The sequence below is a fragment of the Marinifilum sp. D737 genome (assembly GCF_026672275.1).
GTDB lineage: Bacteria > Bacteroidota > Bacteroidia > Bacteroidales > Marinifilaceae > Marinifilum.
The window spans coordinates 115,344-166,114 of record NZ_JANQCD010000006.1 but is presented as its reverse complement, the minus strand read 5'-3'; the positions used below and the strand labels follow the sequence as shown (position 1 = coordinate 166,114).

The window sequence follows — 50,771 nt, the reverse complement described above, 5'->3', positions numbered from 1 at the left end:
TGAATAATTAGCTGTTGGCTAAAAACACAGTGATCTTGAGATTCCGACTTGGGTTCGGATTCTCAATAGCAAATACAATGAATAATTAATAATGAACAATGAATAATTAGCTGTTGGCTAAAAACACAGTGATCTTGAGATTCCGACTAGAGTTCGGATTCTCAATAGCAAATACGATGAATAATTAATAATGAACAATGAATAATTAGCTGTTGGCTAAAAACACAGTGATCTTGAGATTCCGACTTGGGTTCGGATTCTCAATAGCAAGTACAACGAACAATTAATAATGAGTAATTAGCTAAAAGCTAAAAGCTAAAAGCTGACCGCTGACTGCTGAATGCTGACAGCTGAATGCTGACAGCTGAATGCTGACCGCTGACAGCTGAAAGAAAAAAAGTCATGATAAATATAAATTCAACAGAAAGAATCCCAATAAAAATGTGGGTGAGCGATTTGGAAGAATCCGCTTTAAAGCAGGCCGGGAACCTGGCAAATTTGCCCTTTGCCTTTAAGCATGTCGCTTTAATGCCCGATGCACATTGTGGATATGGAATGCCCATAGGTGGCGTTTTGGCTACGCAGGGAGTGGTGATTCCCAATGCGGTAGGCGTTGACATTGGTTGCGGAATGTGTGCCGTAAAAACCAATATCGAAGACCTCGATTCTGAAAGCCTCAAAAAAATAATGAGCGGAATTCGAAGCAGAATCCCACTGGGTTTCTCCAGGCATGCACAAGCTCAGGATGAGAGCCTGATGCCGGGAACAGAGCATCTGCCAGAGGTGATTAAGACTCATTATCAGAATGCATTGTACCAGTTGGGAAGCTTGGGAGGTGGAAATCACTTTATTGAAATACAGTATGGTTCCGACCATTGCATCTGGGTGATGATACATTCGGGCAGCCGAAACCTGGGAAAGCAGGTGGCCGATCATTACAACAAATTGGCCAAAAACCTGAACTCCAGATGGCACTCTCAAGTTCCCTCCAATTGGGACCTGGCCTTTTTGCCCATCGAAAGCCCGGAGGCAAAGGAGTACATAAATGCCATGCAGTATTGTGTCGATTTTGCTTTTGCCAACCGAAAACTGATGATGGAAAGGGTACAGGAAGCCTTTAAAAGTGTATTGTCTGAGCCCCTTGAGTTTTCAGAAATCATCAACATTGCCCACAATTACGCAGCCTGGGAACACCATTTCGGGAAAGATGTCATCGTTCACCGAAAAGGAGCTACCAGTGCCAGAGAAGGAGAGATGGGTATCATTCCCGGTTCACAGGGAACAAAATCCTACATTGTGGAAGGATTGGGAAATCCGCAAAGTTTTCACTCCTGTTCGCATGGGGCAGGTCGAAAAATGGGCAGAAAGCAAGCACAACGCGAGCTCGATTTGCAAGAAGAGATCAATCGTCTCGATGAAAAAGGAATTCTTCATGCCATAAGAGGAAAGAAGGATTTAGACGAAGCAGCCGGAGCCTATAAAGACATCCACCAGGTAATGGAAAACCAAAAAGACCTGGTAAAAATCCTGGTAGAACTGGAACCTTTGGCTGTGGTGAAAGGATAATTGAAGAAGGAAGAGCCATTACTCCTCCTTCTTTTTTTGGCTCTTATTCACCAACTTTAACTTCATTTTTACACGTTTTACATCCTCCTCAATTTTATTGATATCTTCCTGATTATAGGCAAACAGCAAAGCCTTTTTTTAAAGCTTTCTTGCTTTTTGTAATTGCCCTTATGCTCGTGTATCAAAGCCTTTCTTACTTTGATTTTCCATAGATCAAGCCCTTTGATCTTTTGTGCATGGCAAAGCAAATCATGGGCTCTGTCATACTCCCTTAACTGAATCAGAAGAGAAGCATAATCCATGCAAACATTGGCATTTTCGGAATTAGAAGCCATGGCGATAATAAAATATTCCTCCGCGCTCTCATATTCATTCAACTGTTCCAAATGCAATTTGCCCATCAAATAATTCGCTCCAATGTGATCCTGATTATAACTTAGCGCATAGTTCAAATTCTCCATGCTCTCCTCCAAATCGTAAGGATACAGATCTAATGCCTTCAAATAATATTGGTCTGCTAGTGTACTCATAGCCCTCTTTTAATTTTGTTTACGGATTTTAAAATCACTACCGGCAAAAACCTTTACCGGATTTCCCCTTTGCAAGGCATTGTGATTCATCCAATCCTCTTGTTTCTCAGCCTTTCTTTTCTGCAACTCCTGCAGCTGCAACAATTCAATCAATCGTTCTTTGGCCAATTTCTTATTCTGAACCTGCGACCTGCTGTCCGATGCCAAAACAGAAAGCTTACTAAGCTTGTGAGTAGCTCGTATGGCCGTGCTCACCTTGTTTACATGCTGTCCGCCCGGTCCGCCCGAGCGAATCGCCCGATAGGAAATATCACAATCCGGAACAGCAAACATTTTATCCGCCACAGAAAGTTTATGAACCGCTGCATACCAGTTTTTTCTTTTGTGATTCTTCCTGTACGGGCTCTGCATCACCCACAGAATACTGCCCAGCCATGCTTTTGCGAAGTCATTGGCGTAATCTCCTGTCAGTTCAAGAGTAACAGAATGGTAAGTACCTCTTTGGGGTCCCACCTCAGTCACCAAAAGATTTACTGTAAGATTTTTCTTACATGCTTACTTCAACACTTGTTCAAATATTTTGGCAACCAACAAACAGCATTCTGCTGGTCCTCGTCCCGATGTGATTTGTAATATAATTTTGTCCATCTCTTTTAAATTTTACAGCTATCAGCATTCAGCTAATTGCTAACTGTTCACTGCTAACTGTTTACTGATAACTGCTCACTGTTCACTAACTTGTAAAAAAGCCTGGCCTCATGGCATTCCAAAACACCGCTTTACTAAATAATATGCATGGCTCAAACAATAACAATTGCAGCTTGCTTACTAGGTCTGGAATTGGCTTTGAATCCATCCCGATCTGTGTAATTTAGTTCTTAATATCCACCATACAAAACAACATTAACAAACAAAAATTGATTCCATACACCTATGAAAAAAGTATTCCCACTACTCTTATTTGCATTACTCTTTTGCTTCGCATCAAAAGCTGATAAACTTACCTTTTACAATCAGCCCAATAACTTTAATTACTTTCAGCTTACCAATAACTATTGGTATTGCAATTACAATGTAAGTTTCCTTCAGGCTACAATCAATGGTCAGGAGTATCAATTAAAGAGTGAACACAATTGGATAGAGACCACCACTGTTGCACTCAAGGGAAAGAAAATAGGAGTGGAGCTCTTGTTTTCGGTTTTGGCCTTGTCGGGTTCCCACGAGTCAAAAGAAAGACTGGCAAGCGATTTATTAGGCTTTGCTGTTGGGTATTTTGGCAAAAAGAGCAATTACTTTTTAGAATTTCAGAACTCCAGCTTTGCTTCGAGTTTAAAAAAATACAATGGAAATGGAGCCCTGGATGAGTCAAATGATTTCGATTCCAAATTCACACAAATTGACTTTAAAGTAGTGCATCCCATTAAAAATATTGCTGCGGTATATTGGGGACTTCGATATCGAAACCTGAACCTTCCCATTGTTTACTATCAAAAATCGGAAGATGAAGACATGGAGTACAATTGGATTTCAGACCCCGAAATTAAAGACATTCATAGCATAGGAATTGGTTTGGGCGCACTAAATAACAAATTACTACATACCAAAACCGAACGTAGCAATAAGCCCTTGTCCTTTAAGGATAGACTAAAGTATTTCATTACGCCCAAATGGAAATCGGATATTTACATTGCTCTTTTTCAGGATGAATGCAATTATGCCAATGTAAACGAGGATGTGACACACTGGGCAATTGACTTCTCATTAGAGGCCTATTTCAATTTTATTGTTAGCAATTCAAAAAACTGTAAAATCGATTTTTCACTTGGCTACAATCTCAATTATTTGTTTAGCGATAAGATTACAGGACCCAATTTGTTCAGTAATGAAGATATGGATTTTGAAACCGATTTTGATGTCCTCCATCATGGTCCTACAGTTAATTTTCATTTGCGGTTTTAAACGGAGCTTGCTTTAAGAACAGTTGCTTTAGGAAGGAGGGCAGGACAGTGCCTCCCGTTGCCATTTAAGGGAAGTACAATCTAGTTAGTCTTTATCATGTAATGATCTAAAATGTTTAATGCGAATTCAATTGTAAGTTTCTAGGGTTCTTAAGTTAGCGACGTTATTGTCAGTAATTAAGGGGGTTGTCAGGTGAAATTCTTAGTGAAAATTCATTAATCGAAAGAATTGGCTTTTTTTCTAAATTATATTGTTAATTTTATAGGTGGCTACCATAAAATTGAATCTTATGGCTAAAAAGAGGAAAAAAGCAAAACCCCAGGTTAAAAGGAAGCAAAATAACTCTCCTTATCACAATAGCCTACTCAGAAAGAAATACTTAAAAATTGTTGAGGCAGTTTGCGAAAAAATGAATTGTGCCGATTCATACAAGTTGCTCAGCAAAGAAGAAAAAATGAGAGCTTTTGGATGTTCAGCTTTTGTTCTAAAATTAAAAACCAATAAGAAACAGCACTATACATTGGATAGTATACAGTTCTTTGAAAGATTTGTAAACGATTTCTTTTCAGATCCAAAGATGTGTGTGCGTAAAAGCGAAGTAGTTGAACTTACAAATTATGAACTTATTGTGGCAAATTACTTTATTAGCTCATTTAATAAGAATTACCCCGAACGCTATGAGTTTTTAATGGATGCCTTTCAACCCATGGTAGAATACGTTGGGGTTTTTGATAGCTATTATGGAAAGATGATCCAACATTATGCTTTTATAGCCAATGCCACCAATGTTTTCGACCATAACGTGTACATTTTAAAACTTGAGGCAAAGATTAAAGATTATCCCACACTGAGAATGAATTGGGAGTCTTCTTTAGAAAGCATTGCTGCGAGAGAGAGTTTTTATAAGGAAGAGGGAAAGAGCAGAGCTGTGTTTCAACTCGGATACATTAACAATGATTTCGAAATGCATTGGACTTTCGTACAAACAAAAGATTTAAAAGACTTGTACAGAGGCAATAAGAAATGCTTGCCAGTATGTATTCAACGACATGCCTACCATAGAGTTTTAAGTAGGCTTAAACCTTTATTTGATACCGAAGTGGTTTGGACAATGAATTACTACCTGAGACATGATTTACACATTGAATTTTACAAAGGACGCATTTTAATTCCACTATACTATTTCGAAAGCAAGTGGGGGTATTTTGTTGCCACTATAGATAAGAATCGACTTATTATTAAAACCTTCCTGTTTTTAACTCACCATTCAACACCCGAGGGTGATAAACTGGGGGAACTATCGGGACTTAGTAAGGAAGAAATTTCCTATTGGAAAATAGATACCCTACAGAATTTTATTGATACTGATTTAAGAGAGAATGAGCAGATGATAGAATTATTTGAAAAAGCTGGCTTAAGTCATTTGTTCGATATGCAGATTTGCCACGGATGCGAATCAGATGGGAAAGATTACAACTGGGATGCCTTGTCGCAATACATTAAACGTGGCAAAACCGAACTATTCGACGAAGGGGCTGAAGAGATTAAGGAGCTTTTGGTAGAAGATAAGGATGATATCGAATAAATTCTGTTCATTTATCTCACATTGTTTCGGATCCATTTGGGGGTAATATCAGGTAATGGTTTACAGAATAATTTCAATAAGAATGTTAAAAAATCTGCAAACCCATTTCTTTTCTTTATTGTATATTTTGTTAATTTTGAATTCAAACAAAACTACAAACAATAATTTCGAAAAGGAATGGAAACAACAGACATTATCTTGTATGGGTTGGGTGCTATAGCTGGCTTTTTTATTTTAAGAGCGATATATAGAGGCTCAAAAGGTAGGGAAATGTTAAAGAAAAGATTGACAAGGGAATATCAGGAAGCTTTGAAAGGTAGCGATAGGCAAAAAGCTTTAGCCGCAGGCAGAGAATATTACCGTTTTTTCAGAAGTGATGGTAAAATTACCATTTACGATGAACAAGCCATTGACAATGATATGAAAATGATGCCTCCTGAAAAAGTATCAGTTGTGGTCGATCAATCCAATAATGTGATAGATCAGTTGGAGAGGCTAGCCAAGCTAAAAGAGAATGGTACACTTAGCGAATCTGAATTCCTTGAGCAGAAAATCAAAATTTTAAATAACTAAAAGTCTAAGTCAGGAAGAAAACCTCGACAAAACCAAATCACATGAATCTTAACGACTGTTTAATCTGGATCAAAGAATCCAAAGACCAATACAACGAATCTTACGAAAAAAGTCCTTCGGTAATTCGAATGCCGATAATTCTGTTTCCACTTCGTATTTTCTTCACTCTGCTTTGTATTGCATCCGCTCTTCTGCTAATCAGTACACTTTTCGTCAATTTAGTTGAGGTAATGAGTCATACTATGGAAGAACCTGCACAAACAACTCATACAGTAGCACAAGTAGCTAATTCTGCTGATATCACAATCCTAATAAATAGCATATTGGGAATCACCTTTATTTTTTCCATTTTGGTTTTATGGCTGCTTAAACTGGTAAAAGACAGAAACAGGTACATCCGTAAAGTCAATTTCTTCTGGTTCGACCGTTTCGATTTAATCGATAAAATGGCAAAAGAAGAGGAGGAGAAAGGTCAAATAGGCTAGACACAAAGCCTTGCATCTTTGTAGGATTTCAAAACTATTAACAAAAGAAACCGTCAGGCATCACATCCTGACAGTTTCTTACAAAAGAATTCTGAAACTAAGCCAGGACTACTTCCAAATTCGTCTCATTTCCAGGATAATCAAACACCTTAATGATAATTTTATCGCCAGAGTATTCGGTATTGGCAACAGTAGCGATATAAGTCCATTCGCTATCACTGTCAACTTTGCTGGCCAAACCTTTTTCTACCAAACTGCCATCCGCTTGATAAATTTCCACTTCAACTTGCTTCACCTTAAAATTGTCGAATGCAATAATTTCAATTTTATCTCCAATTTCACCATGATAATTGCTCACATTTAAATCGCCAATTTCAGGCGCATGAAAATAATCTGCAATTGCCAAATTGTAAGCACTAAGCACACCTCTTTTTTGGGCAGCTTTCCTGTATTCTTCTTTTAGTTCAGGATTTTTCATTTGAACTTTTGCATACTGTACAGCATGCTTAAAATTTTCCTGATGTTCAATTTGACTCTGAGTACTAATCCCAATACGTTGCGGAGATGTAGACAAAATGGTTTGTTCACCTCTTTGTCTAAATACAAGATTCTTTCCAAGTTTACCGCTTAAGCCGCTGGTTACTAGATTCTTTTTAACGATTGCCATAAAGCTTATTTTTTTTGGTTAATAATATAATTATTTGAAACTATGTGAGTGTTATTCAAAATGTGGTTAATGGATAAAAATATATGATAAAGTTCAAGATGATATTTTTAAATGTCAATAGCTCAATTGAACATTAGCTAAAAACAGGAGAGAGGTAGAAAGGGAAAAACTCACCTGTAAACTTAACAATAATAGCTTAGCTATATAGGATATTACTCCTATACTCCTCCTATACTTCTCCTTCGTTTCTCGTATACATTAGACTTTTAGTGTTTAAGATAACATAAACACACCCATAGGAATAGATAAATATGATAAATGTAATTGGATTATAAATTCTGTAAAAGAATTCTCTATTTAGTGTTGTTCTAAATAAAAACAGGCATGGAAAGTAAGTTTTCTGTTCAAAATGAGCGATAATTGAGTAGAATCACTGTATTTTGGCCAACAGCTTTCAGCTTTCAGCATTCAGCATTCAGCTAATTATTCATTACTCATTACTAATTGTTCATTGTACTTGCTATTGAGAATCCGAACCCAAGTCGGAATCTCAAGATCACTGTGTTTTGGCCAACAGCTTTCAGCACTCAGCCCTCAGCTAATTACTCATTATTCATTACTCATTATTCATTACTCATTATTAATTGTAAATGGCCATTCTTGCCAAAAAAAATCCATCAGGTAGGGTTTTCCCCCATTAAAAATAGGTGTTTTCCTGTTTCATCAGAATCGAGCCTCTTTTACTTTTGAAGCAAAATTAAGGCAGAAGGGTATGAAAAAAGACAGGATACTAATATTGGCAGACTTCACGGAAGGAAATGCATGTGCAATTGATTTTTCGTTAAAATATCTAAGTAATGAAAACTCAAAAATATATTTGATGCAAACATGGCAAAAACCATCTTTTGGATCTTCTATGCTTAGAGACATGGCACCCATATTAAAAGACATTTCGAATGGAGAGTTGAACGCCTTAAAGAATAAGCTTCTTAACGAATATCAGCTTCAGGACGATCGTGTTGAACTGCTATCTTTTGAAGGAGACCTATTGAATTTCTTTAAATCGGATGTGTACAGGAATGAAAATTGGCAAGTAGTTCTTTCTCTAAAAGAGGATGGTTCCGATCTGCAATTCAACCCACGATTTAAGGAGATTGTTGAAGCAAGCAATCAAACCTTATACATTTTGAATCATTGCAATCCTGGGGAGCAAATCAATCAAATCTATGTAAGAAACGACAAGGCCACCATATCTACATCGATTCTTGGCAGCTTACAGAAAATTTGCTCAGAACAAAAGTGCAATGTGCTGGTAGATCTGGATAGCAACAGCATAACAAGTGATGAAAAAGCTAAAATGATGAAGCGTTTTGAAAATGCTTGCGGAAATGCATCTGTCAAAACCAAAAATCCATCAGAGAATGGTCAGGAAACGCTGAGTAGTAAATCACTCTCGATTTACCACATCAATCAATCAGTAAAAAAGAAAAGTGACTTGTTATCATACTTTGACAAATGGTTTGTTAAAAGCAAGGGAATTACAGTGAGAAATTTTTAATGCTTTTTTAAGATGACAACAAACAGATTTAAAAAGATATTGGTGCCGGTAAGTTTAGAAATTGAAAGTACCACCGCATTTAATCAAGCCCTGTTTTTAAAGCAAAAATTAGGAGCAGAAATTACTTTGCTTCACGTTGTGCCCAATGTGGGAGGAATTTCGGAAGTGTTTCAGCCTGATCTTAAAAGTGTGGCCGAGAAAAAGGGGATGGTGCGCCTGGTAAGATTTGCAAAAATGAATTTTGAGGGGAAAATACCGGAGCACGTAAAGTTAAGGGTTGAAGTTGGAAATCATGTAAGCATTATCAATTCGATTACGAGCAATGAATCCTTCGATTTGCTTGTATTAAACAGGAGGAATCGCATTGATGCTTTGCCGGAAAGGTACAAAAGCAATAATGTAAGCCAGATTGTACGGGAATCGAGCTGTCCGGTAATTAGTGTAAACAACAGGTGGACAAGCAAAGGAATTCGCAATATCCTGGTTCCTGTTGATATTTCGAGACAATCCAGAGACTTATTAAACTGGTCTATTCTTCTGGGAAAGATGTTTAATGCCAATATAAAGCTATTGGCAACCCTTACCGTAAAAATTGACTTAACTCAATCTTTGGCTTACAAAAAGAGCAGGCTAATGAAAGATTTAATTGAGAGTGAAGGAGTATCCTGTTCTGTTAGCATTGTAGAAAAAGAGAATTTGGGAAAGAATGAAGCTTTGATAGAAGAAGCCAGGAAAATATCGGCAGATATGCTGCTGGTACAAGGCTTTCAGGATTTGATGTTTAGTAATACTCAGAGCGAACGTTTATTGGTTGACTTTTTAAAGTATTCGAGTAGACCAATATTCAGTTTAGGCATAAAGGAAGAGAGTTTTGTAAGCAGTTTATTGAAGGTAAATAAAAACAGCGAGGTCTTGCTGAATGAATTTGAATCGGATGAGTAGGCCGATCGCTATAAGTATAAACAAGTGGTGATGATCAGAAAGAAAATCATGGAATTAATTTGATTATTTTAGGTACATGAGATTGATTTTCTTTGGAAAGCTTCCTTTAATTATTGATATGCTGAAGATATAATTAAGTCATGGAAGTTTTCCGATCTGATCGAATATTCCCTCCTTTATTCCTTCCTGTAAATTGCTTTGTCAACAGAGCTGTTTAAGAACTCAATAGGCTAATCTAACGAAAGTATGCCTTAACATCAGCAGAAGCTAAACTTCTGGTCTGATTGAATACAAAATATACGAGATATACAATTGCCCCTGGCACGATGATGAAGTGTTGCCTCAATGTCCCATTGGAAGTAAAAGCAAGAGGACGAATGATTTGAAGCAATGGCTTGGCCGGAAATCTCTAAAAGGGCAAATGATGATAATAAAATAGATGTAATTGCTTGTTGGATATAAGAATATCTTAATTATGAACGATAATAGTAAAAGAACAGGAAACCTTATTTCAATTCAGGATTCATTGGTTAAAGCTAGATTTTTTGGAGAAGTAATCATGGGAGAAACTGCCGAAGTTTCTGTTGATGGTAAAATACTTCAGGCAGAAGTACTTCAAATTGATACCGATCCCAAAAACAAGGAGGCAGGAATAGTGGAGATGCAGGTTTTTGAAGATTTAACAGGAGCACAAATTGGAGATTCTGTTGAATTTAAAGGACAACCATTGTCAGTGCTTTTGGGTCCGGGATTGTTGACCAGCATTTGGGATGGACTTCAAAACCCATTGTACAAACTTAGTGAACAGGGAGCCTATCTTGCTCCGGGAATGAAAGCTCCTGCGCTTGATGAAGAGCAATTATGGGAATTTACTCCCCTGGCAAAGGAAGGCGATGAAGTAAGTGGAGGAGATGCCATAGGAGTGGTGCCCGAAGGCAGGATGGAGCATAAAATCCTGGTGCCTTTTAGCCTTGGCAAGTGTAGAGTAGAAAGCATTGTTGATAAAAAAGAATTAAATATTACCCAGGAAGTTGCAGTAGTTCTGGATGCTCATAATAATCGTCATACTTTAAAACTGGCCTTTCGTCATGCCGTAAAGTCACCAATTCCGTTTAAAGAGAGAGCCATTCCAAGTCAGCCAATTTCAACAGGTGTTCGCGTTATCGATTTGCTGGCACCAGTAGGATACGGAGGAACAGTAGGAAATCCCGGACCATTTGGAGCTGGAAAAACCGTACTGCAGCATTCCCTTTGTAAATACGCACTGGCAGATATCATTATCATGGCAGCCTGTGGCGAAAGAGCAGGTGAAGCCGTTGAGGTATTTAAAGATTTTGCAGAACTGGAAGATCCTGCAACAGGAGAATCGCTTATGAACCGCATGTGTATTTTTGGAAATACAAGTTCTATGCCGGTTGCTGCACGTGAAGCCAGTGTATTTATTGCCTTAACCGTAGGGGAATATTATCGATACCAGGGATACAATGTTATTCTTTTGGCCGATTCCACTTCCCGCTGGGCTCAAGCCTTGCGCGAAAGAAGCGGACGCCAGGGAGATATTCCGGGACCGGAAGCCTTTCCAATGGACATTCCCGATCAGATCAAGGGAATGTATCAAAGAGCTGGAGCTGATCATGCAACAGGAGGGTCCCTTACCTTTATTGGAACCGTATCGCCTGCAGGAGGTAATTTCCAGGAGCCGGTTACACAGGCTACTATGGATGCAACAGGTGGATTCTGGGGCTTGTCGCAAGATCGTGCCGATGCAAAGAAGTACCCTGCAATTGATCCTTTGGTGTATACCAACTCGGTTTACGACAGTTTTATTTCCTGGAAGGATAGAAACAAAATGCTACACTCGCTTCTCGAAGCAAATGATATCGATCAAACCATTAGTACTATCGGCTTAAAGAAGGTTCCTGTTGAAAAATATGTAAGCTATCAAAAAGGACAAACCATTGATTTTTGTGTGATGCAACAAGATGCATTTCATGAGATGGATGCCTGTACACGACCGGAAAGATTGAAAGTGATAAATGATGCAGTACAGCAACTCATTAGCAGTCCGATTGAATTTTCACAAGAGGGAATGGAAGATGATGAGCTAAAGGAATTGATTAAAACCAAATTTGACGAATTGCGTCAGTGGTGGAGAGATTGGAACAGTACTGCTCAGGGAGGTGAGCTGATCAATGAACTTCCAGCGAAAGTAGAACAATTTATTAAACAGGAGGAAGCCTAAAATGATTCGAAAAGAGATAAACAAGATAAGCGAAGTAGGAAAAGCTTTAATATCTGTAGAAGGAAATCCAGGTGTAGCACTAAATCACGTGGTGGAGCTTCTCGAGGCAAATACCAACCAAAGCCTTTCCTTTGCAAAGGCCATAAATATTACCGAAGATTCAACACGTTTCCAGGTGTTTAACGGAACCCAGGGACTGAGTACCCAAACCAAAATACGCATGCATGAACTTCCTTTAAGTGCAGGATTTTCATACAATATGCTGGGACGAAGCTTCGATGGAGTGGGAAATGTAGCCGATAATGGTCCTGAAATTATTTTTGAGAAAGAGGTTTCTACCCGTCTGGATACCTTGAATCCAACTGTTCGCCTGGTGCCAAAACAGCCATTGTGGACTGGTATTCCTATGATTGATGTATTTAATACACTGGTGAAATCGCAGAAAATACCAATTTTTGCCAGCCCTACCGAGCCTTATAATCGCTTGCTGTCGCAGATTGCACAGGGAGCACAGGCAGATGTAATCATATTTGCAGGAATTGGTCTAAAATTCGATGAATACCAATACTTCAAGGAACAACTTGCAAATTCAGGAAATATAGATAAAACCATCATGTTTACCCATCTGGCAGGCGATTCCCAGATTAAAGGTTTGATGTTACCGGATGTGGCACTTGGGGTGGCACGCGAATTCGCCGACCAGGGGAAAGACGTACTTGTACTGCTTACCGATATGACCAACTGGTCGAACATTCTGCGAAATGTAGCCAATTACCAGGATCAAATTCCTTCGCTGCAAGGATATCCGGGCTCATTATATTCCGAATTGGCGAAGCGTTACGAGGTGGCTGCCGATATCGAAGGGGCCGGGTCGATTACCATTATTGGAGCAACAACCCTGGAGTCGCTGGAAGATCCTGTACCCGACAATACAGGTTACATCACCGAAGGACAGTTTTTCCTGGAAGGTGGAAAGCTGAAACTGGCACGTTCGCTATCGCGCCTAAAGCAACAGGTAAACGGTAAAACAAGAGAAGATCACCGACCAATAATGACGGCAATGGCTTCCTTGCTTGCAGATGCCGAAAAAGCCTATGAGGCAGCAGAAGTAGGAGCGGCCAATGATGCATTTTCTCAAAAGTTACTTCGTTATCGTGAGGATTTTATTAGCAATATGGAAGAACCTTTTGGCGACTCAATAGAATTGGAAGATGCATTGGACAAATGCTGGAACATTCTAAAAAAACACTTTGAGCCAACCGAAACAGGTTTGAGTAAGAAGTTAATTGAGGATTACTGGAATAAAAAATAAACAAAAAGGAGGCATTATAATGGATAATAAAGAAAATTTGGAAGGCATTGTTTCCAGGCTAAAAGAGAAAGGCATAAATGCCGGGGAAGAGGAAAAACAACGCATTATTGAGAATGCAAAAAAGCAGGCCGAATCTTTAATTGAAGAAGCTGAAACAGAGAGAAAGAAAATAATTGAGGAGGCACAGTTAAAAGCTTCTCAAACAGAGAAAAATGCCGAAGTTGCGATTGCACAAGCTTCACGCGATATGGTAGAAGCTACAAAAATTGCAATACTCCAAAATCTTAAAATTGCCTTTAAAAAGCAATCAGATAAATTGTTTACACAGGATCAATACCTGGAGGAATTATTAAAAGTTGTGGTGGACTCAATATCGGGAAAGAAGAGCATCGAACTTCCTTCTGATACAGCCAGTGCCATGGAATCCTTTTTACTGAAAGAAGGATTTGGAGAGCAGGTGGAGATCAAGCCATTTAAAGGGAATGAAGCCAAACTTGTAGTGAATTCTTCAGAGAGTAAAGGAATGCACTTTGTCTTGAGTTCGCAGGATGTGGAAGATGGATTGTTTTCACTTTTGAACAAGGATCTGGTGGAACGAATTACTAAAAATCAGGAGGTCTAGCGATGTCAAACCTGGTATATCTTATGAGTAGTTTGCCGTCCCTTAGCTTTGAGGAGATACCACCCATTTCGTTGAGTGAATTTAATCAGGATGCAAAAAATCAGTTGTCTGGCAAGCATTTTCAGATTCTGGAATCTGCAGATATTCAAATGGATATCAGTAATGCGACGAAGTCAGGCTCCGGGGCTGTAAATATCCTGTTAAATGAAGTATATCAGGATATTTCTGAATTGCGAAAGGCCAAACGGCATAACCGACAAGCGAAACTGGAACGTTTACCCATACCTGTTACCAATGGGAATCCATTGATGCGTGAAAAACAAATCATGCACTACCTGTGGGACGAACTGGACTCCATTGAATCGGGAAAGAGATTTAGCATGACAGAGCTAATGGTTTATAAACTGAAATTGCAGATTTTATGGCGCTTGAGTTCATTTAATACCGATGCGGGTGCTGCAGTACTTGATTCAGTTGTAAATCCATCAAAAAAGGAAGAGGTGCAATAATGGCAGGCTTAAAAATTAAATATACAAAAACCGAAAGGGCTCGTCAGAAGAAAATCCTAAAGGTTTCGGAAAGAATGTTGCCTTTGTTCGAAGCCATGGAGAAATCCTTAATGGCGAGTGTTAACAGCATTTCTGAGCGAATTGAGCAAATTCGTGAGCAAATCGAGCAGAATCGATTGGCTGCCCGCGATTGGGTAGCCGTAATGAGTGATTCCTGGGTTGATATCAGCAATTTCATTTCCATAAATAAGATCATAAGCAAACCGGTTGATGTGGCCGGTGTGCGTGTGCAGCAATTCGAATCTGTTGATTTTGAACTTATGCCAATTGGCGAGGAAACTCCACTGTGGGTAGACGATGCCATCATTTTAATGCAGAACCAATTGCAATTAATGGCAGAAATCAAATGTTTACAGGAGCAAATTGTCTTACTGGAGGAGGAACTACTGGATGTGCGTGCAAGGGTAAAGTTATTCGAGAATCGTAGGATACCTAATGCCAAAATAGCCATTCGAAAAATTGGACAAAAACTTCAGGATGATGAACGATTGACCATTGCTACCGCAAAAGTGGTGAAAACAAGCAAACAAAAAGAGCTAAGCCCATGATTACTAAAATGAAAAAACTGATACTACTGATGCCGGAATCTTCAGTAGATGTCGATAAGGATCTAACAGTTCTTGGGAAACTTGGAGTAATGCATGTTTCTCCTTTCCAGATGGCTAAAGATGAATCAATCAACCGGGTGGATGCAAGGATCAAGCAATTGGAAAAGGCCATTTCTATTCTGGACAGGTATGATGATGAGCCGTATGCAAAGTCTAATGCTGCCGACATCAGTGATTATTCCAATTTGGAAAGAGGTGAAATCCGTTTGATGGAGAAAGTCCTGAAAACCGAAGAAAAAAGAACTCAACTGAAGGATACAAAGCTCAGTATAAAGCATGATCTGGAATGGTATAAGGAGTGGGGAAATATTTTCATTGATGATATCGAAAAGCTGAATCGAAAAGGGATTTGGATAAAATTATACCAGCTTAATGACAAGGAGTTGAAGCAAATCGCAAAGCGTGAGGATGTACATGTAATTGGCAAAAGCAAACATATGAACCAATTGGCATTGATTTCGGAAAATGCCAGTGAAAGTCTTGATTTTAATGAGGTTTTAATGCCGAAATTAGAGTGTGAGCATGCCAAATCCTTATTGAGCTCTACCAATGCCCAATTGGATGAGTTGGAAATACTTCTGCATCAGCTTTATGCACAAAAAAGTGTACTTCAGGATGCCCTAGATGAAAGAAACAGGCGATTTGATGTGCGCAATATTCAGTATGGAGGAATTGCCATTGACAATCAGGTAAGATGCTGGAAAGGTTTTATTCCTGAAGATAAGATTGATGAATTTGTTCAGTTGGCTGACCAATACAATTGGGGATATGTGACTGAAGATCCAAGCGAGGAAGAAATGGACGAAGTGCCTACCCTGGTACGTACATCGAAATGGGCAAAGCGCATTCAACCGGTAATGGATTTTATGGGACTGGTTCCCGGATACAAAGAGCTGGACGTTTCCAGGGTATTCATGATATTCTTTACATTTTTTACCGGAATTCTGGTAGGTGATGCAGGCTATGGTCTAGTATTTTTACTGATTACTTTCCTGGTTCATCGCAAACAGAAATTCGTTAAGAAAATAGAGTTTAGTTTAATCTATACGCTATCTGTAGCCATCCTGTTTTGGGGAGTGCTTACAGGTACTTATTTCGGATCAGAAATGATTGCTGAATTGTCATTCTTAAAACTGTTAAGAGTAGATCAACTGGCAAGTTTTGGTGGCGACAGCCTATTTATCCAGAAACTAATGTTTCTAATTGGAGCGGTGCATCTCACAATGGGTCATTTACAAATTGCCTGGAAATATATAAACAGCGTAAAAGCAATTGCCCAGTTGGGGTGGGTGTCAATAATCTGGGGACTATACCTAATCGTAAATCAAATGGTGCTGGGAGTTGCTGCTCCTGAATTTATGATTTGGCTTTTTATTGGTGGTGCTTTACTGATTGCATTGTTCTCCAAACCAGGAAAAAATATTCTGAAAGGAATGCTTTCCTCACTGGCAGGTTTGCCTTTAAGCATTATCAACGGATTTTCCGATATCATTTCATACATCAGGTTGTATGCAGTTGGCTTGTCTACTGTATTAATGGCAACCAGCTTTAACCAAATGGCACTGGGAGACGGTGTTTCAACACTTGCATCAGGAATTGGTGCAGCTTTGGTCCTAATTCTTGGACATGGTTTAAATATGATACTTGCTGCTATGGCGGTGTTGGTGCATGGAGTTCGTCTGAATATGCTCGAATATGCAGGTCATGCATCTGTAGAGTTTTCGGGTAGCGAGTATGCCCCTTTTAAATTAAAAAATAATCAAACGTTAAAAAGTAAATAATGATGTTAGCAACAGTAGTAACAGGCTTTGGAGGACATGCCATTGCTTTAGGTATAGCAGGAGTAGGTTCTGCTATTGGAACAGGAATTGCCGCAATGGGTGCATTGGGATTGTGGAAACAGGCCATTAAAGAGAAGAAAAAATTACCCTCGCTGGCATTGGCTATGGTAGGAATGCCACTAAGTCAGGTAATTTATGGTATGATTTTTATGAATTCCATGATTGGAGCAAGTTTGAGTCCCGACAGTTATACGAATCAGATGATTTGGGCATTTTTTATTGGTATTGCCATTGCTGCTTCAGCAATTATGCAGGGTAAAGTAGGTGCTGCTGCCTGTGCCAACCTGGCTGTAGATGCCAAACAGGGATCAGGGATGTACATCGCAGCCATGGGAATTATTGAAACGGTTGCCCTTCTTGCTATGGTATTTGGTATGGGTGGAATTCCGGGAGCTTAGGAAGAGTATCGATTTTTCAAATATTTAATTAGACTGAAAAGCAGTTTCTTAGCAATAGGGAACTGCTTTTGCTTTTTGATATGGAAAGATAAAATACTGTTTGTGCTTAAATCTTAAATAGCTGTTTTATTAATTGCTTTTAACCCTAACTTGGGGTGAATCTATTGATATAGATACTTTATTTATTCCTCTCTATTAAATTCAGTTTTCAATACTAAAAGGCTAAAAAATCTCAAGTAGCTCCAAATCAAAGATGAACCTTAACGGGGCTATTTAATTTAGATCAAAGAATCCAAATGCTAATAGTAAAGTCAATTTCTACTGGTTCGACTGCTTCTATTTATTCTATAAAATGGCAAAAGAAGAGCAGGAGTAAGGTCATATAGGGTATAGATGCATGCCCTTGCCTTTGTACAATAAGAAAATTAATTATCAATGATATAAAAATTCCAAAATAAATATCGCATAGCCAGCGAACGATTAAAGGGGTGGGGTAATAGCAGCAATGCTGTCAAAGGTAAAACCTGACAGGTCTTTTTAGTTATATTGAAATCAAATGCCCAACCATTCCTCTATTTGCATCACCTCAACAGCTTTTTTATGCATTTGCTTAAAGTTCTCCAAATCCTCAAACCATTCTACGGTCCTGTTTCGCTTTAATTTTGTGAGTTTATTACTTATACAGGTTATGTAAGAACTCCAGCCGTATTCAATGGGGTGTTCACAAAATCCATGATGAATAGGATTATTATGGATATACAAAACCAATTGTTGGAAATATTTTTCGTTGTCAATCAATTTGCGTTTAAATGGCCTTTCGAATAGACTGCCGTGGCGTTTGTTTCGTTTGTTGATATATCTTGTATAGGAATTAAATAGGTGTGAAAAGTGTAAATGTGGTTTTGGAATCTTAACGCTGTCAGATCCTTTGGATGCTGACAGGTTTTTAGTTTCCCATTTAATTTGATCAAACCTGACAGCGTCATCAGACCTGTCAGCGTTGGAATATTTATAACATATATTGTCCTTAATTCTTACCAAGAAATGAAAATGGTTAGGCATCAACACCCATGCAAAAGTATCAGCTATAGGATGAATATATTTTTCATACAAATTCAAAAAGTGACTGAAATTGTCTTCCTCTATAAATAAATCACAGGAATTAATTCCACGATTATAGATGTGATAATATTTACCTGTTTCGAGAACTTCCATAACATATAGTTTACTTTTATAGGTAGTAAGATTACTAAAATAAATAAAAAAACTATTTCTAAATCCGCCAATGAGAATCATTAAAAAACCATTTCTATAATTATTTTCTTGTTCTTCGATGCATTCTTGCCACAAATCGATTCTTTGGTCAGTTTATACTCTTTTTTGGTCATATTGTGCAAGCGAAAAGCCTTTGTTTTTGCTTGTTTTACACAAGTATTATGATTGGGGTTGGTAGTCTCAATCTAATGCTTTGATCAGATATTACTAGTTGATTTTTGGTTTATATGCATTTGAAACTGGTAGTAAATGATTCAGATATTTTAAATTTAGATGCGTGGCAAGAGTGGTTATACAATGTGGGAGATTGGGAGCCACTCTTGTTTTTTCTATCTTTGAATTTTAGTAAATGATTGGGATGCAAAGAAGGATTGTAACTTGTTTTTTTATATTTCTCTTGAGTTGTACGCTTCAGCTTCAAGCGACAAATTATTTTCAAAAGTTAAGCAAATTTACCACCGAACACGGTATTGTTAACAACACCATTTATTCTATTTTTCAGGATTCCACAGGAGGAATGTGGTTTGGAACCTTAGAAGGTTTAAGTTCATACAATGGACTTGTATTTGCTTCCCATCCAATTACGGATTCCTTCATGGGATATCCCATTACTTTAATCGATCAGATCCATAAAGATCAACTCCTTTTGGGAACAAGTAATGGCAGTTATTTATTTTCTATCTCAAGTAAACAATACCAAAAGCTTGATGTTCCGGGAGACTTTTCGATGCTTACCGCTCTGTTTAAAATCCATAACAGAAGCTATATCAGTACAAAATCAGGAATTTATGAATGGGATGATCAGAACAGGATTGGCATGAAGCGATTTGATCATTCGGTTACTTGCAAGCAGATTACGCCTGAGGGAAACTTACTGTTGGGAACTGCTGGTAGCGGAGTTTGGCAGGCAGAATTGAGTTCAGACTCCTTGCTGGTACTAAACAGAAGCTATCCTGAACTGCAAGATGAATCAGTAAAGGCGATTTCATTCTTGAATGAGGAAGAACCTGTAATACTTACCGAAAATGCGCTATGGCTTATGCAGGAAGAAAAGCTGGTACCTGTAATAAAAGGCTCCTTTTCCTCAATGAACATCTCTCAACACAATGAAATACTATTGGGAACTTTTGGTGAATTCATTCAACAGGTATACAAAGAAGGAGAAAAGTATGCCTTAAAGGATTACATCAACAGGGACAATGAGATTTTCAATGACTTTTACGATGCTCAAATCAATGTGCTGTTTAAGGATCATTCCGGATCGGTATGGATCGGTACCAATAGAGCCGGACTGGATAGAATAGACAGAAAAACGATAACCTATAAAAAATACAAAAGTGATATTCAGGATGGAGAGCCAGAAGCAGGTTATGTCAATGCACTCTTTCAGAACGAGAAGGGGAGAGTTTGGGTTGGAACTTCAGGCAAAGGCTTGTACTATCTGGATAGGAAAAAGCAGTATTTAAGCTCAGTGCCAATTTTTCCCGGGAATTTGAATGACTTGTATGTGGAAGCCATCTTGCAGTACAAGGACAAGCTTTATGTGGGAACAAGGCATATGGGCATCATTACCACATTGGTAGCAGCAGGCGGTAATACACAGGTAGTTGCATCAGGACAATTGTTCTCCAAAGAAACGGGCCTGGCAAAAAATGACTACATCTATGCTTTGAAGCGCTTTAATGAGAATTTGTACATCTGCTCTTCTAAAGGGACCTTTGTTTATGGATTTGATGATGATAATTTTTCGAAATTAGATTCTGTACCTTCCATTAATTTTGCCCTCGATTCCTTGGGTAATCAGTGGATTCTATCCTATAGAATGGAGCTTTACTTCAATCAGCAGAAATTGGAGTTTGGGACTGAAGTTTCAGACTTTCACATTGCGAATAATGGTGAGGTATGGCTTGCTACAGGTAAAGGAGTGGCATTTCTGCCAAATGTGAATGCGAAGCCTGTATTTTACAATCCGGCAAAGAAGGTAATCGAGTTTACATCTCTGCGTAAGGACGAGGAGGGGAGTTTTTGGTTGGGATCCCGAATGGGGATTTATCGATTCGATCCGCAAACCAAACTTTTTGCCAGCTATCAAATTGTAGGAGGATCTAAAGCGAATAGTTTTAATCATGCTAAGCTATTGCAAGCTCTGGATGGTGAATTTTACTGGGGTAGCAATGATGGAGTGGTTTCAATTAATCCTAAGGCAAGCAGCTACCTTCCAAAGCCAATGTTTAAAGTAGAACAGGGAGCGAAAAAGGAAGCATCCATATTTAATGTATACAACTACTCCTATAATCATCAGGAAGAAAATGGACTCGCTTATCGGTTCTTTCATCCCGATTCAAGTTGGAATTATCTGCCGGGAGACAAGGCTGTATTGGATTTTTCCAATCTGGACAGAGGTTCATATCAATTGGATATTGCTGCAATCAATGCAGATGGAATCATGAATGACAATTTTAAATCATTCCATTTCCAGATCAAGCGTTCCCTGAATACTGTGCTAAGCTTGTGGGGAATTATTCTGATTGCATTGGCAGGTATTGCTTTTTGGTATTGGAAGACAAGAAAAGCAGACTTGGCTTCAGCAATTGAGGAAGAAGAACCAGTTGAGACACCGGAAGATAAAATCTACAGGGAATGGACTCAGGACGAGTTCATGCAAAAAGCCCTAATCCTAATTGAAGAGCATCTTTCCGATAATTCTTTTGGCGTGAATGAGCTGTACCTGGGAATACAAATGAGCAAATCGAACTTCTACCGCAAGTTGAAGAAATTTACCGATCTGTCACCCAATGAACTGATTCGTTTCGTTCGTTTGAGAAAATCCGCACAATTATTAATTGAGGCAAAACAAAGTGTCAATGAAATCGCCTACGAAGTAGGATTCAATTCGCCTTCTTACTTTACACGATGCTTTAAACAACAGTTTGGCATTGCTCCATCGGAATACAAGGAGCATTACAACATGCTTTCTTGTACACCCGAAAAAGTACATTAGTTTAAACACTCCCCTTTATCCCCTCTCAAGAGGGGAATTGAAAACCAAAGCATAATTCCCTTTGGTCTCCCGACTAGAGTTCGGATGACCAATAAAAAAAGACAACAAAGAAAGGCCGAAAACTTTCGTGGAGCCGACAAGGAGAAGCCTGTTTTGTTTCTGTTTCCTGATTTCTAAGTTAACCTTTCTTAAAATCCCGTGATTTTAAGGCGAATTGGTCATTCTGTACAGAATTTTGGTCAGCTTTTACAAGCTGTAATGCCCTGTTTTTAGTTGTTTTGGACAAGTCAATGTTTGACTTTGTTTGCTTGTTTGAATCATTCCTACAGAATGAAAATGACAAGTTAAATGAGCCAGGGATGCTCCCACCTTCCCTTGTGAAAAGCAATTATTAATTTTTAACCCAACTGAAAATTTATGAAAAAAATCACAGGAAGTTTGGCAAGGCAAAGCTCTTTGCTAAAAAAACGTTTTTTATGGATTACAGGCTTGTGTTGCAGTGTATCATTACTTACGGTCACTCCGGCATTTGCTTCATCCGGTTATGAAGAGGCAGTTATAACTGCAAAACAAAACCAGGAAAAACTGGTGGAAGGTAAGGTGGTAGATAAAAATGGTGAAGCCTTAATTGGTGTAAACATCATTATTAAGGGAACCACAACGGGAACAATTACTGATTTTGACGGGAACTACAAACTGAATGTATCGGATGATGCAGTGCTCGTATTCACTTTTATTGGCTATCTTAATCAGGAGCTTGCAGTGGCAAATCAAAGCACCATTAATGTTACGCTTGAAGAAGATGTAATGGGATTAGAAGAGGTAGTAGTGGTTGGATATGGAACTCAAAAGAAAGCCAATCTTACCGGTTCTGTTTCTGCCGTGAAAGGAGACGAAATGGTGAAGAAACCTATGACCGATGCCAGACAGGCACTTCAGGGAGTTTCAACTGGTGTTACGATTGTAGATCGTGGAGGAGCTCCCGGAGAGGAAGATCTAAAGATCAATATTCGTGGTATTGCTACGATTCCGGATCCAGATAATCCTTCTAAACTTGCACCATTGGTGTTGGTAGATGGGATTGAAATGCCATTAAGTGATGTGAATCCAAATGATATCGAAAGTGTATCCATACTGAAAGATGCTGCATCTTCATCCATTTATGGTGCAAAAGCTGCCAATGGTGTTATTCTTATCACCACAAAACGAGGCAAAGAAGGTGGATACAAGATAGATTACAATGGATACTATGGATGGCAAACCCCGGCAACCTTGCCTGAATTGGTTGGTGCTGAAGATTATCTGAACCTGGTGAACGAGGCGTTGGTAAATGCTGGTATGAACCCTAAATACTCGCAGGAATACATTCAGAAGACAGTGGAAGGAAACGACCCGATAAATTATCCATATGTGAATTTATTCGAGGAGCTGTTTGAAACTGCACCGGTTTTTAACCAATCTGTTCGAATTAGCGGTGGAAATGAGAAGTCGAAAATTGCATTGTCTCTAAACCACATGAAGCAAGACGGAATGCTGAAAAATGTGGAATCGGAGCGTTTTGGTTTTCGTTTGAATACAGACTTTCAGGTCAAAGATAACTTTAAAGTAAGAGCCGATGTTTCCTTTAACCGAAGAGACAATGAAAGACCAAACAGGATGAATAGTGCCATAGGTGCAATTGTAGGTACTTCACCAGTTACAATACTGAAACATCCTAATGGAGTTTATGGATTAAACAAGGACAATACCAACGCGTTGGCATGTTTGGAAGTAGGAGGAATGAATGAAGAAAACAAAGAGGCTCTTAACTTTAAAATTGGTGCTGATTTGGAAGTGTTGAGTGGATTAACCCTACGATCGGATCTTTCCTATAAAAGCATTAACAACAGGTATAAATATTATACTGCAGCCTATGATTTCAGGAATCCTGAAAATCCTGAAGAAATAGTTCACAGGTGGACACCAAGTAAACTGGTAGACGGACGTTGGAACCAGCAGGAAATCAATTTTAAAGCTTTGTTGGATTATAACAAAACATTCGGAGATCATTCATTTCATGTACTAACAGGTATTGATGTAACCGAGAATAAAGCTTACGTAATTAAAGGTGAAAGAACCAATATCTACAGCGATGATTACGTGGAGCTAAACACTGGTGATGCCGAAGGACAAACCAATAAGGGGTACCAGGAAGATTGGGCATTGCTTTCTTACCTGGGAAGAGTGAACTACTCCTATAAAGGCAAATATTTATTGGAAGGAAACATCCGTTACGATGGTTCATCTCGTTTTGCGAAAGGAAACAAATGGGGTGTTTTTCCATCTTTCTCAGCAGGATGGAGAATGTCCGAAGAAGATTTCATGACTTCATTAGACTTTGTAGATAACCTGAAGTTGAGAGGAAGCTGGGGACAGCTGGGAAATCAGAATATTGGTTACTATAAATTTACCTCTACAGTTTATGCCGATTTCCCATACAACTTTAATGATTCGGAAGTAAATGGATATGCTCAGTGGTACTATGCAAATACCGATATTACCTGGGAAACTACTGAAATGATTGATTTTGGCTTTGATCTGACCTTATTCAACAACAAACTGGAAGTGGTTGCCGACTGGTATCAGAAAGATACAAAGGATGTATTGCTGGTATTGCCTATTTCTTACCTGACAGGCTTGGGAGCATCGGAAACCAATGCCGGGAAAGTTCGCAATACAGGATGGGAGCTTTCTGTAACCCACCGAAATCATATTAATGACTTTAATTACTCAATAGGTTTCAATATCTCTGATGTAAAAAATGAGTTGGTAGATTTTGCCGGTAATGAACCTTCCATAAGCGGATGGACCATATTGAAAGAAGGGGAATCTGTGAATGCATTTTACGGATATGAATCAGATGGTTTGTTCCAGTCTCAGGAAGAGATTGATAATCATGCAAGCCAACCAAATCAATCGCAGCTAAAGCCAGGTGATATTAAACTGGTTGATCAGAATGGTGATGGTGAAATTAATGATGAAGACCGTAAGGTAATTGGTTCTTCCATTCCGCGTTACAGTGTTGGTTTTAACCTTTACATGGAATACAAAGGATTTGATTGCTCTGCTTTTATGCAAGGTGTAATGAAAGCTGAAAACTATTTCTATGGTGCTCCAAACGAAGGACCTGCGTATGAGATTTTCACAACCAAAAGAGTATTGGATCGATGGACTCCTGAAAATACTGATGCATCCTTCCCAAGATTAGAAGCTGCTTCGAACAAAAACAATTATTTATATAGTGATTTCTGGCTAAGAGATGCTTCTTACCTAAGACTGAAGAATCTTCAAATTGGTTATTCTCTTCCAAAATCTGTTTTGGAGAAATGGAATATCGATAAGATGAGGTTTTACATTGGAGGAACCAATCTGTTCACAATTACAGATGTGGAATCGGGATTGGATCCAGAAACCTATGACGGAAGACCAAATTATTATCCTCCGGTATCTACCTACACTATGGGAGTACAGCTTCGTTTCTAGATGTGGTTTATTGATTAGTTTAACTTGAAAAATATTATATAGATGAAAAATAATATAATTGGTTTGGCCTGTGCTTTACTATTTGTTTTAGCAGGCTGTAGCGAGGATTTTCTGGAGCGCTCACCTAGCGACCAGGTATCATCAACAAACTTCTTTACGCAAGAGAAAGATTTGGTATATGCAGTGAATGCGGTTTATGCATCAATTGGTTTTAACAGCTGGGAAACAACTTATGGATATTCAACAGATTTGTTGCGCATTGAAAACTTAACCGATAATGCTCTGGATCATCATTCATGGAATGCCGGATTTCGTTTGGCAGACGGAACGGCTTCTGCTTACGATTGGTATGTGGAACATCGTTGGAGAGAGCGATACAGAGGCATTCAAAGAGTAAACAGAATATTTGAAGGTGCTGAGGGTGTAAGCGATATAAATGCTGAGAAAAAGGCTCGTTTATTGGCAGAGGCAAAATTTCTAAGAGCCTATTTCTATTTTGATTTGGTTTACCTGTTTGGGGATGTACCATATATAACCAATAGTTTAACGCCTGATGAAGCTGCTGAAAGCACAAGAACAGCAAAGCAAACAATTCTTGATGCAATGATTGCTGACCTTACTGCAGCAGCAACCGATCTTCCAACCTCATATTCCAGTGATAATCTTGGACGAGTAACCAAAGGTGCTGCACTTTCACTAAAAGCCCGCATCTTGCTCTACCAGGAAAAGTGGGGAGAAGCAGCCCTTGCTGCCAAAGAGGTTATGGATTTGGCGGTTTATAACATCTATCCAAGCTATCAGGAAATGTTTACCTATAAAGGGATTAACAATTCAGAGGTGATTTTCGACCTGCAGGAAATGCACGAGAAACAATGGAATTTCACTTTGCAGAATTATGGTCCTAACTCTGTAGGAGGTTGGAGTAGTGGTTGTCCTTTGCAATCATTGGTTGATACTTACGAATGTACCGATGGTAACACAATTGATGTATCACCATTATTCGATCCAAACAAACCATATGCAAATCGTGATCCACGCTTGACTCACTCTATTCTTTACCCTGGTCATGACTGGCGTGGTGGTGTTTTTAATTCCATTCCCGGAGCAACTTATCCTGGGAAAAACATTATTGCAGGCGATGATTTGACCGATGGCACAGGAGGACAATGGAACAAAACAGCAACAGGTTACAACTGGCTGAAGTACATTTCCGAAGATGATATTGATAACGGAGATTATTGGAATGGAGCCATACACTTTATTTTGATTCGATATGCTGAAATATTATTAACTTATGCTGAAGCGAAAATAGAGAATGATGATATCGATCAGTCAGTTTATGATGCCATTAACGAAGTGCGTCAGCGCCCGGATGTAAATATGCCTTTGATTACCACAGGCAAATCCAAAGAACAACTGCGTACCATTGTGCGCCGTGAACGTAGAGTGGAGTTGGCTTTTGAAGGTCTGCGTCTTATGGATATTCGCAGATGGAAAATAGCTGAAAATGTAATGCCTGGAGTACCTGAAGGGCTTACATATATCGATCCAAACTCTGGAGCAGAGGTGACTCTGTCATGGGGGGAACGCACTTTTAACCCAAATAAACACTACCTGTGGCCTATTCCACAAACAGAAATAGATATTTCACATTTAGAACAAAACCCTGGATGGTAAAACCATTTATTCCCGGAGAATTTTCTCCGGGAATGTTTAACAAATACTTAGCTCTAAAATGATTGAATATAGAATTGGTTTCAATCACTTAAGGAGATGTCTTGGAAAAGACAGTGCATGAATCCAGGGCATGAAAAATGAATTTAATAAGAAACGTCCATAAGTAAATAATTATTACCCTGATAGCTATTGGGATTCACACGAGAATAATTATTTGCGAATGGTAATCCCGATGGTTATCGGGACCATCTGACTAATGGAAAAAATAATAAACAGATGAAACGAAAAGGTAAATTTTAATTAAAAAATTGCACACAGGTGCATGATTAAAATTTTCATCTGGCAACTGTAGACAAATTATAATCAAATGAAAAGAACAATTGTAGCAATGGTCTTCTGGTGTCTCATTCAAAATGCAATGGGACAGGAAAAGGTATTTCCGGGAGCTGGTGAACAAACTCCATCAAAGGCCCAGTATTTTTCCTGGATCAACAATACCAACGAGGGAGCAACTGAAGAGCATACCTTAATCAACCTGGAATTTTTCCAATGGCTTCAGGATGAGTATGGGATGATTTTGGATATTTATGCTTTTGATGCAGGAGCCATTGATGGAAAGCGCTTTTATGGGAGCATCTATTCAGACCGCTTTAAAGAGCAGTTTCCAAATGGATTTGACCCTATGTATAAAAAGGCAAAGGCCATGGGAACCCGACTGGGAGTATGGGGAGGACCCGATGGTTTTGGAGAGAGTGAAGAAGAAAAACAGGTACGTATCAATCAGATGGTGAGTCTTTGTAAAGATTATGAATTTGCACTTTTTAAATTTGATGCGGTATGTGGTCCTCTGCGTCCGGAAAAGGAAGATGCCTTTATAAAGATGATGCAGGAGTGCCGTACCTATAGTCCCGACTTGATTCTTTTAAATCACCGATTGGGATTGAACAAAGGAAAACCATATGCAACAACATTTTTATGGGGAGGACAGGAAACTTATATTGATGTGTTTACATCCAATACTACCACAGCTCCTCATCACAGAGCGGGAGCCCTGGAACGAGGATTAGTGCCAGGCTTGAAAAGATTAACCGAAGACCATGGGGTTTGTATTTCTTCCTGTTTGGATTATTGGGATGATGATTTGATTCTTCAGGCTTTTAACCGCAGTATGATACTGGCCCCTGAGATTTATGGCAACCCATGGTTGTTGAAAGATGAGGAATTTGCCAAGCTGGCAAGAATTTACAATCTGCATCGCAAGTATGGTAAAATTCTGGTTAATGGAATGGTTTTGCCCGAAGAGAAGTATGGAAAATCTGCAGTGTCAAGAGGAGATAAGGCAAGCAGATTACTAACCCTAAGAAATTTGACATGGGAACCTGTTACTTACAAGATAAAACTAGATGAGGAGATTGGACTGAATATCCAAGGAGAAATTGAAGTACGTCAGTTTCACCCTACGGAAAAAATATTGGGCTCCTATCAGGCTGGGAGTGAGATTGAAGTGGAGGTGGCACCATTTCGCTCTTGCTTAATTTTGGCAACAGCCAATCATTGCAATGAGCCTGGTGTAAGAGGTGCAGAGTATGAGGTGGTACGAAATGTTCCCGGAAAATCTACTCTTATCAAACTGTTGGGAATGCCTGGCAGCAATTCGAAAATTCAGCTTGTGAATGCTGACAAATACAACACAGCAAAGCTCAATGGAAAGTCAGTTCCCTCGTTACTCAAAGGAAAGTCGCTTAAGCTTAAGTTTGAGGGAGAAGCCTTAAAGCAGAAAGCTCACCGAAAATTGGCTGATTTAACAGAGCTTGAAATTCCACAGGATGCAAAGGCACTCTACGAGGCCACCTGTTATGCGGCCGACAACAATGCACTGGAGGTTCGTTCACTGGAGAGATCAGGAACAAGTAATATCCCTCAGGTTCAGGAGGCTCGCGATGCTTTCTTTAATCAATCTGTTTTTGTAGAAAGAGGAGTATGGGATAAAAACCTGTTTGATGGTGATAGGGAGACAGGATTTTGGCCTAGCAGAAAATACAATATCGACCAAAAAGTAGAGGGAGGATGTTTTCGTCTTGATTTGGGTGAAATCACAGATGTGGATCAGTTAATGATTAGGGTTCCTGATGATTTTTCGCTGCAACCTCTATTGAAAGATGAAGGAAATTACGCTGAAGTCTCTACAGACCTGAAAAACTGGAAGACACTTACTTACTATGCAGGGGAAGAAATGAGAATTGATATCAACGGATCAGTTCGTTACATCCGATTGTGGGATCAGCCAGGACGAATTGTAGAAATTGAAGCCTGGAAGGATGGACGGATGTTGGATAGAAGCAAATGGAGAGCATCCAACTTGTTCGCACATACAAACAGGAAAAAAGCCCAAAAGGCATGGAGTGCAAAATTTAATCTGAATGAAATTCCTGAGGGGAGCTACTTGTCAATTGCTATTGAAGGGAAGCATGGAGTTGAGGGAGCCTATGCTGCCGCAAAAATAGCAGGGGAACTGGTTGGATGCCCTGACAGAAGTGTATCCTTTCCATCCAATACCTGGGAATTTGTGAACGCTAAAAAAGATAGCAATTACACCTATTACCTACCCTTAAATAAAAATATGAAAGGAAAAGAGATTGAAGTATTTGTTTTGGGATTCGAAAAGGAAAATCTCGATTTCAAGCCTGAAGTATGGATTTCTGCCTATCCAACACCTTATCAAAATCAAATCTTAGAACTAACCAAATAAACGTGAATCATGACTAAAAAAATAATTTGCCTCTTTAGCCTTTGCCTGTGCATAAGTACAGTGTTTGCAAAGGACTATCAATTGCAATCACCAGATAAGAAAACGAGCATACGGATTCAAACAGGAGAGGACTTAACTTTTTCAGTGCAATACAAGAAAACGCCTCTGCTTAATCCCACGGTAATTGCCCTGGAACTGGAGGGAATCATCCTGGGTAAAGAACCGAAAGTAATTCAAAAGAATACCAATTCTGTAAACAGAGAGATTAAGCCGGAAGTTTGTGAAAAGAGTGAATTGATTCAGGAAAATTTCAACGAACTGAAACTCACTTTCGAAAAAGGATTTGATGTGGTTTTTCGGGCTTACAACAATGGTGTTGCCTATCGATTTGGCACTCACTTGCCGGGTGAAATAACGGTGAAATCTGAAAAGGGAAATTTTAATTTTCCCGAAAACAATATGGTATATTGGCCAAAGGAAAGAAGCTTCCATTCCAACAATCAGGTGTATTATGATTTTACCTCACTGGGAGAACTTTCTTCAAAAGATCTGGGAAGTTTACCGGTCTTAATGGATACCGGTAAAGGCGCAAAGCTGGTGATCGGGGAAACTGATCTGGAAGATTATCCGGGAATGTGGTTCAATGGAGCAGAAGGGAATGCTCTGGTTTCAACTTTTCCTGCATACCCAAATAAAACAGAACAGGTGGGCGATAGAGATGTATTCGTTAGAGATAGAAAGGATTACATAGCCAAAACCAAGGGAAACAGAACATTTCCTTGGCGCTACGTTGCCATAGCTGAAAAGGATGGAGATTTAATAACCAATCAACTTTCCTGGTTGCTGGCTGATCCTTGCGAAATTAAAGATCCTTCCTGGATTAAACCCGGAAAGGTGGCCTGGGATTGGTGGAATGCCAACAATGTGTATGGCGTTGATTTTCGTGCTGGAATTAATACAGAAACCTATAAGTATTACATCGATTTTGCCGCTGATTATGGCTTGGAGTACATCATTCTGGATGAAGGTTGGTATGAGCTGGGAGATTTACTGAAGATCGTTCCGGAAATGGATATGGAGGAACTCACCAGCTATGCAAAAAAGAAAGGTGTAGGGCTGATTCTGTGGGTGGTTTGGAAAACATTAGACGACCAGTTAGAGCCAGCATTGGATCAGTTCCAAAAATGGGGAATCAAAGGCATCAAGGTGGATTTCATGGATAAAGACGACCAATGGATGGTAAACTACTATCACAAGATTGCCAAAGAATCGGCAAAGAGAGAAATTCTCGTGGATTTCCATGGATCATACAAGCCAGCAGGTTTGAGAAGAAAATTCCCGAATGTGCTTACCCGCGAAGGAGTAAATGGAGGAGAGCAGTACAAATGGAGTCTTAGACAAACTCCAGAGCATAACCTGATTACCCCTTTTTCACGCATGGTGGCTGGCCCAATGGATTATACTCCCGGGGCAATGAACAATGCTCAAAAGAAGAACTACAAACCGATATTCGATCGTCCTATGAGTATGGGAACACGCTGCCACCAATTGGCCATGTATGTTGCCTACGAGAGCCCATTGCAAATGCTTTGCGATAACCCATCGAACTACAGAAAAGAACCCGAATGTATGAAATTTTTGTCCGCAGTACCTGCTGTTTGGGATGAAACCAAAGTATTGGATGCCAAAATATCTGACTACCTGTTGCTTGCCAGAAGGAAAGGGAATGAATGGTATTTGGGTGCCATGACCGATTGGGATGCAAGAACACTGCAATTTGATCTTTCTTTCTTACCCAAAGGTAAAAAATACAAGATGACCATTTATCAGGATGGGATCAATGCAGACAGAAATGCCACAGATTTTAAAAGGAAAGAAATCATTGTGGACGATACTTTTCAGTATGAGTTGAAAATGGCTCCTGGTGGAGGTATGGCAGCCATGATTCAGCCTTTGTAAATCATTAGTATAGAATTTATGAATATAGAAAAGCTTACACGATTCTTGTGTAAGCTTTTTTTATATCTATTGATATGATTTTATATTAATCTACCAATTTCCCATATCATTTTTTTAAATCAGAATTCCGAATAGCTTACTTTTACCGATATTAAAAAAATAACGAAAGTTCCATGAATTTATTGCAGTGATTGGGTTGCAAATAAACTCTGTAGCGTAATGGATATGGTTGTTTTATAGTATTTTAATTCGAATTGCAAAATTGTGGTTCAAAGTGACTTGTTGAATTATTAATTCTTATACGAATTATGAGGATAGGTTGGTCTGATATCTGTGTATGGGTAATAACGAAGCATAAGTATACAACATGTTAAGGTTAAGATTGTTTGAAGCAGGCAATGAAGTTTTATTTTACGTCGAACTCACGTTATTTAGAATACAGGGATTCAATGTTTTTTTGTAGCTCTGGAAGATGTTCACCGATAGAACCGGTTTTTATATAGGTAATTCTTTGATTGTGATCAACAAGAATACACAAAGGCCAATAATGGATGTTCAGACGATTCTGTAATGATTGTGAGTTGGGAATCTGTTGGAAAAGAAAATCTGTCTTCTGATTTTTTAGTGCTCTTTTGATATGCCTATCCGTTTTTTTTGAAAATGCGATGAACTGAATTTTACTATGATCAGGGTACTTTTCCCTCAGGAAATTGAGCAAGGCTATGTCTTTGGTCCAGCCATCCTGTTTCAGATTCCAAAAGTATAGAATACTGATCTTGCCCATGAAGTCATCGGCACTGGTTATATCCTTGTTGATGTCAGGCATTTTAAAGTAAGGGAAGCAATCACCGACCTTTAATTTACTGATTTCAGCAAGTTTTCTTGCAAAACGGTTGTGAAGAGGAGATTTCAGGTAAGGATACAATACCTGATCAAAGAGGGAAAGGTACCATTGGTTTCGTTCTGGCTTAAAAGCGGTGGCCATGCCATTGATGATGTAAGTATAATGTAAGGAAGTTCCCGATGATCTGATCCTCAGATAATGATTGATTTCATCATAGGTATCCAAAATCTCCAAAGCAGTATAACCGGAAATGCTGTCTATACCTGGTATTTTATCTGTGAGCCAAACGTCATGGCTCCATTTGATTCGAATGCTTCTTTCCGGGGAATGTGCCCAAAATTCTTTGATGGCTCCCTCCAGTCGGATTTCACTGTGATCAAAAGAATACCTGTTTTGTGCGCCCAGGCTAGTGGAACAGGCAAACAAGAGGAAGGAGAGTGTGGATCTGGTAAGTTGACGGTACATGTGATGCATAAAATAAAATGTTCGTAAATAGGGAAAAATACAAGCCCCTTTAAAGGGGCTTGTCCAGCGGACAACTATAACTACTATACTACAAATCAAATAATTCAGATATGCGCTGGTCCAAATCTGAAACCGTTTGGGGACCGTATCCCGTATTTTTATAGGCGATAATGGAATGTTTGTCAATAACTATTTGAGTGGGGTAACCGGGTAGCCGGTAAGCATCGGCTAAGCACTTTGCTTCTGGAATGATTCGGTAAGCAAAGGGATGCTTAAGCAAAAAAATCTTGAGTTTTACGGCATTATCCAAGGCTAGACCCAGAAAAACAACCTCTTGATCCTTGTATTTTTGTACCAGTTGGTTCAATTCAGGAATTTCTGAGACACAAGGAGGGCAGTCGGTAAACCAAAAGTTCAGTACGATGACCTTTTCTTTCAATGAACTCAAAGAATAGGATTGATCATTCAGATCCGTGAAGGAGAAGACCAGGGCTTTTTCCCCCAGAAGTTTTTGTTTGCTTGGAAAGTTGGACATCATTTTTTTCATACCTAGCATTTCCTTCTCAGTGGCTTTTTGAAGGACAATTGCCTGGATCACTTTTTTTTCATTCACATACATATCCGGACTGTATTCTCCAGAGCTGAGCTGTTTCATCAGTTCCATACCTTTGAAACGTTTCCCTTTTTGATCATAGACAGGAATACTTTCCCCATCCAGCATGATCAGCCGGTCTTTTCCCAATTCATCTTGTTCAGCTTTTTGAAGCCCTTTAAGAAATTCAAGCTCTGGGTTTTTGCTGCAAGATTCGCACTGTGCGATTCCTGATGTTGTGATCAGGCTGAATGATAGCAGTAGGATTATTGTTTTAAATAATTTCATTGTATTAATTCGTTCGTAAGTGAAAAATAGGGGATTCCAACGATTCCTGAAGGAATCCCCTGAGAGAATATGGCTCAAAACCTTTTAGGGTTCAGAACCAGGTGTCGCAGCGATTGCATTGGTTTTTGGTTAATTAAAAGTTTGAGAACTGCTGACAAAACATGTTACCATCAAGACTCAAAAAATATATTTTAATTCAGCTGAAGGATCCTGATCTACAAGCAGACTATTTACTAAATTTTTATTCTAATCTATCCCTGAGCCTCCTGCAATGACCCCCTTCAGCAGCAAGACATCAACTGTAGTCATAGATTCAGAATATCAGAACCCTTCAGCTTTACATTAAATAGTATTCAAATATGCATTCAAATTTGTATCTGTATTATTAATGTTGAGCTTCCTTCGAATGTGAGATCTCTTGACCTCAATGCTCTTGGAATTGATCAACAGTAGTTTTGAAATTTCCTTGGTGTTTAGATTCAACCTCAAGTAGGCACACAATCTAAGCTCGGACGGTGATAGTTCCGGGGCTACTTTTTGAAGCCTTTCAAAAAAATCATCATGAACCTGTGCAAACCTCAATTCAAAATCTTTCAGGAACTTGTCCTCATGACTTTCCTGTAGATCGAAAATGATTTTTTGCAAGGCATTCTTGTGATCTGCCGGCATGCCATTCTTGAGCTTGAGCAAACGTAAAATTGTAAACTCAATCAGTTTGTTCTTGTTGACAAGATGAAGGGAATTGGTGGTCAGATCTTTTTTCTTTTCCTCGAACTGATCCTTCATATCCTTATGCGTTCTTTTCCAGTACCAAAGCAGAATGCCCAATACTAGCAAACAAATTCCCCCTAAGGTACTGGTAAAGGTCAGCCAGATACTTTTCCGTTGCAGTCCTGCTTTTGCTCTTTCCAAATCATTGCCAAGTTTGCTTTTCATTATGGCAAGGTGCATGGCACTGATATCCAAATTCTTTTTGATTCGATGATAGGAGTTCAGGGCCCAGAGCATGGAATCCAGTTGGTGCTCTCCATCAAAGATTTGATAGAGTAGCATGTAGTTCTTTTTTTGCAGTGCAAGTGCCGAAGCCTTACTGCAAGCTTCTATGGACGTATAGCAATACTGTTTGGCTATTCCCTCCTGATTTTGGTCAAAGTAAAGTTTGCCAAGTTCATGGTAATTGGCTGCTTGTTCATAGCTTTCTCCTCTTTTCAGGCTTCTCTTCAAAGAGGCTTGGTAATGATGTAGTGCTGTATCGGTAGAATCCAGTTTAAGATAGGCTCTGGCCAGCAATCTTATTACTTGTGTTTGAGCGGTAGGGCACAATGAATTTTCTTTAGGCTCCCTGGCACGGTTTAGGTAGTCTATGGCCGTCATAGGGCTGTTCAATTCCGTATAGCAGGCACCCATACTGATATTGTGCATTTGTGCGATTTCTATGAGCGAATTCTTATTTTGTTGTTGATTTTTGCGAATTTGGACCATGCTCTTTTTCAAGCAATCCAAGGCTAGCTGATATTCTCCAATTTTGAAATACAAGAAACCAATACGATGCTGGTTCTGAAAGGTAAGTGAATCTATTTGGGTTCGTTTGGCGAGCTCAGAGCTGGCCAGGTAATCGTTCAGGGCATCCGAAAAGTGCCCCTCCTGAATATAACAATCACCACGAGCCAGAAGCACAGCGGATTGGGCCATTTTATTCTCAGTATTCTCAGCTAGCTGATAGGCAGAATTGAGAACTTCCAGACCCTTTTTTAGGTCATAGCTCTTGTAATGTTCTGATAGTTTCATCAGAATATTGATTTTTTGAAGATTAGAGTTGCTGGCTTCCAATTCAAACGTCAAACTGTCAAGCAGGTAGGTTTGATCCGACGAAGCCTGTGTAAGTGTTGGGTTTCCACATAACAGTATTAAGAGCAATGCCCAAAGGATCTGAGCACTTTGTTCTTTCATTCTTTTCGGGGTCGTTCTTTTGTTCATTTTAGTAGATCATTGAATTTACATTAATAGATGTGAGCTTTACTATGATGCTATATTTCAGATCAATATTAGACTCTGACTTCACAAATGAAATGATAATTCTTTACATTCACTCAATCCGTATGTTAAGAAATTGTAAAGCCTGATAGACAGTATGATAGATGTTGTTAGATATGGTATTATAGTGGTTTAAATATGGAATAAATGTATGGTAGATATGTAATATTAGTGGAGTAAGGTGAAAGAAATTGAAAATCTCTATGGTGGGTTAAAATCTCATTTGATTTAAAAGTCACAATTTGCCATTACTTGGAAAGAGAAGATCTGCAGACAAACAATTGATTTGTATCTATGCTTGCACTAAAGAGGGAAGATCAGTCCTGCAGCCTCTTAATTCAGGTAATATGGAAGATAAGGTAGACTGAATGATCCATTCTGTATTGAATCAAATTTTCAAATTGAGGAACCTAATGGGATCATCAGAGACCCTTTTACATTTAAACTTGCTCTAAGATGAAAAAACAAAAAGAAAATGAATTGCTGATCCACACAAGGGACAGTCTGGTTTTGCTCAATGCAATGGCACACGATTTGAAACAACCTCTGACCACTATCATTGGTTTTGTAGATCTGTGCATCTGTAACATGGATCAAATTGGTGAAGACAACTTAAAAAAATACTTGAATATGGTTCTAAAACTGGCGCAAAAAGCGGATCAGCAAATTGCATTGATTGCCCAGAATAATTTTGATCTGAGCAGTTTGGTTCTGGTACTGGAAAAATTTGATCTTGTTGCTTTTTTGGAGGAAATGACGAATTGTCAACGGGCCTATTTTGATGACAAGAACCTGCATTTTAAACTCCTGATCGATGAATTTCCAAGAGAGGTGACAAGCTGTCTACCGGCTCTTGAGATCATCCTTCGCAACCTAATCAGCAATGCAGTTAAGTTTACCCCTATGGATGGAGAAATCTCTATGGAGGTGACACGCAGCGACAAACTCATTCGTATCAGCATACAGGATAGCGGGGTTGGAATGGATGCCGGACAGCTTCAGCAATTGTATGAAAAGGGGCGTTCAAAGCCTGGAACATGTGGTGAAGTTGGGTTTGGCATCGGGCTGCCGCTCTGCAAGCAAATTGCTGACCGCGTAGGCATTCAGCTAACTTTTCAAAGCCAGATAGGGATGGGGACCTTGGTACATCTGGAATTCGAAAGCATCACCTAGAAAGATACACAATGAAGTGGATAAAAGATGAAACTATGAAAATAAAAGGGCTTTGATTGCAAAAGCAAGTCTTGCTGAATGAATACAAAATAAGGTTCATCTGAATGAACTTTACCAACAGGTGAGCGATCATCTCGACAATCAATCCAATAACATTGACCCGAATTAGGACGATCTACTTCTTTCCATAGATTACTGTACTTTAGGTCTTCACCAAATGAAGGAAGAGGTGCTTAAAAATGATTTTACCGACCAAAATTGCGAGATGCATTTTTTTCAAGTACATCAAAAGAAGTTGAGGAAATTGATTATAATGGAGGTGGGCGTTGGGTTGAAAAAAACAGTTAAAAAAGATGGTAAGGTGATCAAGCGAGTTATTAGATCTGCGTAATTACTAAACAAAATGAGGATAAGTTATATATAGCTTATCCTTTTAATTTTAGAAAAGATGAAACATTTAGCACTAATACTATTTCTTTACTGCACTCATATAGGTCACAAGTATGTCGATGCAGCTGTAATTCAGGAAGAATGACTCTTATGAATAAAATCCTATTGTCATTACTTCTCATAAGAAAACCTATTTTTTTGTACTACTTTATTCGCATGTTGAGTTTAAGATGATCAATGCGAATAGAAAACGATTTGGAATGATTCTCTTCAAGCTGTTCATGACAGGCATCAGGTACACCTTCCATACTTTTTCAAGAGATCAAATTAAAAATGTCGGTTTCCGATTACACTGCTGAAAAAGAAATAAAAACTTGTTAATAACTTGGAATGTATTTGAAGGACATTCTATAAATAGAGTATTTAATTATGGATTATCATATCTATAAACATGTCCATTGCATAGTTTTATCAGTAAATAACTCTAACACGAAGTAAATTTCTAATCTATCTGCTAAGGCTAACAATTACAGGCTATTAAAGGCTTGTTTGTAAGGTGATACATATGGTGTTTGATACTATAGACTATGTATTTATTAAGGTTTGATGTCAATTTATTCGAAAATCTCTATGTTATAAATCTTTTGAAACACATAGCAGATGATTAATCTTATCCAATAAACATAGAATTATTATGAAAATTGAATGTATATGTGTTTAAATGATCTATTCAAATCCCAGATTGCTACCCTAGTGTTAATTGTTCTCTTGATTATTGAGTTTCAAGCTAGCTCTGTTTTTGGACAGGAAACTGTACGTGATGAATTTGAGATTATAAGTTATTCTAATAATAATGGTACAAAAAACTGGGATACACCGTGGATAGGGGAGGATCTTTATAACAAATCTTCACCATTCAAGAGCAGTACTCAAGTTGTAGACGGTGATTTACGTTTTCGGAGCTTATCTTCTAATTATCAATATTTAAAAAGATATGTTGATCTTTCTGCTACATATTCTACAACTTTAACATTTCATATTAATACCGGAGGTCTTACTCATGGAGGGAAAAGTATATCAATCCAGGTTCCTTCCAATGGTATTGATTTCCATGATTCGGAAAGAATAGGAAGAAATCAATATACAACAAAAACTTATGATATTTCTGAATACCTGTCTTCTGAGACTACCATCCGACCTATAAATAAGGGGATTGGGAAGGATTGGCGACGGCGTGCTTCTGTATATGCAGATGATGTTGAAAATTCCTATACAATAGCACCTTCTAACTCACCTCCTGTAATATCTGCAGCTGGTGATCACAATTTTTGTGAGGGTTCTTCCAGTATGCCAGTTGTTGAAACCATATCAATAACAGATCCTGATGTTGTTGATACAAGTTTAAGTGAAATGTCAGTTCAGATTTCAACAGGTTATATAAGAGGGGAAGATGTTTTAAGTTTAACTGGTGCTCATTCTTCCATTACAAGTCATTGGGATTCAGTAAAAGGGATGCTTGTCTTAACGGGACCTGCTACTTTTGCAGAATTTGAGGCGGCCATATTGAGCATTGTGTATTCTAATATTAAGGATCTTCCTACTTTTGGGGAGAGGGTATTTACAATCACTTTACTTCAGGCAAATTTTCTTAGTCAAACAGGCCATTTTTATGAATTTGTTCCCAGTGTAGGGGTACGATGGGATGATGCAAGAGATGCGGCCTCCTTAAGAAGATATTATGGTTTAAAAGGTTATCTGGCAACTTTAACCTCGAAAGAAGAAACGGACTTGGCAGGATCACAAATCTCTGGAGCAGGATGGATTGGAGCAAGTGATGAAGCTGTAGAAGGAGAGTGGAGATGGGTAACCGGTCCTGAAGCAGGTACTGTTTTCTGGAATGGAACAGCTGAAGGAAGCTCTCCCAATTGGGCCTTTTGGAATCAAGGGGAACCTAACCAGGTAGGAAATGAAGATTACGCTCATATTACTGATCCTTCAATAGGAATTAGTGGATCCTGGAATGATTTGTCAATTACAGGAGCAAATAGTGGTACTTATCAGCCCAAAGGATATATTGTTGAGTATGGAGGTAGCGAAGGAGATCCGGTACTTCAAATTTCTGCAAGTACCAAAATAACAGTTCATCCCTTGCCTAGGCCTATTGGTATTTTTCATGATTAACTGTTACCAATATGAATGGCAAATCAAATTCAAAATACACCAGCAGATATGGCAATTGGAGACAAAAAGAAGGAGTTAAGGATGTTTTTTTAAGTAAACAAAAAACCCCTTAGTATTAAGGGGTTGACCATGTTTTACTAATGACTTTTAATCTTTTTAAGTAGGAGAATTTCCCGTTTTACATTCCGATACAGAAAGTAAAATAATTCATTAAATCAATAAGTTAGAAAGATTGAGGTGCAAATAAGGGACAAAAAATTCAAAAAACTACTTCACTTTTTGTTCTGGAAAATGAAATTTTATATCTGTGGTGATATCTCCGGTTATTTCGCCAAATATGTATTCCAAGTTAGTGCATGAAAAAAGCTATTCAAATAAATGAATAGCTTCAATCAATAACTTGGATTAGGATGCTAATTTGTCCCTAATATCCTTACATAAATCGTAAACGATTTTTCGGTGTGCGCTAGTGGTTTTAGCAGCTGACACTACTGTTTCAGAAAAAATATCAACAGAAAGACAGAAATCTGGTAAAATCAAATCATCATCTTCAACAATCTCTTTTTCAAGGAAAAGTTTGATTCCTTCGGCGACTAGTTGACCATTAATTTGTTTAAAAGCACGGCTCTTATTGTATCTTAAGACTATTGCTCCAAAATACTTTCTACCATTTTCTTCTGTAAAAAAGACTATGTCAGGTTTAATATCAACTGATAATCCATTTATTTCGATGGATTTTTTATCTGTTGAAACAACAGTATATCCCATCTCTTTAAGATTTTTATAAAATCTCATTTTAAGAAATCGTTGTAGGATTTCGATATTACCAAGATTGTTTTTTCTATGCCACTCTTTAGGGGCTTTCTTTTTTAAAACTTCCTCGATACTTTTACTTATAAATGAAGTGTCTAGATTGAGTTTTAAAGCTTTCTTAATCCTATTTTTTGATAATGTATACCAAAAAGGATGATTGCCTTGATACTTCTGTTTTGCTATTTTCTCTATTGTTCGCTTACGCCCATTGGGTGCAGTATAATATTCACCCAGATGGTTTATTGATATTGAGTTTTTATCCATAAAAATTATTCTTTTTTATCCTTCGGGAGGAAAAGGATCCTTACCATAACTATTCTTCTGGCGAATTCTCCCATTTCGACCATGCACCAGCAATTCAGATTCTCTGTTTTTTGCCATATTTTTTCCAATATTAATGGCTTCTTTTTGCGTAATAGTAACTTTTGCTGGTTTAGAACTACCCGCACTTTTTACTGCCCATTTTCCATTTTTGGGCGTTACATGAACATTTCGTTTCATAGTATTTAAGTTTGATTTTAATGTTCTTAAAGAACAGAGTAGAACAACTCCGGGTAGAAATGGCAAGTAGAATAACTTATATTTGTTCAAAACAAAAAAAGATTTACTTTTGAGCCACACAGTTCAATTCTCACACAATTGACACAGGGGGAGGAGCCCTGCGGAATGTAATGCGTCAACATTACGTTCATATTGGCCGTATACCCTGCGGCCTATTTTTTTTCCTCAGCACATGGGAATTTAACATTTTTTAACAGATCAAACCTTGTGCCATTCTTCATTAAAAAAGTATTAATACCTATCAAGGTAGAACTGTTTACAAATTAACTGACAATTTGTCCTTCAGTTTATTGATATACCTATAAATATTATAGAATAAAAATGTCAGAATCCTTTGTCAGTATGTCAGGTAATATTAAATAAGTCTATGCCAATTAATCAAAGTGCATATTTTTGTCTATTAACTTAGCATTATCTTCCAATGTTTTTGCTTTGATTAATTTCATAATTGTTTCTTTAAATGCATTAATGTATTGTGAACCCAATTCATCTTTTTCTTTCTCACAAAGTTCATTTTTTGGAGAGTTTATTCGAAAATCTATAATGGGATTAAGTGTTAATAGTGTATTAGGTATGTCAAAATAAACATCATCACTAAGCCCAGATACAGTCATTATATCTCTATTGGCTCGCCCTTCATTAAGCTTTATCGATTTTGTATTAATGGAAATATTGTTTTTTGTAAGCTTTGCCTTGAGTCGATCTATATTTTTTGGATATAAATCGGACAGTTTCTCAGGAATATAAATATACAAAGTAGGATTATTTCCTTTTTTAAGGAGTTGAGTTAAAACTGGTTCTATAAAATTTTCTATGTATCCATAAGCCAAAGCATTAGCGGTTGAAAATTTTTCAGCCTCAATTTTATTTGAGTATTTATTGATTACATAGCTAATGGATGGAGAAATTATCCCTAATAAAATAAATGTTCCAGCCTCTACATCAACGGATGTCTCAAGCTTTAGAAACCAAATGAGTGCTAATGCTATTGTGGATATATATAAAACTGCCTGAAGAAAATATCCTACATATTTAATGAATTTCATGTTAAGTAAATTAAGCGATTAAACGTAGAGATTTTTGCATTTCGATTAGTAAATACTCTATTTCTTCAAGCATTGTACGTAGGGAATTAGTTTTTTCTGTGTCTTCAGTAGTCTGATCTTCTTTACGAAAAATATACTCTTTTCCATCAAGGGATTTTAAGTTATATCTTATCGAAAAATTATTAGAAAGTATTCTTAACTGATCATATATAACAGGGATTAATTCTAAATAGCTTTTGCTGTTATATTTCCATGTATCAATGTCATAAATTATCGCATTGATATCGAAACTTGATAGCTTAATTTCTTGATCAGAGTCATATTTTAGAGTTTTCAGAAGTCTAATCATTCTTTTTAATCTACCATTAACTTGTAGATCCTTATCATTTAATAGTTTAATTCTCTTGAAAGGATAGTCGGCATTAAGCTTTTTATCATAGATTGCCGTTTCACCTTTACAAAATACTTGAATAGCCTTATTAATCTTATCTTCATTTAGGTAATAATTGGTATCCTGGTACCAACATGCTATTACTACGTCAACTTTCCTTTTCGGACTAGTTAATTCAATCTCAATAGATTTTGGTCTAGAAATATTAACATTGTTATAAACATTCAAAAGAGTATTTTCACAGTCAATTCTTAAACTTCGTAAATCGATTAAACCATTTGTGTAGCCACCTCCCCTTAATGCATTAGTAAGGGTATTAATTTGATCTTGAGTATATTTAAAATATGCATTGGGTTGGTTCACAGCATTTGATATGCCAGACCTGTCAAAAGTATAAAACTTCTCTGTAATTGTTAGAAGGTCAATGTCACTGTAGCCCCTAATATGAGTATTGGTCATGACAGATCCTTGGAAATCAAAACTTATATCTGAGATTTTGGAGTTTAATTGATTTTTTACTTTGTTTCCTGCTTCAATTGTTCGTCTGGTGTAGAGTTCATCAACACCAAACATTGATTTTTTAATATACTGTACTATAGTGTTATCTGGAGTACGTTGAAGTTCATCGCGAATAGCTTTTTGAAGTTCAACACTTTCAGGATTCATTCTTAGTTCCTGATTTGCTAAAAGAGCTTTATAATTTTTTACCATTTTTTTGATTTAAAGTGAAGGAGGTATTATCCTCATTCGGTTATGTACTTATTTATCCTCTAGGAGGAAAAGGATCTTTACCATGACTATCTTTTTCTCGGATTTTGCCATTCCTACGATGGATAATAAGTTCAGATTTCTGATTACTAGAAATTTCTCGAGCAATTTTAATTGCCTCGCTTTGCGTTTCAGTAATCCTAGTGCATTTAACATTTCCAGCACCTTTCACTGCCCATTTATTATTATGGGGCACTACATGTTGATTTTTGCCCATAGTTTCTTTATTTTTAAATAAATATTCTATTTTCGCAAACGAAATATGCGGATACATCAAACCTGAGCAAGGTTTGTGGATTTCCTTGAAATCAATATCCATCCAACAAAAGTGAATATCTCTGTATCTTGGCGGGACGGTGGATATTCACTTTTGAGTTTTAAAGCTCTTTTATATAAACTCTCTTTTTACATTTTATAATATTTTTAATAAATTACTCTTCGAATTTGTTAATTCCTTTGTGTGCTTTGGTGAAAGGGAAGTGGTTACCTCCTTCGTTTTCCAACTTTTGCTGAAGAATATCAGTTGCATTTAATATTGCATTTTCCATTCTATTATTATCACAAAGTTCTTTAACCCATTCAGGTTTACCTAATTCTTTAATTTTCTTACTATAGCTACCAAGGTGTTTTAGTAATTCCCTATGCACTTGATCTGCATTAATAAATTCCCTTGTCGTTTTTACAAAGTGGAGTAAAAACCAATACTCAATACTAGGCATAGACTCACAAATGATTACCTGTGTTGAACCTTTGTATTTTTTTCTAAGCGCATCAAAATCTGCTTGTCGTCCCTGATTAATAATTGTATCGTAATCTGTAAAAAAAATAATAAGTCCATATTCATTATCAATTAAATCATCAATAATATCTTCGGCCTGTTTCAGATTTATACAGTCAAATAATGATGGTTTTATTGCATATTTATATCCTTTAATTTGTTTTAAATGCTGTAAATAATATTGCTCAGTTCTACCATCTCCTAAAACCGCTATACCTTTTCTTAACTTTCGTTTGCGTATATTTTGTCTAGCCATTTATTTAATCAATATTTGGTATAGCCCCAAATTTTCCAGAATTGTAGGCTTTAAAGTATGATAGTTCTTTTCTTATGTCAAAATCGGCCATTGAGTATAAGTCAGTAGCTCCATTTTCTAATTTTTCAGTAAACCACACAGCATCTTTTCTAATTAAATCTTTTTCATTTAGTAAAGACATATTGTGAGTTGTTAGTAATAATTGAACATTTGGATAATCTACACACCCCATTAAATATTCACGAATAAAATGCTTGGTTAAATGTGGATGAAGTGAAGAATCAATTTCATCTATACCGAGAAAAGCATTGTTTGTAAATGCTCTATATAATGGAGCTGTGAATCCATAGTATCTTAGAGTACCTGCTGATTGCAGCTCTTCCGGTAAAAAGTGCTTTTCTTCTTTGCCATTATTCTTTACTGTATGTTCAAAATCGGCATGATGTTTTTGAATCCCGTTTTTAATGATTTTGTCTTTTTCACTTTGAGGTATATTTGATTTCTCAAGAGCCATCATTAAAGGTTCAGGAACCTCTTCAGATTCTGTCTCGATTTCAATGTCAGTAATATTATATTGAGCTTTTTGTAAAAAATTAATCGCAAATTTTTTAATATCAGCATTACCTAAAACTTTACCATTTGTGTATTTGGTGAGTTTTACATTTGGATCAATTGTGTTTAAAAATTGATCCTTTAGCCAATTGTATGCTTTTTCAATTTCAGGTTCTGTATAGTTAACTTGACTATACCCAGCAAAGAATGAAATGTTTTTCAGAGTTTTTGCTATAATTTCATCCTTAACAGCTTTATTAATTTTCACTTTAGACCCATAGCTAACTTCAGACAAATCAGTTGTGTTATTGTGTGATCTGTTAAAAAGAAGTGCAGGCTGAGTTCCTGGATAGAAACTTAATTTTTCTGATATTATCTTGTCAAAATCAAGTTCTACTGCATATACAAATTTTGTGTTGTTTGCATAAAATGTTAATTCAAACAATCCTGACTCTTCCTCTTGATCCGTAAGCAGAAATGGCAGAAAAGAAGTGCCTTCATTTTTATCAACATTTGTTCTTTTAATTAGATTCTTAATAAATTGAAACGATTTAATCAAATTACTCTTACCCGATGCGTTTGCACCATAAACCATACAAAGTTTTAATAATCTCACACCAGGAGCGACCTCAGTGGTATAGTATTTTTCATTGAATGTGTCAGAAGTAGCCTCAAAACTGAATACAACCTCGTCTTTAAACGAAAGGAAATTCTTAATCTTTAGCTCTTGTATCATTTCTATATGCTTTTAGTGTAATTTATTTACAAATATAGCAAATAAAAATGATAAAATCAATTCTGTTTGTAAATTATGCTATTTACTTGCATAATTTACGAATAGAACAACAACAACAACCTTACTGCAAGTTAAACTATGGTTGTAATTATAGCATTGAAGTATTCAAAGGAAACTAAGGATATAAAGATTAATTTACTGAGTTTCCTTAATTTCCTTTAAATTCTCAAGTAGCCTATTTAAGAATAGTGAATTGGGTAAGCTAAGGGTTAATTCCAATTTATTTTTTCATAAGAATTGTGCTTTGGCTTATGAAGTAAATTTGAGGATACAAATTTTGAAATGTATCCTTCGGCAGTTTTGGTTGGAATATTTAGTCCTTTTGCAACTTCTATATATTGATTTCGGTTGAAATTTTCAGGTAGTTGCATTAAAAACCGTTCTTTCAAATTAGCTCTTTTTATAACTCTTGGTGCTCCTGGAAGATTGTTGAAAACCTTTTTTGCATGTAATATGAGAGTATCAACCATTTTCATGGAAATATCAAAATCATGATCATTACAAATAAGGGGTGTTTTAATATTAGAATCTTTTATCCGTAACTTTGTTAGAATCATAGCAATTCTAAAAGTGATAAGGCCAAGTCTTCGTACGGTTGCAATATAATCTAATCCAATTAATGCAGAGTATTGAACTTGCCATTTAGAAAATTGATTATTAAATGTTTCTTCTTGGATCTTAGTAAGTCTGAATTCAGTAGGGGAAGAGAATTCGCAAGATTTATAGAGCTCATAAAATTCATCACCTAAGATTTGAAAATATTCATCTAAGCTTTTTCCGACTGGATTTGAAAATACATCTTTCCATTCTATCAGTAATGGTAGAGTATAAAAAATAAAACGACTAAATAAACCATTTTCTGCATCGGGAATAAGACTTAATATTTGTTGTGGAGTTCCGGATAATAATACTGATAGTTTTGGATCGCTAATATCAACATATTCACGATCTGTTCTGCGAAAATAAGAAATTGTCTCATGATGAAAAGCTTTTCGTAATCCATCAGAATAATTGCCATAGTCTGATTTAAAGGTATAGGCAAGTGTATCACCTTCTGTTTCAAACATAAGTGATGAGTCATTATCATTAAGTAATTGAAAAGAACCAGTAGAGCTATTATTTGCTGGGATGAATAACATTTTCATTTTTGGAATTGCAGGTTTAATAATATCTGGATTTTTCTTTTTATCTGCAATGTATTGCGAAATTTCCAATTCATATTCAGCAAGAAGATTCTCACTATCAGTTACTAAATCATCATGAATTCTCTGTACTATTTTTTTGCAATGATCTAACATTCCTTTTCCGGCCGATGCCATAGCGGATACAAAAAGATATAAGTTAGGGTATACTTTCTTTCCAGAATAAATACCAAATGTTTTTGGTAAACAGGCACTAATACATATTATGCTACCTAATAGCAATAAATCTTTCTCTTGATTATTTTGACCAGCTTTTGTAGCTTTTTTTAGTATTTCAGGTAATTCATTATAAATTTCTTTAGGAAAAGTTGGAGGCTCGCTTGAAACCTCTTCAGTGAAAATTAAAGCTTCTCCGTTATTATCGTTATTCATGTGATTGGGATGATTTTAGGTTAGCATTCTTTTTAATTGCATCAATTTCGTTAATCATTACTCGAGATATAGAATCATTTTCAAAGGATTTAAGAAGGTTTTCTAGATAACCTTTTGCATTATCATTGCTATAATAGATGTATTCATACACTTGCTTATATTTGTGATTCTCGGTAAGCATCTGGCTACTATATTTTATTGTAAGGAATATCACTAGTCCTATTAAGGAAAATTGTAAGGTTTTCTTATAAAGAAATCGAAAGATGTTTTCATTTGAAATGGTATCCGGGAATAGAAGAATTTTTTTTTCTTGGAGAATTTCTTTAGGCTGTTTTGCTACGACAGACTCAATTTTATTAATTCCATTTTCCAATTTATCCACAAATAATTTAGTAGGAATATTAATTTTAAGATTGCTGAGATACATATAGATATCTTGAAGATTATTTGTGTTGGTCTCCAATGCTTTTGTTAGGAATATAATCTCTTTCTGATGATTTTTATTTTCTGCTATTAGTTCAGACAGAACTTCTTTAATAATATCATTATTCATAAGCTTCTTTTTATGCGATGTTTATTTTGGAAAGCCAGTGATATATTGGCGTTTTTTGCAATTTTCTTTTCTATATTCTTTAGTGAGAAACCTAGTTCAGAACCTTTTACTCTTACTTTCTTATCATCTATAAATGCAATGCCTCTGCCTTTCTCTGTTGCAATTTTGTATTTTTTAAGCCTTTCTATTAGTTCCTCAACTGAATTTACTTCTGAAGTTAACGTTTCGAGTATAGCCTTAATTTGAAGTTTTCGCTTATCATGTCTGGGAAGGTTTCTTTCATCTTTATTCAAAAAGCGTTTTGCTGATAAAACTCGATGGAAATTAAATTTTAACTCCATTTTTCTACAGAATTCATCCATCTTCTTAAAATTTAAACTAGTACTAATGGCTTTGTTTTGTTTGTAATTAACACGATTACAGACCATATGAAAATGCTTTCTATTGGGTGTGTCATGATGCTGAATCACTAAATATTGTTGAAAACCATGCATATTTGCATATTCTTCTGCAATATCAATCATATCCTGCCTGCTTGGATTATCTGATTCATGAAAACTAATAGAGGCGTGCCACACAGGAGCTCTAATTCTATTGTTTAAAGCGGCTAACTCTTCAAATTGTTTTATTAATTCTTTACGATTCCCTCCACACATTTTGGAGTCAATAATTTCGGCTAGGCCTTCTTTTTCGCCATACCTTCCAAGAAGACAATAGGTAATATTGCCTCGAAAGGAATCTCCTGTTGAAATTTTACCTATCATTTTAAACATCTTTTAATTTCTTGTGTTAGCTTGTAAATTTCTTTTGATAAGGCAGATAATTCAGCTCTTTCTATAGCATTCAACTCATCATCTCTGTTCCTTTTTCGAGCAATTTGGTTAAGATTATTTCCAAGTTGATTTAAGCTTCCTGTAAATAAAAGAAGTTCTTTAGGGAAGGTTTTAACCACAATCTTGCCTTTTAGTGCTAACTCTAGTAATAAGGCTGAGACTGTAAGATTTGCTATTTTTGCTTTCCCCTTAATTATTTTTTTCTCGACAATGGTACATGTTAATGCTAAGTGTTGATCTTTTGGAATTTTTACTTTTGGACGACCGCCTTTTTTCCTAGATAAATCATTCATGATTTTCGAATCTTGAGGAATGCCTAGCATGACGAAAGCCAGATGGTTTTCAGTTGATATTTTAATGTGTAGCAGTTAATATTAAATGAAAACATAGCTGGCTACGCAAGCTGGGGTACATTCTTGGTGATTACAACTTGGGTTTACGAGAAGATGAGCGATATACGCTTTTTGAAGGATTACACCTTCCATTAGCGACAAGAAATTTATTTAGGTCTTCAAACTTTTTATAACTGTATCGCATATCTTCAACTTTATTTTTAAAATGCTCTTTCAGTTTATTTGTTGCCGTATTTCCTGCTCTATTATTATCTAGATATAGAAAAATTTTCTCATATCTATTGATAGTATCAAGAGCCTTGGATAGTAATGCTATGGAATTTAGAACCAGTACATCAGATCTAAATCCTGTTCCTTGAATTATTTCATAATGTGACATAGCATCAAAAAAACCTTCGAACACACAAATAGTATTGTTGTTATTTTCTATTAAGGAGATACTTTTTGGAGCACAACATCCTTTAAAATGTTTATTTCGTAATTCATATCCGCCGTTACTGTTTGGAAATCCTAGAGCGTAATATAATTTACCATTTATAGAGTATTCGATTTCTTTACAAAATATATTTGCAGTTTGCCTGGAAATATATCTTTCTTTTAAATAGTGTAATAATTTTGAAGATGTTATTGGTTTTATTTTTTGGATTTTAACTGCTGAAATAGATGTGTTTGTAGTGATGGTGTCAATTTCAGGCTGTTGAAAAGAAAAATTAAAGGAATTTAAGTTTTGTAAAAATTCAGAAATAGAACAGTTGTTTAGTTTGATACCTAAATCGATTATTGTACCTCCAGTACCTTCACCAAAATCATACCATACGTTCATGACTTTATTTACTTTAAAAGATGGATGATTTTCTTTTAAACGAAAAGGGGATAGGTACCAAATATCATTTCCTTTAGTTTTAACAGGTTTATGACCTAATTTTTCTAAGAATTCGGTGATTGGTAATCGTTTTGCATTTGCGCAATTTATTTTTTCTTTCATAGCAATGGTAATATGTAGTGCATAATGTTTTTATAGTAATCTTCAGATGGTATTTAGAGAATTACTTTTGCATATAATCATTGGCTAGTTCTTCTATTTCTTCAGGAGTTTTTATGCGATTACTAATTAGAAATTCATCTATTTTTTTTCTTTCGAAAAAGATCATTTTACCCGAAGGTTTGCTATGAGGAATTAAATGACAAATTCGATAGAAATAACTTTTTGAGTATCCTGTATATAGGACTGCTTCATCGAAATTTAGAATAGATTTTTTGAATAGTAGCATTGAAGATAATTTGTCAATTTTAGCTTCAATTTGCTCTAGTTTTTCTTTGCTCATACTCGTATTTTTTTATTATTAAAAATCAAACATTCTACTGGTATCCGTTTGATTGCAATTTTTGTGTATTGCAAAAAAAAAGCAATACCACCTCACATTTTGGGTAGTATTGCTTTAATCTTAAGATCTAGATAATCAGAAAGATCGATTGATTTTAATTTGGCTTAAATTCCCATTCTAACATTTCTAATTTTTTAAGTGAAGTTTCAAAATAAGCATATTTGGAAAGGAAATTTTGATCATCTTTCTTCTGATAGTACATATTTTTATAATCTTTTTTATAGGGGATAGATTTGCCATTATGCGTAAAATTGTCGCACATATATTTGTAGACTTTATTATTCGTTATACTTGTGTGCTTATTCAGGATATGTACAAAATATACCAGGGCATTTATGTGTCCTATCCAATTGAGTCGACCATTTCCATTTCTAATAACATTATAGAAAGTTTGAGGAGATGAATCTATAACAGTTCCTTTAAGGGAGTGATGACATTCTTTTAAAAGTTTTTCGTTTCGCTTATTAACTTTTAAAATTTTGTTTAAATGAAGGCCTAAAGATTT

Annotated in this window: 41 protein-coding genes and 1 pseudogene (1 of these 42 only partly in view); 21 read left to right on the top strand and 21 right to left on the bottom strand. The window is 37.0% G+C overall.

Going from position 1 to position 50,771, the window contains the following annotated elements; genetic code table 11:
* Window positions 1–402 precede the first annotated feature (402 nt).
* Window positions 403–1,566: an RtcB family protein gene (locus tag NQ163_RS06185; RefSeq protein WP_268189399.1), complete on the top strand. Its 1,164-nt coding sequence runs from the start codon at window positions 403–405 to the stop codon at window positions 1,564–1,566.
* Window positions 1,567–1,643: 77 nt separating this feature from the next.
* On the opposite strand, the gene NQ163_RS06180 is transcribed toward NQ163_RS06185, so the two are convergent.
* Entirely contained in the window at window positions 1,644–2,096 is a 453-nt protein-coding gene (locus tag NQ163_RS06180; protein ID WP_268189398.1) for a tetratricopeptide repeat protein, read from the bottom strand.
* Between the two features lie 9 nt (window positions 2,097–2,105).
* Window positions 2,106–2,633 (bottom strand): annotated as a pseudogene (gene prfH / locus NQ163_RS06175) (peptide chain release factor H); the annotation flags it as partial.
* Window positions 2,634–3,029: 396 nt separating this feature from the next.
* Here prfH and NQ163_RS06170 point away from each other — a divergent pair.
* From NQ163_RS06170 to NQ163_RS06155, 4 genes are all read left to right on the top strand, one after another.
* A complete protein-coding gene (locus NQ163_RS06170) occupies window positions 3,030–4,055 on the top strand; it encodes a hypothetical protein (RefSeq protein WP_268189397.1) in 1,026 nt (341 codons plus the stop codon).
* 289 nt (window positions 4,056–4,344) lie between these two features.
* On the top strand, window positions 4,345–5,640 hold the full coding sequence (locus tag NQ163_RS06165; RefSeq protein WP_268189396.1) for a hypothetical protein: 1,296 nt from the start codon (window positions 4,345–4,347) through the stop codon (window positions 5,638–5,640).
* A gap of 270 nt (window positions 5,641–5,910) precedes the next feature.
* Window positions 5,911–6,213, top strand: a complete 303-nt coding sequence (locus NQ163_RS06160) for an SHOCT domain-containing protein (RefSeq protein ID WP_268189395.1) — start codon at window positions 5,911–5,913, stop codon at window positions 6,211–6,213.
* 41 nt (window positions 6,214–6,254) lie between these two features.
* A complete protein-coding gene (locus tag NQ163_RS06155; RefSeq protein ID WP_268189394.1) occupies window positions 6,255–6,698 on the top strand; it encodes a hypothetical protein in 444 nt (147 codons plus the stop codon).
* Window positions 6,699–6,795: 97 nt separating this feature from the next.
* Here NQ163_RS06155 and NQ163_RS06150 read toward each other — a convergent pair whose 3' ends face one another.
* A complete protein-coding gene (locus NQ163_RS06150) occupies window positions 6,796–7,365 on the bottom strand; it encodes a hypothetical protein (protein WP_268189393.1) in 570 nt (189 codons plus the stop codon).
* 772 nt (window positions 7,366–8,137) lie between these two features.
* On the opposite strand from NQ163_RS06150, the gene NQ163_RS06145 reads away from it, so the two are divergent.
* From NQ163_RS06145 to NQ163_RS06105, 9 genes are all read left to right on the top strand, one after another.
* Complete coding sequence (locus tag NQ163_RS06145; protein WP_268189392.1) at window positions 8,138–8,923, top strand: hypothetical protein; 786 nt, start codon at window positions 8,138–8,140, stop codon at window positions 8,921–8,923.
* Between the two features lie 12 nt (window positions 8,924–8,935).
* Complete coding sequence (locus NQ163_RS06140) at window positions 8,936–9,865, top strand: universal stress protein (RefSeq protein ID WP_268189391.1); 930 nt, start codon at window positions 8,936–8,938, stop codon at window positions 9,863–9,865.
* Window positions 9,866–10,340: 475 nt separating this feature from the next.
* Window positions 10,341–12,107, top strand: a complete 1,767-nt coding sequence (locus NQ163_RS06135; protein ID WP_268189390.1) for a V-type ATP synthase subunit A — start codon at window positions 10,341–10,343, stop codon at window positions 12,105–12,107.
* Between the two features lies 1 nt (window position 12,108).
* Window positions 12,109–13,419: a V-type ATP synthase subunit B gene (locus tag NQ163_RS06130; RefSeq protein WP_268189389.1), complete on the top strand. Its 1,311-nt coding sequence runs from the start codon at window positions 12,109–12,111 to the stop codon at window positions 13,417–13,419.
* Between the two features lie 19 nt (window positions 13,420–13,438).
* A complete protein-coding gene (locus tag NQ163_RS06125) occupies window positions 13,439–14,041 on the top strand; it encodes a hypothetical protein (RefSeq protein ID WP_268189388.1) in 603 nt (200 codons plus the stop codon).
* A 23-nt stretch (window positions 14,042–14,064) separates the two neighbouring features.
* Entirely contained in the window at window positions 14,065–14,550 is a 486-nt protein-coding gene (locus NQ163_RS06120; protein ID WP_268189387.1) for a hypothetical protein, read from the top strand.
* Window positions 14,550–15,158, top strand: a complete 609-nt coding sequence (locus tag NQ163_RS06115; RefSeq protein WP_268189386.1) for a V-type ATP synthase subunit D — start codon at window positions 14,550–14,552, stop codon at window positions 15,156–15,158. The genes NQ163_RS06120 and NQ163_RS06115 overlap by 1 nt, the downstream gene beginning before the upstream one ends.
* A gap of 8 nt (window positions 15,159–15,166) precedes the next feature.
* On the top strand, window positions 15,167–16,999 hold the full coding sequence (locus NQ163_RS06110) for a V-type ATP synthase subunit I (RefSeq protein ID WP_268189385.1): 1,833 nt from the start codon (window positions 15,167–15,169) through the stop codon (window positions 16,997–16,999).
* Between the two features lie 2 nt (window positions 17,000–17,001).
* Complete coding sequence (locus NQ163_RS06105; protein WP_268189384.1) at window positions 17,002–17,457, top strand: hypothetical protein; 456 nt, start codon at window positions 17,002–17,004, stop codon at window positions 17,455–17,457.
* Window positions 17,458–18,009: 552 nt separating this feature from the next.
* Here NQ163_RS06105 and NQ163_RS06100 read toward each other — a convergent pair.
* Window positions 18,010–18,672, bottom strand: coding sequence for a hypothetical protein (locus tag NQ163_RS06100; protein ID WP_268189383.1), 663 nt, complete (start codon window positions 18,670–18,672; stop codon window positions 18,010–18,012).
* A 418-nt stretch (window positions 18,673–19,090) separates the two neighbouring features.
* Here NQ163_RS06100 and NQ163_RS06095 point away from each other — a divergent pair, with 418 nt between their 5' ends.
* From NQ163_RS06095 to NQ163_RS06075, 5 genes are all read left to right on the top strand, one after another.
* Window positions 19,091–21,733 carry a helix-turn-helix domain-containing protein gene (locus tag NQ163_RS06095; RefSeq protein ID WP_268189382.1) on the top strand — a complete coding sequence of 881 codons (2,643 nt, stop codon included), beginning with the start codon at window positions 19,091–19,093 and terminating at the stop codon, window positions 21,731–21,733.
* Window positions 21,734–22,150: 417 nt separating this feature from the next.
* Window positions 22,151–25,255: a SusC/RagA family TonB-linked outer membrane protein gene (locus NQ163_RS06090; RefSeq protein ID WP_268189381.1), complete on the top strand. Its 3,105-nt coding sequence runs from the start codon at window positions 22,151–22,153 to the stop codon at window positions 25,253–25,255.
* 42 nt (window positions 25,256–25,297) lie between these two features.
* Window positions 25,298–26,932 carry a RagB/SusD family nutrient uptake outer membrane protein gene (locus NQ163_RS06085; RefSeq protein WP_268189380.1) on the top strand — a complete coding sequence of 545 codons (1,635 nt, stop codon included), beginning with the start codon at window positions 25,298–25,300 and terminating at the stop codon, window positions 26,930–26,932.
* Between the two features lie 367 nt (window positions 26,933–27,299).
* Window positions 27,300–29,681: a hypothetical protein gene (locus NQ163_RS06080; RefSeq protein ID WP_268189379.1), complete on the top strand. Its 2,382-nt coding sequence runs from the start codon at window positions 27,300–27,302 to the stop codon at window positions 29,679–29,681.
* A gap of 9 nt (window positions 29,682–29,690) precedes the next feature.
* The gene (locus tag NQ163_RS06075; protein WP_268189378.1) at window positions 29,691–31,640 is read left to right on the top strand and encodes a glycoside hydrolase family 97 protein; all 1,950 of its coding nucleotides are present in this window, start codon (window positions 29,691–29,693) and stop codon (window positions 31,638–31,640) included.
* 427 nt (window positions 31,641–32,067) lie between these two features.
* Here NQ163_RS06075 and NQ163_RS06070 read toward each other — a convergent pair whose 3' ends face one another.
* The 3 genes from NQ163_RS06070 to NQ163_RS06060 form a co-directional block, all read right to left on the bottom strand.
* On the bottom strand, window positions 32,068–32,958 hold the full coding sequence (locus tag NQ163_RS06070; RefSeq protein WP_268189377.1) for a TlpA family protein disulfide reductase: 891 nt from the start codon (window positions 32,956–32,958) through the stop codon (window positions 32,068–32,070).
* Between the two features lie 79 nt (window positions 32,959–33,037).
* A complete protein-coding gene (locus tag NQ163_RS06065) occupies window positions 33,038–33,829 on the bottom strand; it encodes a TlpA family protein disulfide reductase (RefSeq protein ID WP_268189376.1) in 792 nt (263 codons plus the stop codon).
* Between the two features lie 342 nt (window positions 33,830–34,171).
* The gene (locus NQ163_RS06060; protein WP_268189375.1) at window positions 34,172–35,779 is read right to left on the bottom strand and encodes a tetratricopeptide repeat protein; all 1,608 of its coding nucleotides are present in this window, start codon (window positions 35,777–35,779) and stop codon (window positions 34,172–34,174) included.
* Between the two features lie 540 nt (window positions 35,780–36,319).
* Between NQ163_RS06060 and NQ163_RS06055 the strand changes: the two genes are divergently transcribed.
* Both NQ163_RS06055 and NQ163_RS06050 read left to right on the top strand, forming a co-directional pair.
* Entirely contained in the window at window positions 36,320–37,036 is a 717-nt protein-coding gene (locus tag NQ163_RS06055) for a sensor histidine kinase (protein ID WP_268189374.1), read from the top strand.
* A 1,143-nt stretch (window positions 37,037–38,179) separates the two neighbouring features.
* The gene (locus NQ163_RS06050; protein ID WP_268189373.1) at window positions 38,180–39,607 is read left to right on the top strand and encodes a C-type lectin domain-containing protein; all 1,428 of its coding nucleotides are present in this window, start codon (window positions 38,180–38,182) and stop codon (window positions 39,605–39,607) included.
* Between the two features lie 405 nt (window positions 39,608–40,012).
* Here the strand turns inward: NQ163_RS06050 and NQ163_RS06045 are convergent, their stop codons facing one another.
* From NQ163_RS06045 to NQ163_RS05980, 14 genes are all read right to left on the bottom strand, one after another.
* Window positions 40,013–40,684, bottom strand: a complete 672-nt coding sequence (locus NQ163_RS06045) for a hypothetical protein (RefSeq protein WP_268189372.1) — start codon at window positions 40,682–40,684, stop codon at window positions 40,013–40,015.
* A gap of 15 nt (window positions 40,685–40,699) precedes the next feature.
* Window positions 40,700–40,921, bottom strand: a complete 222-nt coding sequence (locus NQ163_RS06040; protein WP_268189371.1) for a DUF2188 domain-containing protein — start codon at window positions 40,919–40,921, stop codon at window positions 40,700–40,702.
* Between the two features lie 434 nt (window positions 40,922–41,355).
* A complete protein-coding gene (locus tag NQ163_RS06035; RefSeq protein WP_268189370.1) occupies window positions 41,356–42,027 on the bottom strand; it encodes an STING domain-containing protein in 672 nt (223 codons plus the stop codon).
* A 10-nt stretch (window positions 42,028–42,037) separates the two neighbouring features.
* Complete coding sequence (locus tag NQ163_RS06030) at window positions 42,038–43,129, bottom strand: hypothetical protein (protein WP_268189369.1); 1,092 nt, start codon at window positions 43,127–43,129, stop codon at window positions 42,038–42,040.
* 52 nt (window positions 43,130–43,181) lie between these two features.
* A complete protein-coding gene (locus NQ163_RS06025) occupies window positions 43,182–43,505 on the bottom strand; it encodes a DUF2188 domain-containing protein (protein ID WP_268189368.1) in 324 nt (107 codons plus the stop codon).
* 112 nt (window positions 43,506–43,617) lie between these two features.
* Window positions 43,618–44,220, bottom strand: coding sequence for an RloB domain-containing protein (locus NQ163_RS06020; RefSeq protein WP_268189367.1), 603 nt, complete (start codon window positions 44,218–44,220; stop codon window positions 43,618–43,620).
* A gap of 4 nt (window positions 44,221–44,224) precedes the next feature.
* On the bottom strand, window positions 44,225–45,508 hold the full coding sequence (locus NQ163_RS06015) for an AAA family ATPase (RefSeq protein ID WP_268189366.1): 1,284 nt from the start codon (window positions 45,506–45,508) through the stop codon (window positions 44,225–44,227).
* A 269-nt stretch (window positions 45,509–45,777) separates the two neighbouring features.
* Window positions 45,778–47,142 carry a DUF3987 domain-containing protein gene (locus NQ163_RS06010; RefSeq protein ID WP_268189365.1) on the bottom strand — a complete coding sequence of 455 codons (1,365 nt, stop codon included), beginning with the start codon at window positions 47,140–47,142 and terminating at the stop codon, window positions 45,778–45,780.
* Window positions 47,135–47,695, bottom strand: coding sequence for a hypothetical protein (locus NQ163_RS06005; protein WP_268189364.1), 561 nt, complete (start codon window positions 47,693–47,695; stop codon window positions 47,135–47,137). Before NQ163_RS06005 ends, NQ163_RS06010 begins: the two co-directional genes overlap by 8 nt.
* On the bottom strand, window positions 47,692–48,459 hold the full coding sequence (locus NQ163_RS06000; protein ID WP_268189363.1) for a relaxase/mobilization nuclease domain-containing protein: 768 nt from the start codon (window positions 48,457–48,459) through the stop codon (window positions 47,692–47,694). The genes NQ163_RS06005 and NQ163_RS06000 overlap by 4 nt, the downstream gene beginning before the upstream one ends.
* Window positions 48,456–48,821, bottom strand: coding sequence for a plasmid mobilization protein (locus tag NQ163_RS05995; protein WP_268189362.1), 366 nt, complete (start codon window positions 48,819–48,821; stop codon window positions 48,456–48,458). Before NQ163_RS05995 ends, NQ163_RS06000 begins: the two co-directional genes overlap by 4 nt.
* A 130-nt stretch (window positions 48,822–48,951) precedes the next feature.
* Window positions 48,952–49,866 (bottom strand): toprim domain-containing protein, encoded by a 915-nt coding sequence (locus NQ163_RS05990; RefSeq protein ID WP_268189361.1) that lies wholly within the window; start codon window positions 49,864–49,866, stop codon window positions 48,952–48,954.
* 61 nt (window positions 49,867–49,927) lie between these two features.
* Complete coding sequence (locus NQ163_RS05985) at window positions 49,928–50,206, bottom strand: hypothetical protein (RefSeq protein ID WP_268189360.1); 279 nt, start codon at window positions 50,204–50,206, stop codon at window positions 49,928–49,930.
* 154 nt (window positions 50,207–50,360) lie between these two features.
* A protein-coding gene (locus NQ163_RS05980; protein ID WP_268189359.1) for a hypothetical protein crosses the window boundary here: on the bottom strand, window positions 50,361–50,771 show its 3' end. Its footprint extends 771 nt past the window's final position; only the last 411 of its 1,182 coding nucleotides appear in the window; its start codon lies beyond the right edge, outside the window — the gene reads right to left on this strand; it ends in the stop codon at window positions 50,361–50,363.

What these genes read in the sequence shown, in the direction of transcription:
- NQ163_RS06160 (WP_268189395.1), top strand. Translation starts at nt 5,911, where the DNA reads ATGTTAAAGAAAAGATTGACAAGGGAATATCAGGAAGCTTTGAAAGGT.
- NQ163_RS06080 (WP_268189379.1), top strand. Translation starts at nt 27,300, where the DNA reads ATGAAAAGAACAATTGTAGCAATGGTCTTCTGGTGTCTCATTCAAAAT.
- NQ163_RS06055 (WP_268189374.1), top strand. Translation starts at nt 36,320, where the DNA reads ATGAAAAAACAAAAAGAAAATGAATTGCTGATCCACACAAGGGACAGT.
- NQ163_RS06065 (WP_268189376.1), bottom strand. Translation starts at nt 33,829, where the DNA reads ATGAAATTATTTAAAACAATAATCCTACTGCTATCATTCAGCCTGATC.
- NQ163_RS06180 (WP_268189398.1), bottom strand. Translation starts at nt 2,096, where the DNA reads ATGAGTACACTAGCAGACCAATATTATTTGAAGGCATTAGATCTGTAT.
- NQ163_RS06045 (WP_268189372.1), bottom strand. Translation starts at nt 40,684, where the DNA reads ATGGATAAAAACTCAATATCAATAAACCATCTGGGTGAATATTATACT.
- NQ163_RS06020 (WP_268189367.1), bottom strand. Translation starts at nt 44,220, where the DNA reads ATGGCTAGACAAAATATACGCAAACGAAAGTTAAGAAAAGGTATAGCG.
- NQ163_RS06130 (WP_268189389.1), top strand. Translation starts at nt 12,109, where the DNA reads ATGATTCGAAAAGAGATAAACAAGATAAGCGAAGTAGGAAAAGCTTTA.
- NQ163_RS06075 (WP_268189378.1), top strand. Translation starts at nt 29,691, where the DNA reads ATGACTAAAAAAATAATTTGCCTCTTTAGCCTTTGCCTGTGCATAAGT.
- NQ163_RS06140 (WP_268189391.1), top strand. Translation starts at nt 8,936, where the DNA reads ATGACAACAAACAGATTTAAAAAGATATTGGTGCCGGTAAGTTTAGAA.
- NQ163_RS06110 (WP_268189385.1), top strand. Translation starts at nt 15,167, where the DNA reads ATGAAAAAACTGATACTACTGATGCCGGAATCTTCAGTAGATGTCGAT.
- NQ163_RS06125 (WP_268189388.1), top strand. Translation starts at nt 13,439, where the DNA reads ATGGATAATAAAGAAAATTTGGAAGGCATTGTTTCCAGGCTAAAAGAG.
- NQ163_RS06100 (WP_268189383.1), bottom strand. Translation starts at nt 18,672, where the DNA reads ATGGAAGTTCTCGAAACAGGTAAATATTATCACATCTATAATCGTGGA.
- NQ163_RS06005 (WP_268189364.1), bottom strand. Translation starts at nt 47,695, where the DNA reads ATGAATAATGATATTATTAAAGAAGTTCTGTCTGAACTAATAGCAGAA.
- NQ163_RS06150 (WP_268189393.1), bottom strand. Translation starts at nt 7,365, where the DNA reads ATGGCAATCGTTAAAAAGAATCTAGTAACCAGCGGCTTAAGCGGTAAA.
- NQ163_RS06015 (WP_268189366.1), bottom strand. Translation starts at nt 45,508, where the DNA reads ATGATACAAGAGCTAAAGATTAAGAATTTCCTTTCGTTTAAAGACGAG.
- NQ163_RS06120 (WP_268189387.1), top strand. Translation starts at nt 14,065, where the DNA reads ATGAGTAGTTTGCCGTCCCTTAGCTTTGAGGAGATACCACCCATTTCG.
- NQ163_RS06010 (WP_268189365.1), bottom strand. Translation starts at nt 47,142, where the DNA reads ATGAATAACGATAATAACGGAGAAGCTTTAATTTTCACTGAAGAGGTT.
- NQ163_RS05995 (WP_268189362.1), bottom strand. Translation starts at nt 48,821, where the DNA reads ATGAATGATTTATCTAGGAAAAAAGGCGGTCGTCCAAAAGTAAAAATT.
- NQ163_RS06025 (WP_268189368.1), bottom strand. Translation starts at nt 43,505, where the DNA reads ATGGATATTGATTTCAAGGAAATCCACAAACCTTGCTCAGGTTTGATG.
- NQ163_RS06165 (WP_268189396.1), top strand. Translation starts at nt 4,345, where the DNA reads ATGGCTAAAAAGAGGAAAAAAGCAAAACCCCAGGTTAAAAGGAAGCAA.
- NQ163_RS05985 (WP_268189360.1), bottom strand. Translation starts at nt 50,206, where the DNA reads ATGAGCAAAGAAAAACTAGAGCAAATTGAAGCTAAAATTGACAAATTA.
- NQ163_RS06135 (WP_268189390.1), top strand. Translation starts at nt 10,341, where the DNA reads ATGAACGATAATAGTAAAAGAACAGGAAACCTTATTTCAATTCAGGAT.
- NQ163_RS06170 (WP_268189397.1), top strand. Translation starts at nt 3,030, where the DNA reads ATGAAAAAAGTATTCCCACTACTCTTATTTGCATTACTCTTTTGCTTC.
- NQ163_RS06145 (WP_268189392.1), top strand. Translation starts at nt 8,138, where the DNA reads ATGAAAAAAGACAGGATACTAATATTGGCAGACTTCACGGAAGGAAAT.
- NQ163_RS06060 (WP_268189375.1), bottom strand. Translation starts at nt 35,779, where the DNA reads ATGAAAGAACAAAGTGCTCAGATCCTTTGGGCATTGCTCTTAATACTG.
- NQ163_RS05990 (WP_268189361.1), bottom strand. Translation starts at nt 49,866, where the DNA reads ATGAAAGAAAAAATAAATTGCGCAAATGCAAAACGATTACCAATCACC.
- NQ163_RS06105 (WP_268189384.1), top strand. Translation starts at nt 17,002, where the DNA reads ATGTTAGCAACAGTAGTAACAGGCTTTGGAGGACATGCCATTGCTTTA.
- NQ163_RS06040 (WP_268189371.1), bottom strand. Translation starts at nt 40,921, where the DNA reads ATGAAACGAAATGTTCATGTAACGCCCAAAAATGGAAAATGGGCAGTA.
- NQ163_RS06070 (WP_268189377.1), bottom strand. Translation starts at nt 32,958, where the DNA reads ATGCATCACATGTACCGTCAACTTACCAGATCCACACTCTCCTTCCTC.
- NQ163_RS06090 (WP_268189381.1), top strand. Translation starts at nt 22,151, where the DNA reads ATGAAAAAAATCACAGGAAGTTTGGCAAGGCAAAGCTCTTTGCTAAAA.
- NQ163_RS06155 (WP_268189394.1), top strand. Translation starts at nt 6,255, where the DNA reads ATGAATCTTAACGACTGTTTAATCTGGATCAAAGAATCCAAAGACCAA.
- NQ163_RS06115 (WP_268189386.1), top strand. Translation starts at nt 14,550, where the DNA reads ATGGCAGGCTTAAAAATTAAATATACAAAAACCGAAAGGGCTCGTCAG.
- NQ163_RS06185 (WP_268189399.1), top strand. Translation starts at nt 403, where the DNA reads ATGATAAATATAAATTCAACAGAAAGAATCCCAATAAAAATGTGGGTG.
- NQ163_RS06035 (WP_268189370.1), bottom strand. Translation starts at nt 42,027, where the DNA reads ATGAAATTCATTAAATATGTAGGATATTTTCTTCAGGCAGTTTTATAT.
- NQ163_RS06095 (WP_268189382.1), top strand. Translation starts at nt 19,091, where the DNA reads ATGCAAAGAAGGATTGTAACTTGTTTTTTTATATTTCTCTTGAGTTGT.
- NQ163_RS06030 (WP_268189369.1), bottom strand. Translation starts at nt 43,129, where the DNA reads ATGGTAAAAAATTATAAAGCTCTTTTAGCAAATCAGGAACTAAGAATG.
- NQ163_RS06000 (WP_268189363.1), bottom strand. Translation starts at nt 48,459, where the DNA reads ATGATAGGTAAAATTTCAACAGGAGATTCCTTTCGAGGCAATATTACC.
- NQ163_RS06085 (WP_268189380.1), top strand. Translation starts at nt 25,298, where the DNA reads ATGAAAAATAATATAATTGGTTTGGCCTGTGCTTTACTATTTGTTTTA.